Here is a 40,843-nt window from a genome sequence, read left to right as displayed (position 1 = left end):
CGACATCTCGAAGCGTGGAGAACGGCCGCCCCAGCTGTCCCGAGAAGAACCGCAGATCAGCAGGTCGGGTGACCAGCGAGGATAAACGCCAAGCTAAGACGTGTGGCCGCATGCCGCTCCCGGCCCTGATACGTACCCCTCGCCCCCTCCGCCGCACGCCCGCCCGGAAGTTCATACCCGTGCCCTGTCTCCGGGGCACCAGGCGTACGGTCTGTCATCGCGGCCATCCCGGGCGCTCCCGTACCCGGCGGTCGCTCCTCGTCCGGACCGGCCGCGGCCGTCGGCGTTCGGGCGGAGGAGGGACCCTCCGACACCGCTCCGTTCGCGGGACCGTCTCCGCGCGTCTCACCGAAAGTTGTGAAAGGAAATTCCTGTGCCATCCTCTCCGCCCTATCTCGACTCCGCTCTGACCGTCACCGAGCGGGTCGACGACCTTGTCGGCCGCATGACGCTGCCCGAGAAGATCGGCCAGATGCTGCAGTTGGACGCCAAGGAGGGCGTATACGTCGTTGCGGACATGCACGCGGGTTCCATCCTCCACGCCTCGCCCGAACGCGTTCTCGAAGCCGCCGAACTCACCGAGCGGTCGCGGCTGCGCATCCCGTTGCTGGTGGCCGAGGACTGCATCCACGGACACTCCTTCTGGGAGGGCGCGACGATCTACCCCACTCAGCTGGGCATGGCCGCCACCTGGGACCCGGCCCTTGTCGAGCGGGTCGCCAGGGCGACGGCGGTGGAGGCGGCGGCGACCGGTGTGCACTGGACGTTCTCACCTGTGCTGTGCATCGCACGGGACCTGCGATGGGGCCGGATCGGCGAGACCTTCGGCGAGGACCCCTTCCTCATCGGCGAGCTGGCCTCCGCCATGGTCCGGGGCTACCAGGGCGACGGGCTCTCCGACCCGACGGCGATCCTCGCCTGCGCCAAGCACTTCGCGGGATACTCGGAGACCCAGGGCGGCCGGGACGCCAGCGAGGCCGACATCTCGCGGCGCAAGCTGCGCTCCTGGTTCCTGCCTCCCTTCGAACGTGTGGCCCGCGAGGGATGCCGTACGTTCATGCTCGGATACCAGTCCATGGACGGTGTCCCGATCACGGTCAACAACTGGCTGCTCAACGACGTACTGCGCGGCGAGTGGGGTTACACCGGCACGCTCGTGACCGACTGGGACAACGTCGGCCGCATGGTGTGGGAGCAGCGGATCCACAGTGACTACGCACAGGCGGCAGCGGCAGCGGTCCGCGCGGGCAACGACATGGTGATGACGACTCCGAAGTTCTTCGGCGGGGCGCAGGAGGCGGTCGAACGGGGCATCCTCGACGAGGCGGAGATCGACGAAGCGGTCCGCCGCGTCCTGACCCTCAAGTTCGAACTCGGGCTCTTCGAGGAGCCACGCCGTCCCGACCGCGCCCGCCAGGCCGAGGTGATCGGCAGCGCGGGGCACGCCGCCCTGAACCTGGAGACGGCCCGTCGCTCGCTCGTCCTGCTCACCAATGACGGCACCCTGCCCCTGGCGGGGGGATTCGAGGCGGATGCCGAAGGCCGGGCCGTCGCCGGCCCGGAGATCGCGCCTCGTACGGTCGCCGTCATCGGTCCCAACGCCGACGACGCCCAGACCCAGCTCGGTGACTGGGCCGGTTCCTCCGGCCAGGCCGACTGGCTCCCCGACGGCCAGCCGCGCGCGATGATCACGACGGTGCTCGAAGGGTTTCGCGCACATGTCCCCGAGGGCTGGGGTGTGTCCCACGCCCGCGGCGCGGACATCCTCACCGTCGAAGCCGACCCGGAGGGCGCGTTCTTCCCCGACGGGCAGCCCCGCCCCACGGTCGTCGTCCCCGCGGAGCCCTCCGAGACGCTGATCGCCGAAGCCGTGGCGTGCGCGGAGGCCGCGGACTACGTCGTCGCTGTCGTGGGCGACCGTATCGAACTGACGGGTGAGGGCAAGTCGACGGCGACTCTGGAGCTGGTCGGGGGGCAGGTCGCCCTCCTCGACGCACTCGCCGCGACCGGCAAGCCGCTGGTGGTCGTGGTCATCAGCGCCAAGCCACTGGTCCTGCCGCCGTCCGCGCACAACGCCGCCGCGATCGTGCACGCCTTCAATCCCGGCATGCGCGGCGGACAGGCGGTCGCCGAACTGATCCTCGGCCTCGTCGAGCCGACCGGCCGTCTGCCGATCTCCTTCGCCCGCCACGCCGGGCAACAGCCCACGTACTACAACCAGGTGCGTGGCCAGCACGGCAGCCGCTACGCGGATCTGACGCAGAGCCCGGCCTTCGTCTTCGGCGAGGGTCTGAGCTACACGACCGTCGCATACGCGGACTTGGAGATCCCCACCGCGGAGCTCGGTACGGGCGACTCGGTCCACGCACGGCTCACGGTCTCCAACGTGGGCACGCGCCCTGTCCTGGAGACCGTGCAGGTGTACATCAGCGACACCGTCACCTCGGTGACCTGGGCGGAGAAGGAGCTGAAGGCATATCAGCAGGTGTCGCTCGCGCCGGGGGAGTCACGGGAGGTCCTGATCGATCTGCCGGTCGCCGCGTGCACGCTCGTGGACGCGCAGGGCGAGCGTGTCGTCGAGGCCGGCGCCTTTGAGCTCCTGGTCGGTCCGTCGTCCCGTGACGAATCGCTGCTGCGGGCGGGATTCACCGTCAAGGGCTGACGGCCGGCGCACGCGGACGGTCCCGCCCGCCGACGGCACCGCTCGGATCCCTTTCCCGATGGGCGGGGCGGCCGCGGGGCAGGGATCCGAGCGGCGAGCGCGCCGGTCCGCCGACGCGGGCACGTTGGCTGTGGTCTTGGTGCTCGGCGAAACGGCGAGCCAAGGGCCGTCACGGAGTACGACTGCCGGCCGACAGCCAGGTGTCGACGGTCGCCGCCAGCTCGTCGAGTCCGGTGAAGACGTGGCCGTTCATGCCGATGGCTCGCGCCGCACGTACGTTCTCCTCGCGGTCGTCGACGAAGAGGAAGTCGGCGGGGGCGGCCCGCAGAGCGACGACGCAGTGGCGGAACGCCGCCGGGTCCGGCTTCGCCGCGTTGATCTTTCCGGAGAACGCGACGTGGTCCAGGTCGCGCAGCCAGGGCTGCGCGGCGCGGAAGGCGTCCGCGTGGTCGGAGGGAATGTTGGACAGCAGGGCGACTTCGGCGACGTCACGGAGGGACCGCGCATAGGCGACCATCCGGTCGTCGACGCGTGACCAGCTGTCGATGTCGGCGAGCCGCAGCTCCTCGATGAGCCGCAGCTCCTCGATGAGCCGCAGCTCCTCGATGAGCCGCGGCTCCTCGATCGTGTCGGTGTCGGCGGTGTGGGAGAGCCGCCGCAGTACGGCCGTCCAGTACGCGGACGCGGACGCGTGCCCGGCGTCGTAGGGCCGGCGGCAGGCCCAGTAGGCCTCGGCGAAGGCGTCAGCGGGTGCGTCGCACCGAGCGGCCATCTCCGCCAGGGCGCCGGGGCGTTGGTGGCGGGCGATGACCCCGTAGAGGTCGAACAGCACGATGCGTCGGTCGGTGGACATGGTGCGGGTGGTGTCTGTCGCGGGCATCAAGGGCTTCCTTCCGATGGCGGGCTCTTTCCCACCGGTCCGGCGCCCGGCCGGGGGCCTGTGCGGCACGGTGTCAGGGGTCGTGCCGCACAGGCGGTCGGTGGCTGCTCCGTACTGCCTCGCGTGCGCGGCCGGATCCGGTGCGCAGCACTCCGGCAGCCGTGGCGGTGATCGCGCACAACAGGGTGAGCAGCAAGAAGGCGTGGTTCAGCGGTACGAGATGGGTCAGCCAGCCGATGACAGCGGGGCCGGAGAGCATGCCGAGGTAGCCGAGCCCGGCGACGCGGGAGATGTTGGCCCCGGCGGCGGAGGGGGCGACGCGCCAGGTCGCGCTGTACAGCTGGGGTACGCAGCCGGACAGTCCCAGGCCGAACAGCGCCCAGCCCGCGAACGCGGCCCAGATCCACGGGGTGACGGACACGACCGTGATCCCGACGGCGGCCGTGACCGCGCCGTAGCGCAGGACCGCCATGGGCCCGAACCGGCCGGATATGCGGTCGGCGAGCAGCCGTCCAGTGGTCATCGCCGCCGCGTAGGTGCCGTACGCGAGGGCGGCGGTGCTCGCGGGCGCGCCGAGGATGTCCTTCAGATGCAGCGCGCTCCAGTCGTTGGCGGCTCCCTCGGCCAGCATGACCATCGCGGCCAGGACGGCGAGCATCCAGATCCGCCCGGGAGGCTTGCGCCGCTTTCCGGCACGTTCCCGCTCGCCGTCCGCGGTGGTGGTGGCGGGCGGCGGCGCGGTCGGCAGCAGAGCCCGGGCCGACACCAGTGCGGTCACGATGCCGGCGGCTCCCACGGTTGCCATGCCCAGGGGCGGGCCCATGCCGGCGCTCGCGGTGCCTACTCCGACGAGTGCGGCGATGACACCGCCGACGGAGAACATGGCGTGGAAGGCTGACATGATCGGCCGGTTGTACGCCTTCTCCACGTGCACGGCGTGGGCGTTCATGCTCACGTCGAGGCAGCCGTTGCAGAAGCCGAAGACCAGCAGGGCACCCGCCAGCGTCCAGAGATCCGGGGACAGGCCGGGCAGCACCAGGGTCGTACTGGACAGAACTCCGCCGATGGGGAGCACCATGTGCGCCCCGAGGCGGTCGGCCAGGCGTCCGGCCACCCGCATGCCGGTGAAGGCCCCGAGCCCCAGCAGCACCAGCAGGCTCCCCAGCGTGGCGTGGCTGATGCCCACCCGTTCCTCTATGGCGGGGATGTGGACCACCCAGGTGCCGATCAGGCTGCCGCACAGGGCGAAGTAGACGAAGTTCGCCGCACGGGCGGATCGAAGCGAGCGTTCCATGCCGCCCACCATAACGAACAGATTTTGTGTTTGGGAAGCCGCGTAATGAACGGCTTGAATGTTCGTTTCGAGGTGGTGTTCAATCGCGGTATGAGCAACGCAGACCGGCACAGGCTGATCGTCCGGGCCGTCAGGGAGTCGGGCAGTGCCACGGTCCAGGAACTCGCCGAGCTGACCGGCGCCTCGGAGATGACCATCCGGCGCGACCTCGACGCACTGGCCGGACAAGGCGCCCTCGAACGCGTCCGAGGCGGAGCACGCACACTGCTGCTCAGGGGCGAGGAGCCGCCCTTCGCGCTGCGCGCCCACGAGGCCGTCGACGCCAAACGCCGGATTGCGGCCGAGGTGTCCTCACTCATCGCCGACGGCGAGACAGTCCTCCTGGACAGCGGCACCACCTGCCTGGAGGTCGCCCGTCTCCTGCGTCAGCGGCCGATCACCGTGATGCCCCTGTCCCTGCAAGCCATCCATACACTCGGCGACTCCCCGGGCCGGACCACGCTGATGGTGCCCGGCGGACGCCCCCGCGCCGCGGAAGGAGCCCTCACCGGCCCCCTCACACTCGCCTCCCTGTCGGCGCTGCGCTTCGACACCGCGATCATCGGCTGCTGCGGCCTGAGCGCGGCCGAGGGCCTGACCGCGTACGACCTCGACGACGCGGCGGTGAAGAAGGCCGGCATCGCCTCCAGCCGCCGCGTCATCGTCGCCGCGGACGGCAGCAAACTCGGCCACACCGCCCACGCCCACGTCGGCTCCTCCACACTTCTGCGCACCCTCGTCACCGACAACACGGCGCCTGCCGACGAGGTGACCGCACTCGAAGCGGCCGGCACCGTCGTCAGGACCGTCTGACGAGGCCGCCGCGGCCCGCGTTCGGTGTTGGCCCGGTGGAGCAGTTGGCCAGGACGTCCATGCGGCTCAGCGAGTCCGCCCCGCCCTGGATCAGCTGGGCGTACCCGCCCTTTCGAGGAGTTGAGCGGTAGCCGCCCACAGCCGCCGTTCCCGGTCGCGGTCCTGGGCGACGGGCCGTACTTCACGCACCTTGTCGATCACCACGAACGCGCCGTCGCGCAGGTTCGCCCACTTGTCGTCGAGCGCGACCGAGGCCAGCGCCGGCCCGGAGCGTTCCGGGGTGGCGACCCCTGGCAGGCGTGCCAGGCCGCGCCCCACCGCCTGCATGGCCCGGGGTGCTCCCCGGCCCAGTGCGGTGCCGGGCATCCAGCCGGGTTCGAACACCGATACGTTGATGCCGGGCCCGGCGTGCCGCTGGAGCTCGTGGGCGTAGTACAGAATCGCCAGCTTGGCGTTGGAGTAGGCGACTCCGGTGGCCTTCAGGCCCGGATTCTTCTCTCCGGTCGCGGCCCTGGCGATGTCGACGGGGTCACGCCACTCCGCGGCGGGCACCCCAAGGATCCGCCGGTAGATATTGGCGTGGTAGGTGTTCGAGCCGAGCAGCACGACACGGGCGGGTGCGGTGAACGAGCCGAGCAGGTCGCCGATGAGCTGGGTGTGCGCGAGATAGTTCACGGCGAAGGTCATCTCGTAGCCGTCGGCCGAGGCGACGCGGGTGTCGGCCGACATCTGGCCGGCGTTGGCGACCAGCGCCCGCAGGGGCCGTACCGCTCCGGTACCGAGCAAGTCCCGCGCGGTGGCCGCCGCGGCCCGCACGTCGGTGAGCCGGGACAGGTCGCAGCCGACCTCATGGACCGTGGCGCCCCGCGCGCGGGCCTCGTCGGCGACTTCCGCGAGCGCCTTTCCGGCGCGGCCCACCAGCAGCAGGTCGGGGCGTTCCCCGTCCGGGCGGTCCGCCATGGCGAGGGTGGCGGCACGGCCCAGGCCCCTGGTCGGGCCGGTGATCAGAACAGTTCCAGTTTCCGAGGCAGTCATAAGTCGACCTTCGGACAGTGAAGTGCGGTCAACCAGTCGTCGCGTTGTCGTAGGAATACCAGGGCCAGGACAACGGCGACACCGCCTTGCACACTGAACGCATGGAATCGTGGGAGTTCGGCCGGATGGTGCGCCGTTGGCGTGACCGCGTGGCGCCCGAGACCGTCGGTGTTCCGGCCGGACGGCGCCGCCGGGCGAGCGGGCTGCGACGCGAGGAGCTGGCCGGGCTCGCCGGGATCTCGACCGACTACCTGACCCGGCTCGAACAGGGGCGGGCGACCGCGCCCTCGGCACAGGTCGTGGGGGCACTCACGCGGGCGCTGCGCCTGTCCGACACGGAGCGTGACCTCCTTTACCGGCTGGCCGGTCATACGGCTCCCGGGCCCGACGTCGTCCCCACACGTGTCGCGCCGAGCGTGCAGCGACTGCTGGACCGGCTGGCGAATACCCCGGTCGTCGTCTACGACGCCACCTGGACCCTCGTCACCGCCAACGCGCCCTACGACGCGCTCATGGGCGAAACGTCGACCTGGCACGGCATCGAACGCAACGCCATCTGGCGCAACCTCGTCGGACGCCACAACCGCACGGTACACACCGCGGAGGAACAGGCCGACCACGAGGCGCGACTCGTCGCCGACCTGCGGCTGACCGCCTCCCGGTATCCCGCCGACCGGGCGTTCCGGCGGCTCATCCGCGAGCTCGCGGACCAGTGCCCGCGCTTCACCGACCTCTGGGACTCCGACGCCCCGGCTTCGCTCCCGGACCCCTCACGGCGGAAGGTCATCGATCACCCGGTGGTCGGCCGGATCACGCTGGACTGCGACCCGCTCATCGTCGCCCTGGACGATCTGCGCATCATGGTCTACACCGCCGAGCCCGGCACCGAGGACGCCGATCGTCTCGCGCTCGCCATCGTTCTCGGCACCCAGACGCTCGTCGAATAGCCCCTGTCCGTACCGGGGGGTCGGGCAACCAGGGACAGGTCCACCGCACCCCGTCGCGCCCTAGTGATCAACGGCGCCTATTTCCTTCACACCGCGACCGTCGGCTCCCCGCTACAGCCGGACGCCTTACTTCACTCCAGGCGCCGGTTGGGAAGCCGCCGTTCACGGTAAGGCTCTCCAGGGCCGTGGCCGGCTCACGGAAACCGACCGCGGCACCGCCGTACGGCTTGCCATCGGCTGAGGGGAACCATGACCGACAAGACATCCGCGCCCCTGGATGAAGGGTGGAGCGGCGAACGGTGCCCGGGGAGTGCGTTCGCCCGGCGGTCGTTGCTTCATGGTGCCGCCGCGGGCGTGGCCGCGGTGGCGGGCGGGACCGCTTTGGGCGGCGGTGCGGCGCTCGCCGACACGGAAGCCCACCCCGAGCAACCACCGAAATCCCGGACGATCCCGTTCCACGGCTATCATCAGGCCGGCATCGCCACTCCACCCCAGAGGGTCCTGATCTACCTCTCGCTCGATGTGACCGCTTCCGACCGCGAGGAACTCACCGATCTGTTCCGCACGCTGACCTCGCGTGCCCGCTTCCTCACGGCGGGCGGCAGGCCACCGAAGGCGGCCCCCACCGCACCGCCCACGGACAGCGGCATCCTGGGACCCACGGTCCAGCCGGACGGACTCACCATGACCGTCGGAGTGGGCGCGTCCCTCTTCGACGACCGCTTCGGACTGGGCTCGCGCAAGCCGGTCCAACTCGTTCCGATGACGGCCTTCCGCCATGACGACCTGGACCCCGCGCTGAGCCAGGGCGACCTGTTGGTCATGCTGTGCGCCGATCAGCGCGACACGACGGTGCACGCGCTGATCGACATCCTGACCCATACCAAGTCCGCGGCGAAGCTGCGCTGGCGTATCGACGGCCAGCGCAACCCGGAGCGCCCCGACGGCACCCGGCGCGACTGGTTCGGTTTCAAGGACGGCATCGCCAACCCGTCCACCACGGACCCGGCCCAGATGAATCAGTGGGTCTGGGTCCAGCCGAAGAGCTCCGAGCCCGCCTGGGCCGCGGGCGGCACGTACCACGTGGTACGCATCGTCCATTTCCACATCGAGGCCTGGCAGAAGGTACCGGTTGCCCAACAGGAGCGGATCATCGGCCGCCGCAAGGCGAGCGGCGCCCCCATGTACGCCGTGGGCGAGAACACACCGGATCAGCTCGACCCCATCTACACCAATGACCCGCAGGGCCTGATCACGCCGCTGAACTCTCATATCCGCCTTGCCAATCCCCAGACTCCGCAGACCTTCACGACCAGCACCATCCTGCGTCGCAGTTACGACTACGACCGAAGCCCCAACTCGCAGAAACTTGACATGGGGCATGCGTTCACCTGCTTCCAGCGAGAACTCGGCACCTACATCACCATGCAGCAGCGGCTGGAAAACGAAGCACTGGTGCCGTACATCACCCCACGAGGCGGGGGCTACTTCTTCGCACTTCCGGGAGTCCGGGACGACAAGGACTACTTCGCCCGCGGGCTTCTGTCCTGATCCTGGTCCCAGGCTCCGGAGGCCGACGGTAAGACGCTGCCCCGCACGCTCCCGAACCGAACCAGCGCATCGCACTGCGCACAGGAGGCGAGATGTTCTCCCACCCGCGGACCCCGTGCGGCAGCCGTCGTCGGCGCCCCGGCAGGACCCTCCGGCCGACACTCGCGGCGAGCATCGGGATCCTGTTGCTGTCCTGTACGCCCCATGCCTCCGACGAAAAGAAGACTGCCCATCAGGCCGCCCTCACCAACGGCAGCACCCGCGTGTATGTCACGAACCAGCAGGACGACACGCTCTCGGTGATCAACGCCAGCACCCACAAGGTCCTCGCGACCGTACGGGCCGGCCTGGCGCCCGAAGGCATCGCCGCCGCCAAGGACGGCAGGCACCTGTATATCGCCAACAGCGGCTCGGCCCGGGTCTCGGTCCTCGACACCCGGAACAACAAGATCGTCAAAACCGTGCCGGTCGGCAAGAGCCCCACCGGTGTCGCCCTGAGTCCCGATGGCACCTCGCTCTATGTCACCAACGGCAGTTCGAACACTGTCTCGGTGATCGATACCCGGAACAACCGGGTAGAGGCCACCCTGCCGGTCGGCAAGTCTCCAGTGAACGTGGCGTTCAGCGGTGACGGGGCAACGGCCTACGTGGCGAACTCCGGGTCGGGGAACCTGTCGGTCATCGACACAGGCACGCGCCGGGTCCTGCGGAAACTCGCCGCGGGGCGCTCCCCGGTGGGTGTCGCGGTCACCCCCGACGGCAAGTGGGTCTACGTGGCCGACGAAGTGGGAAAGCGCGTCCTCGCCATCGAAACCCGTACCGGCGACACGACCGCCGTCACCGTCGGAGAGGGCCCCTTTGACGTGGCCGTCGGTCCCGACGGCCGCTTCGCCTACTCCGCCGATCTGGGCCCGGGCAACATTTCCGTGATCGACACCGGCAGTCGTCGCGTCTCGGCGACCATTCCCGTGGGGCCTCCAGGCACCGACCCGTTCAACGTGGAGGCCACCAGCACGGCGATCTACGTCACGAACCAGGGAGCGGGCACCCTCGCGATCATCGACCCGACATCCCACAAGGTCGTCGGGACTGTCACCCTCGGCAACAGCCCCTATGGAGTGGCGGTGAGCTGAGATACGCCGGGCCACGCGGCCCGGTACTGCGTACCCCGGGTCCATGCCGTTGGAGCAGAAGAAGGACAGGTTCGGGGCGAAGCCGCGCCCGTCCAGGCCACGAGAGCCGTACGCCTCCATGTGGAGACGAGGTGGCCGGATCCACCAGGTCGAGCCCCTCGTGGAGGGGACCCGCACCATCGGGTGCGTTCGCCGTCAGTCCGGTTGGCCCGCCGCCGGAAGTCGGATCACCAGACGGGCGCCGCCGAGGCCGCCCTCTTCGTGTGACGGGTCCTGGTCGGCGTGGATGGTGCCGCCGTGGGCCGTGACAATGGTCGCGACGATGGCCAGACCGAGGCCCGAGCCGCCCGCCTCGCGGGAGCGGGCTTCGTCGAGGCGGGTGAAGCGTTCGAAGATCCGGCTGCGGTCTTCGGGCGGGATGCCCGCCCCGTCGTCGCTGACGGTCAGTTCGACCGTACCGCCGTGTTCTGTGAGGGCGACCCGCACCTGATGAGCGGCGTGGCGGCGGGCGTTGTCGAGGAGATTGCGTACGACGCGGCGCAGGGCCTCGGCGTCTCCCTGTACGCGGCCGGCCGAGACCTTGTGGGCATCGACGCGGGTCCCGGTCGGGCCGTGCTGCCGGCGGACCTCGGCGAGGACCACTTCGTCCAGGTCGACGACGGTGTGCGGTCTGCGCGGGGCGGGATCCTCACTTCTGGCCAGGGCCAGGAGATCTTCGACGAGATCGTGCAATCGCTCGGTGTCCTCCAGCAGTTCGGCCGCCATCAGGGGATCGCGCTCCGGGTCCGGATAGCGCGCCAGCACCTCCAGCTGGGCGCGGATCGCGGTGAGGGGGCTGCGCAGTTCGTGGGCGGCGTCGGCGACGAAGCGGTTCTGGGCCGCGGAGGCCGCGTCCAGCCTGGCCAGCATGTCGTTGAGGGTGACCGCCAGGGCGTGGATCTCGTCCTGGGAGGCGGGCAGGTCCAGGCGGTGGTGTGGATCGGTCGCGCTGATGTCGGCGGCCTGGCGGCGCAGTGTCTCCACGGGGCGCAGGGTACGCCGGGCCGTAACGGAGATCGTCCGGGCGACCAGGGCGATCAGCACCGGAATGCCGATGGCGAGCGCGGTGGCGAGGCTGGAGAGGGTGCGCTGCGACTGGGCCAGGGATACGGCCGCGACGATCGTCACCGGGCGTCCGTCAATACGGGCCGCCCGTGCTGTGACGCGGACATCGCCTCCGTCGGCGATTCCCGCCAGGTTGTGCAGTGTCATGGGATGACCGTCGAGGAGCCCCGAGGGCAGCGGATGAGGGAAACCGCTGCGGCTTCCGGGGCGGACCTCGGAGTCGGAGCTCGCGAGCACGCGTCCTGACGCGTCCAGTACCTGGACCACGTCCGCCTCCCCGCCCGTCGAGGGGATGAGGCCGCGTAACCGGCCGTGCTCGACCAGGGAGGAGACGTACGAGACGCGCTGGGCGGCGATGGCGTCCAAGTCGCGCCAGGTGGAGTACCGCAGGGCGAGCAGGAGAGCCACGCCGGTCAGGATCGTCGCCGCGGCGACGATCGAGGTGGCCCACAGCGTCACCCGGGAACGCAGGGTCAGTTGTCTCCCGGCGAGGGGCCACCGGACGGACGGTGTGCGCGGGCGGAGGTGGCGCCGGGGCATTCAGCCGCCCCTCCCGTCCAGCCGGTAGCCCACGCCGCGTACGGTCTCGATGGCGGCACGGCCGAAGGGAGTGTCGATCTTGCGGCGCAGATAGCCGACATAGACCTCGACGATGTTCGGGTCACCCTCGAACCAGGCGTCCCACACCTCGGTGAGAAGCTCGGTCTTGCTCACGACCGTGTCGGGGCGCTGCAGCAGATGCTCCAGCAGGGCGAACTCGCGGGGAGTGAGTTCGAGGAGGTCATCGCCTCGGCCACAGCGGTGGGCACCGGGATCGAGCCACAGGTCGCCGGCGGTCAGCACCGCGGGGCGCTGGGGGGTGCTGCGGCGCAGCAGCGCGCGGACGCGGGCCAGCAGCACCACGAACGAGAAGGGCTTGGTCAGAAAGTCGTCGGCGCCCAGGTCGAGCGCGTCGGCCTCGTCGTACTCGCCGTCCTTGGCTGTCAGGATCAGTACCGGTGTCATGACGTCCGAGGCGCGCAGCGTCCGGCACACGTCATAGCCGTTGCGTCCGGGCAGCATAAGGTCCAGCACGATCACCGCGTACTCGTTGCGCCGTGCGAGGAGCAGTCCCCTTTCGCCGTCCTCGGCGACGTCCACACCGAAGCCCTCGGCGCGCAGCCCACGCTCCACCGCGGCGGCGATGTGCGGTTCGTCCTCGACCACCAGTACCCGCACCCGGATCTCCTCGTGCGCCGATCGGCGGGGGTCGGCCGGAATGCCGATCACCCCTTTCCGAGTGTAGGGAAGTCCGAGGCCAGGGGCCCTTTCTGCTGGTCGGCCCGCGCACTCTCAGCGTGCTCTCAGGGGCGCCTCAGCGTTCGCTCAGCCGCTCTCAGCGGCGGCACAGGCCGGACCCCGCACTGTGGGGGCCACGACGTCCGTGGGATGCACACCCGCGAGACCTTCACCCCCCGGCGAAAGGCGGCACTGTGGCTCCGACGTCCGTGCGGGAGCGTGCGAACACGGGTACGCGGGAACTCCCGTGTGTCCCCGCGCCGAAGCCGGTGCGCAGACGCACGCGTTCCAGGTCCGGGCTGCGCTGGGCACTGATCATCGCGGGTGGGTACGCGGCCGGCCTTGTGGGCTTCGTCCTGGGTGTTCCCTCGCCGTATCTCCTGGCCTCCTTGCTGGTGGGCGCCGTCCTCGCGCTGTCGGGCCGGGTCCGCGACCGCCTTCCCGGACCGGCGAACCGGGCGTCCCAGGCGCTGGTCGGCGCGCTCATGGGAAGCCATCTGACGTCCTCCGCCCTGAAGTCGGCGGCACCGTCCGCGCTGCCCCTCACGGCGGTGACGGCGGCCACGATCGGGCTCAGTGTGGCGGTCGCGTGGTTCCTCGCGCGCAAGGGACGGATCAGCCGGCCGAGCGCGGTCCTCGGCATGATGCCGGGCGGCTCGGCGGGGATCGTGACCTGCGCCGATGAACTCAAGGCCGATGTTCGGCTCGTCGCCTTCAACCAGTATCTGCGCGTGGGGCTCGTCGCGACGACCGCGCCACTGCTCGCTCACTGGATGGCCGGCGGTTCGTCGTCGGGGCCGGCGGGCGGCGGACCTGGGTCCTGGCCGGGCCTCGGCCCGTTCCAGCTGGTCGCGGGGCCGGACCAGCTGACCGGTCTGCTCACGCTCGCCGCCGTTTCGGTGGCCGGCGTCTGGGCAGGGCGGCGGCTGCGTCTTCCCACGCCCGCGTTGATCGGGCCCATGCTGGCAGCCTTCGGCGCGACGGTGAGCGGCGTCATCCCGGCCTTCGCCCCGGCCGGTCTGCTTCAGGACGTCGTCTTCGTCCTCGTGGGCATGGACGTAGGGGTGCGCTTCACCCGTGACGCGCTCCGACGCGTACGGGGCCTGCTGCCCTCGATCCTGGCCGGAATGACGGCCGTATGCCTCGGCTGTGCCGGGATGGCGTGGATCTTCGCCAGGGCGACGGGCACCCCGTTGATGGACGCCTATCTCGCCACCACCCCCGGGGGGATCAACGCGGTCCTCGCCGCGGCGGTCTCCTCCCACGGGGATGTCGCCCTGGTCTCGACCGTGCAGAGCCTGCGGCTCCTGGTCGTGATGCTGGTGACGCCCTTGATCGTCCGACGGTTGGCTCAGGTCGGCGTCAGCTCACCCATCCCTCCCGGCGGTACGAAGCCAGCTTCTCCGAGGTGAGGGTTCGGAGATCGTCGACGCAGCCGTAGTGCATGGCGATGGTCACAGCGCAGCGCACCACGTCGAGTACCTCCTTGGTGAGGTCACTGACGTCCGGTTCGCCGTGGCGCTCGTGCTTGACGCCCATGCCCTCCAAGTGGTTGATCCGCTGGGCGACTTCGCCCGTCTCCTCGGCCAGGCGGGAGACGAGGTGGAAGATGTCGTGGTGGCGGGGGAAGCGCTCGATCGCCCCGGCGGCAATGCGTTCCACTTCGTCCAGCCAGTCGGCTTCAGGCTCCGGCACTCGCGCTCCAAGGATCGGGGGAGGGGGGCGGTACGTATGAGGAGAGAGCAGGGGAGGGCAGCGGCCCGGCCGTCGCTCCTGCGAGCCGGCGCAGTCTTCGGCTCACCCGTTCCCGCTCGCTCGTCAGCGCGGCACGCGTCACGCGTCCGGGGCTCGACCTGTTCGGCGAGTGCTTCGAGCAGGTGCAACTCCTCGCGGAGCAGGGCCGGTTCGGTGCATCGCGCGCGGCGCTCCCGGTCCATCGAGGTGCTCCAGCACAACCGGACCTCACGGCCGTCGGCGTACCGTACGGTACGGTCGCGACGCCCCTCGAAACCCCAGTTCGTGTACTCGCCCGGTTCGGAGCGGACCAGGAACAGCGGCGCCGTGGTCGCGTCCACCCCTGCGCACTGACGGGAATGTCCGCGGCAGCGGTTTCGACGGCAGTGGTTTCGACGGCGGCGGATTCGACACACTCGACATCGCACCATGGTTCCGGCTCCGTGGCGTGGAACAGTACGGGCTCCGATTGGGGTCCGCCGAACGAGGCGATGTAGCCGGCGCGGACGGACAACGCCGTATCGTCGGAGCCGGGCTCGGCGCCGACGATACGGCCCCCGGTTACCCGAAGTCCCGATCACCCGGGGCCCCCGGTCAACTCGCGGTCCCGGCCGGGGCGGCCCGGCCGCCTCCGGCAGGTCGAGACGCGTGAACAGCGTGTTCGCGCGCTCCCACAGCACCCGTGCCTCGGCCGTGCGCCCGAGGTCGGCGAGGACATGCCCGAGAACCATCAGGGCGTGCCCCCGGTCCCGTTCGAAAACTATGTCCTCACACTGCGCCAACGCCTGTTCGGCATGGAGCAGTGCCTGTTCGAGGTCGCCGAGCACACGCAGGCTCTCGGCGAGGCGATAGCGCGCGTGCACACTGCGGGGGTGCGGATCGGCGCTCGCGCACAGCTCCGGGCACGCCTCGAACCACGACACGGCCTCGGTGTGCGCGCCCAGGCCCTGGAGCGCGAAGCCGAGTACGTACATGGCGTACGCCCGCCCCGAGCTGTCCTGCGCGTAGGCCCCGCTGTCCAGGACCTGACGGCAGACCACCACCGCCTCGTCGGGGTTCCCGGCGCGCACCTGCGCGAGCGCGGTGTTGACCATGATCGCCGTCTCACCCGAGCGGCGCCCCAACTTCCGGGCCAGGGAGAGGGATTCGGTGAAGCACGCGACCGCCTCGTCGTGCCGTGACAGGTACTGGGCGATGAGGCCGAGGTTGTTGAGGACCTGCTGGAGCACAACGGTGTCACCCACCTCGCGGCACGCCGCGAGCGCGGCCCTCGCCGCGGTCTCGGCATCGGCGAACCGCGCGGCGGCCAGGGCGATCGTGCACCGCAGGAAGCGGGCCCGCCCCTCGGCCCGGCGGTCGCCGAGCCGCACGGCGGCGTGCACCAGGGCATCCGCCGTGGGCACCAGCTCGGCGTACCGGCTGCCCACGCCGAACGGGCTGAGCATGATGAGCAGATCGACGGCGCGGCGCAGCCGGGGCACCGTGTCCTCGGAGCGCGCGCCATCCGTCGCCGCCCCCCCTCGTCAGGCATATGAGCGGTGGCCGAGGCGACCTGGGCCACCAGGGAACGAGCCTCCTCCGCCTCGATCAGCACCCACTGCCGTGCGGCACTCAGGTCGGCGAAGGACAGGCCGGACACCCCGGGCGGGGCGAACGCGCCGGCGACCGGGTCGGCGGGGACGGCGTGCCGGAACGCCTCGCAGGCCGTCGACAGCAGAAAGTCGAGCAGCCGGTCCTGGATCGCCGCCGCCTCGTCGGCCCGTTCGTCGCGCGACTTGCGGCGCGCGAAGGAACGCAGCAGGTCGTGGTAGCGGTAGCGGCCCAGCACCCGCGACTCCAGCAGACAGACACAGCCGCCTCGACCTGGACCTGTCCATCCGGGCGACGGTGCCCGGCCCGCGCACTCCGCAGGGGGAGGCGGCAAGCACCACGGCTCCGGTCAGGCACGGAGCCGTGGTGCCCGCTCAGCCGGGCAGCGTGACGAGCCCCATCTCATAGGCGGTGATCACGAGCTGGACCCGGTCCCGGGCGCCCAGTTTGGTGAGCAGGCGTGACACGTGCGACTTGGCTGTGGCCACCGTGATGAAGAGGTCCTCCGCGATCTCGGTGTTCGTCCGGCCGCGCCCGATGAGGGTCAGGACTTCCCGTTCCCGCTCGGTGATGCCCGCGACCGGCCGTGAGGAGCGCTGCGGGGGGTGCCCGACGAAGTCGGCGATCAGTCGGCGCGTGACCCCCGGCGCGATCAGTGCGTCGCCGACGGCTACCACGCGGATCGCCGCGAGGATGTCGTTCAGCGCCATGTCCTTGACCACGAAGCCGCTCGCTCCGGCCCGCAGCGCGCCGTAGACGTAGTCGTCCTCGTCGAACGTGGTCAGGACGAGGACGCGGGCCGCGGTCGAGCCGGCGGTGATCAGGCGAGTGGCCTCGATTCCGTCCATGCCGGGCATCCGGATGTCCATCACGACGACGTCGGGGCCGATGTCCTTGACCAGTTGGACCGCCTCGGCACCGGTTGCGGCTTCGCCGACGACCTCCAGATCGGGGTGATCGGCCATGACCAGGCGCAGGCCGGACCGCACCAGTGGCTGGTCGTCGGCGAGTACGACGCGTACAGGACCGGCGGTCATCGGGCCTCCACCGGAACTCCGACGGGGCCGGGCAGCGGCAGCCGGGCCGTCACCCGGAAACCGCCCTCGGGACGCGGCCCGGCGCTGAGGTCGCCGTGCAACAGGGCGACCCGCTCCCGCATACCCACGAGACCGAAGCCGTGGGCCGAGCCGTTCTCGGTGGCACCGCGTCCGTCGTCGACGACCTCCACGGACAGCTCCTCGTCTCCGTAGCCGATGAGCACCCGGCACCGTCCGGTGTCCGCGTGGCGGACCACATTGGTCAGCGCTTCCTGAACGATACGGAAGGCGGACAGGTCGATGTCGGCCGGCAGAGGGCGCTCTTCCCCGCTGCGGCGCACCTCCACATGTACCCCCGCGTCCGCCGTGGCCGCCGCCAGCCGGTCGATGTCCGCCAGACCCAACGAGGGCGCGAGGGCTGTCCGGTTCCCCGAGGCCGCCGCGCCCGGGTCCGCCTGACGGAGTGCCACCAATGTGCGCCGTAGGCCCGACAGGGTCTCCCTGCTGGTGACCTCGATGGCCCGCAGTGCCTCACCGGCCTCCACGGGCCGGGTCCTGAGGACCTGGCTCGCCGCCCCCGCCTGGATGGCGATGATGCCGATGCTGTGCGCGACCATGTCGTGCAACTCCCTTGCGATCCGCAGCCGTTCGGCGATCACGGCCTCTGCCACCTCCCGTGAACGCAGCGCCACCGCGTGCTCGCCGCGCTCGCGGCTCAACAGTCCACCCGTGCAGGCCGCGGCCATCGCCAGGAGGGCAATCACGACGTTGACGGTCAGGTTGTCCCCATGCGAGAAGCCGCCGATGACCAGGAGCTGGACGATGAGGGATCCGGCCACGGCGACGATCGAAGCTCGCCGCGCGCGGGTGGCGACGATGAACCCCAGGACGAGGTCCACCGCCAGGTACGACAGGTACTGGCCCTGGTACGAAGCCGACAGGCTCGCATGGGCGGAGCTCGGGGGGCCCACCACCACGGCGGTGGACCCGAACAGCACCAGGGCCAGGGCCAGGACCGGCCCGCGTCGCAGCACACCGACGAGCAGGCTCGCCGCCAGCAGTGCCCCGAAACCGTGGACCGTGCCCGAAGCCCGCGGCGCCCCTCCGATGAGCAGAATCACCGCGAGGAGATACAGGGCACCTCCTACCCAGGCCATGGTCTTCGTTCCCGTCATCGGTGGTGTGGCCTCTCACGAGGGAGACCGCGCTGTGCGACGCGCACGAGGATCGGGGTGGTCGGTATGGCGTCCATCCCGCGAGACTATCCAGCCGCCGCCCCCGCGGGATCGGCCCGCCGACGTACGCCCACGGGCGAAGGCGTCCGCACGATTGCCGCCCACGGCCCCATGACCGGACGGGGCCCTCCCGGCAGGGTTGTCCCTGTGATCGAAGTCAACGAACTCACCAAGCGCTACGGCGGCAAAACCGCCGTCGACCAGCTGTCCTTCACTGTGCGACCGGGCCAGGTCACCGGTTTCCTCGGCCCCAACGGCGCGGGCAAGACCACCACCCTGCGGATGATCCTCGGCCTGGACGCGCCCACCGGCGGTGCCGCCACCGTCAGCGGGGTCCCCTTCCGCAGCCACCCGCGCGGACTGCGGCACGTCGGCGCCCTCCTCGACGCGGGCCAGGTCCACGGCGGACGCACCGCCACGGCCCACCTGTCCGCCCTGGCCCACAGCAACGGGATCTCCCCGCGCCGGGTGGACGAGGTGCTGCACGAGGTGGGCCTGGCCGAGGCCGCGCCCCGCCGCGTCGGCGGCTTCTCGCTCGGCATGAAGCAGCGGCTCGGGATCGCCACCGCGCTGCTCGGCGACCCGCCGGTGCTGATGTTCGACGAGCCGGTCAACGGCATGGACCCGGAAGGCGTGCTCTGGATGCGCCGTCTCTTCCGGCGCCTCGCGGCCGAGGGCCGTACGGTCTTCCTCTCCAGCCACCTCATGTCGGAGATGGAGAACACCGCCGACCAGCTCGTCGTCATCGGCCGGGGCCGGCTCATCGCCGCCGAGTCGGTACGGGACTTCGCGGCACGCGGCACCCGCCTCGGCGTCGTCGTGGGCACGCGGCAGGCCGCCGAGCTGACGGCGGTGCTGACCGCCGCGGGGGCGTCGGTCGAGCCGGAGGGACCGGCGGACGCCGAGAAGCTCGCCGTGACCGGGCTGCCGGCGGACCGGATCGCCGCGCTCGCCTTCGAGAACCGGATCCTGCTGAACGAGCTGACCACCCGAACCGCCTCACTGGAGGAGGCCTTCATGGAACTCACCGCGGGCAGCGCCGAATACCAGGCAGGACAGTCCCGATGACCACACTCGCTTCCGCCCCCGCGACAACCTCGGCCGCGCCCGTCGCCGAGCCGCCCGCCCGCTTCCGTGACCTACTCGTCTCCGAGTGGATCAAGGTGCGGTCCCTGCGCTCCACTCCGTGGACCCTCGCGCTGATCGCCCTGTTCGTCATCGGGTCCTCCGCGGTGGCCACAATGGCCGACAAGGCCGTGGGCTCCGGCCCCGCCGAATTCCTGCCCTACGACGCCTACCCGCCGGCCGGCTACATGACGCTGATGCTCGTCGCCGGAAGCATGGGCGCACTCACCGTCGTGAGCGAGTACAGCAGCGGCCTGATCCGCACCACCACCGTGGCCGTCCCCGCCCGCGGTGCGGTGATGGCGGCCAAGGCGGTCGTCACCGCCGCGCTGTGGACCACGGTCGGCACGGTGATCTCCACCGGTTCCTTCCTGGTCTCCCAGGCCGTCCTGAACGGGCACGGGGCCGGGGTTCCCCTCACTCATCCCGGAGTGTTCCGGGCGCTGGTGGCGTCCGCCCTGCTGGCCCCGATCTGCGCACTGGTCGGCCTCGGCTTCGGTGCTCTGATCAGGCACAGCGCCACCACCATGGTCACCAGCGCCTTCATCCTGGTGATGCTCCCCCCGACCTTCTCGCAGACCGCACGCTGGTCCGCCGCCATGAGCCACGCGATGCCGGCCACGGCGTGGAAGCGCCTGGTGCAGAGCTGGGCACCGGATCCCCACTCGCTCGCCTACGGTGCCACTGTCCCCGGCTCCTGGACCGTGTACGCCCTCTGGCCGCTGATCGCGGTCGCACTCGCGGTGGTCGTCGTACGGCACCGAGACGTGTGAAGTGCGACGGCACACCGGTCCGCGGAACTCGCATCCGTCCGCGTCCCGAATCACTCAAACCCGCGCGCCGCGCCCCGTTCGAGTCGGTAGCCGTGCCCCCGCAGCGTCGTGATCCGGGGCAGCCGGTACGGCTGTGCCACCGCCTGCGGTCGCTGCTCCGCGTCGGTCAGGCGGCGTCTCAGTCCGGCCATGGTCACATCCAGGGTCTTCGTGGAGCCGAACCAGTTCTCGTCCCAGACCTCGGCCATCAGTGTCTCGCGCGACACGGCCTCTCCTACGTGCCGGGCGAGCACGGCGAGCAGTTCGAACTCCTTGGGCCGCAGCGCGATTTCCCGGCCGCGCAGGGTGCACCGCCGCGCGGTGAGGTCGATGACGACGTCACCCAGCGGGATCGGCTCCTGGGGCTCGGCGCCGAGGCTTCGGCGTCGCAGATGGGCTCGCAGCCGGGCGAGCAGCACGGTCAGGCTGAACGGTTTGACGAGGTAGTCGTCGGCCCCCGCGTCGAGTCCCGCGATGACGTCGATGTCGTCCGTGCGAGCGGTGAGGATGACGATCAGCAGCTCGGGGAAGCGGGCGCGCAGGGCGCGGGCGACGTCCAGCCCGTCCATGTCGGGCAGGCCCAGGTCCAGGAGCAGGACGTCGTACGGGGTCCGCGCGGCCTCGGCGAGCGCGCCCGCGCCGGTCCTGCTCCAGGCGGGCGCGTAGCCGTTGCCGCGCAGTCCGGTTTCCAGATGGCGGCCGATGGTGTCGTCGTCCTCCACGACGAGGACGTGGATCCGGCCGCTCTCCGGTCGGGTGGGCGTGCGCATGAGGTGCAGCGTAGAGCGTGCCGGCTCACTCACAGATCGCGGAGCTCCTCGACGGCGGGCCGGGCGGCCCGGCGCACCCCGTTCAGGGCCGCGGCCAGGACGGCCGCCGCCGCGGCGAGGGCGGTCAGCGTCAGATAGCCGCCGGGCACCGCCAGGGTGTCGGGCGGCGGATCGAACACCCCCGTCAGGACCTTGACCAGCATGTCCGACAGCACCCAGCCGATGAGCGCGCCCCCGGCCAGTCCGCCGGCGCTCAGCAGCAGCGCCTCGGTGAGGACCATGCCGCGCAGTTGACGGGGTGTGGCGCCCAGCACGGTGGCGATGGCGAAGGTGCGACGCCGTTCCGCCAGACCGAGAGCGAGCGCGAGCCCGCCCGATCCGGCGGCCAGCAGCACCGCGAAGGCCAGCTCGATTCTGGTCAGCCCGGACAGGTCCACCGAGGTCAGGCTGGTGCCGACGGTGCCGCGGGTCTGGGTGAGGTCGGTGACCGTGGCACCGGTGCCGAGCCGATGCCTCAGCTCCGCCGCGACCCGCTTGTGGTGGGTGCCCCCGGTGTCCAGAAGGAACGCGCCGATCGCGTCACTGCCGGTCGCCTCGGCGACATAGGACGCGTTGGCGACGAAGAAGCTGTCCTTCGGCGCGGTCGGGAACTCCTTCGCGACCCCCACGTAGTGGAAGGCGACCGTGCGCAGCGCCTTCGTACGGGCGTCCTGGATCCGCAGATTGATCCTGTCGCCTGACGTGAGCTGGAAGTCCTTGACGGTCTCCGCGCTCACCAGCAGTCCGTCCGGCTGGTCTGCCAGCCGTTTCATCAGCGTCGCGGCGCTGCCGCCGGAGAAGTACGCGTCCTGCAGCGAGGTGGCCGAGGAGATGGTGTCCGGGCGCACACCGTAGAGGTCCTGGAGATCGGAGCCGACGTACGCGAACCGGTGCTGGAGCGGTTCGACGTGGTGGACGCCGGAGACCTTCAAGGCGTCCGCCGCGCTCGGTGGGGTCCGCGCTCCGGGCGGCTCGGTGACCGTCACGTCGGCGCCGTTGGTGAGACGCGCGTCGACTTCCGCCTGCTGTTTGTACGTCGCGTTGAAGGTCGCCGTCGACACGGCGAACGACACGGCGAGGGCGAGCAGCACCACCGCGCGTGCCAGCGGTCGCCGGCGCCGTGCGAGTACGGCGGCGGTGGTGCCGGCCAGGTGGGAGGCGAACGGACGCGACAGCCGGGTCAGGATGGAGCGGCCGTGGGTGAGGGCGAGCAGTGTGAGCCGCCACATCAGCAGCGCCGCGCCGATCCACAGCAGTGCCGGGCCGAGGAAGGCCCAGTAGGAGACGGAGATGTTCGGCACTCCCTCCGGGGCGAGGACCAGGGCGTACTGGTTTCCCGACGAGGCGCGGAAAACCAGCCAGGAGCCGATGAGCAGTGCCAGGTCGAGCCCGTAGCGCATCCACCACGGGGAGCCCGTGCGGCGCTCGGCGCGGCGCGTGTCCGCGACGGTCACCGTGCGCAGGTCGCGCAGTGCGGGAACGAGCACGGCGCCCGCGGCCAGTGCGACGCCGAGCAGGAAGGCGAGGACGTACCAGAGGATCCATTGGCCGGCGCTCGTCCCGAACGAGGCCGATCCGAAGGCGACGCGGCCCGTCAGCGCGGCGATGCCCAGCCCGGCGCCGCCGCCACCGACCCCCACCAGCGCGGCCTCCAGGCCGGACAGCGCGGCGATCTGCCGCGGCCGCAGTCCGCGCAGCCGGAGCAGGCCCTGCTCGTGGCGTCGGCGCTCGCCGCCCGCGGCGGCGACCGAGGAGGTCAGCGCGGCGGCCAGTACCGCCCCTGGTACGCCCAGGAACAGGAAGAGGATCTGTGCGTACAGCGCGTCCTGGCGGGCGGAGTCGAGGGCGGCACCGAGATTGTTCCCGACGATCGCCCCGCCTGAGGAGCGGGCCTCAAGGTTGTGTGCCGAGCCGGTCACCGCGGTGAAGGCGGCGGCCGGGTCGGCGGGCAGCCGGGCGTCGCGCGCGGCGTGGATCTGCGTGGTGACACCGGTGGCGTGCCCGGTCAGGGACGCGAAGGCGGCGGAAGGGAGCAGCAGCACGTTGTCGGGCGGCGCGGCGGGCTGGGTCTGGCTGGGTGCGCCGACCTTCTGGAACAGCGAGTCGGCCTGCGGGAGGTCGACGACTCCGGCCACCCGGACCTGTCGGGCGCCGGCGCCGGGGAGCTTGACGCTGATGGTGTCGCCGGGCGCGGCACGCAGGTTGGCCGCCGTCTGCTGGGCCAGCAGGACGCCGGTGTCGCTGCCGGTCAGGGGACGCACCGCGCCCGGGAAGAGGTGCTGGTAGCCGTCCGGCAGGCCGAGCACGACGCCGGGTCCCGTCGTCTGCGTACTGCCCTGGACGGTCGCCGCGAACGAATCGCTGCGGGCGAAGCCCACCGGGACGGCGCTGTGGACGCCGGGCGTCTCGCGTACCAGCGAGAGCATCGCGTTCGGGTCGGCGCCCGGCCGCACCTCGACCTGCCAGTCGACGGTGACCGAGCGCACGGCGCGCTGCGTCATGGTCGCCTTCGACGCGGTCAGGAAGGACCCGAGCGAGGCGATGAGGGCGACGGCCAGGGCGATCCCGGCGAGGGCGGCCACGAGCCGTCCGGTGCGGTGGCGGGCGAGACCGCCGGCCCATGCGGTGATCATGATGTCTCCTGCGGTTGCGTGCCGTCCGCCGCCGTGTCAAGCAGTCGGCCGTCGTTCATGGTCAGCCGGGTGGTCAGACGGGCGGCGACCGCCGGGTCGTGGGTGGTGACGACGAGGGCGGCGCCCGTGCGGTCGGCCGCGGTCAGCAGAGCGTCCAGGACGTGCCTGCCGGTGGTGTGGTCGAGGCGGCCGGTGGGTTCGTCGGCGAGGATGAGCCGGGGTGCCTGGGCCAGTACCCGGGCCGCGGCGACACGCTGTGCCTGACCGCCGGAGATCTCCTCCGGCAGCCGGTCGGCGAGGTCGGCCGCGTTCACGAGCGCGAGGGCCTTGACCGCCTCGGTACGGGCGCGCCCGTCCGGCATCCCGGTAAGCACCAGCGGGAGCGCGGTGTTCTCGGCCACGTCCAGGGCGGGGATCAGGCTGTCGCTCTGGAAGACGAGGCCGATGTCATGCGGACCGCCGGCGGCGGGCCAGGTCACGGTGCCGCTGGTGGGCTGTTCCAGGCCCGCCAGCAGATGCAGCAGCGACGACTTGCCCGAGCCCGAGGGCCCGACCACGGCGAGCCGGTCACCGGCCCGCACCCGCAGACTCGCCCCGTGTACCGCGACCACGGCGCCCGCGCCCCGGCCGAAGGTGAGAGCGACGTCCTGGCAGGCGACGAGCACGTCGGTGGAGGCCGGTGAGGGTGGCGCGGGCTCGCCGCGCGCCGGTGTGGCCGGTGTGCCCGGTGTGCTCGGTGTGGCCGGTGTGCCCGCCGGCCTTCGGGGGTTACGCGGTGCCATCGCTCGCCCTCCCGTCGTCCAGGGCGATCACCCGGTCGGCCACCCGGACGGCCTGCGCGCTGTGCGTGACGATGAGGACCGCGCAGCCAAGGGCGGCACGGTCACGCAGCAGCTGGAGGATCAGGCGTTCGGTGGTGCCGTCGAGTTCGCCGGTGGGTTCGTCCGCGAGCAGCACATCGGGAGCGTTGGCGAGCGCGACGGCCAGGCCCGCCCGTGCCAGCTCCCCGCCGGAGAGCTGCCGGGGCAGCGCGTGGCCGCGCTCAGCGAGGCCGACCTGGCCGAGCAGGTCTCGGGGCGACGCGGCCGGCCGTCCGCGAACGGCGCTGTGCGCGAGGCGGATGTTGTCGCGCACGCTGAGATGCGCGACCAGATTGCGCGTCTGCAGCAGTACGCCGATACGGCGGGCCCGCAGCCGGGCCCGCTCGGTCTCGGGCCGGTGACTGATGCGGATGCCCGCGACGCACACCTCGCCGCCCGACGGCTCGTCCAGACCGGCCAGACAGGACAGAAGCGTGGATTTCCCCGCCCCGGACGGCCCGACGACGGCGACGGTCTCACCGCGCCGCACCCGCAGCGACACCCCGCGCAGCGCGAGGGTCTCCTCCTCGCCGGCCCGGAAGAAGCGGTACAACTCCCGTGCGTGCAGAGCGACATCGGCCTCCAGGGCCGCATCCGGATCCGGGTCCGCATCCGCGTCGGGAACACGGCCGGCCGAGATCTGACCTCGCGTCATGACCATCACTTCCACGTGAAGGAGTCGCTGACGATGCGCCAGGGATCCACGTTGTCGGCGTTCACCGGCCCCGACAGGGTGAGGTCCACTTCGTGGCCCTGCCGGTAGAACGCGTACCGCTCGAACGCATCGCGCACGACCTTGCCGGTGACCGGATCGGCGGCCGAGTCACCCCGGTACGTGAGCAGGACGGCGGGGCCCGAGTGCCGGGTCACCCGCGAGATCCGGGGATCACCGAACTTCGGCACCTGGCCCCGCAGTTGAGGGACGACCTCGGCGTTCACCGAAGCGACGCCCGGGGCCGTGGAGGTGGTCGCGGTGGAGATCTGGACCCGGTTGAGCTTGTCCGTGAACACCGCGGTGCCGCCCTTGACCGTACGGGCCCAGCCCTCGGGGACCTTCACCGTGAAGCCGCCACCGGACGGCCGGTAGGTGACGAAGGCCTGATTGTCGGGGATGTCACCGGGCGGATTCGACTCGGTGGCCGCCGGGGCGGCGCTGTCGCCGCTCGGCGAGCCGGATCCGGAACCGGTGGACGACCCGGACCCGTTCCCCGACGAACACCCGGCGGTCACCGTCGCCGCCAGTACGAGCCCGACGACACCGATGGTACGTACGCCTGCCATGGCCACTGCCCTCCTGAGAATGCCCTGCCGAGCCGCCCCTCCGATCGGCGGGGCGGATGGCCGGGCGGTCATGGCAGCGACGCTAGGAGCCGGCGGGTTAACAGCCCGCTCAGCCCGGGTTAGACGACGGCAAAAGTGGGCCGGGCACCGCGTGGCCGGGCGGGCGGGGCGCATGATGAGGGCATGAGACAGCGTGTCGCGCGGGTGGCCGTCACCGCGGTGCTGGTCGCCCTCGTCCTCCTCGCGACCCCCCTGGCCCTCGCCATCCGATCCTCCCTGTACGCCGATCAGCGGGACACCCTTGAGCGGGCGGCCCTCGCCGCCGCCGTCCGCGTCAACGCGGACTACCGGACCGGTGACCCGGCCGAGCTGCGGGCACCGGGCGCCGGTGAACGCGTCGGTCTGTACGACCCGGGACCGGCACTGCGAGCGGGCGCCGGGCCCCAGGCCGGCGACCCGGTGGTGCGCCAGGCGCTGCACGGGCTGATCGCACGGACCACGACGGGCAGCGAGCTCGTGGTCGCCGTCCCTGTCTCCCACAACGAGGAGGTCATCGGCGTCGTCCGGGCCTCCTCCGCCGTATCAGCCGTGCGTGAGCGAGTGTTCCTCGGCTGGGCGGCGCTCTGCGGCGCGGCCTTGCTCGCCCTCACCGTCGCCGTCCTTGTCACCCGCAGGCAGGCGCGGGTGCTCGCCACACCGCTGGAGGACCTGTCCCGGCACTGCCGGGCCGTCACCGAGGGTGATCTGACCGCCCGGGCGGCGCCCAGCGCCATCGCCGAGATCGACCAGGTGGCCCGTACGCACAACGACATGCTGCACAGCCTGGCCGAACTCCTGCGCCACGAGCGGGACTTCACCACCAACGCGTCACACCAGCTGCGCACCCCCCTGGCGGGCCTCCAGCTCACCCTGGAGTCGGGTCTCGAACAGGACGACGCACAGCTGCGGCCCGTGGTGGAGGAGGCTCTGGTCTCCACCCGCCGCCTGCACCGCACGGTGGAGGAGGTACTGCGCCTGGCCGGCTCGGGCGGTCTGCCGTACCACCCGGTGCCGGACCGGCCCCTGGACCAGATCCTGGAGGAGACGGTACAGCGGCGGCACGGGCTGTTCGCCCAGGCCGGCAGACGACTGGAGTACCCGCCCCAGGACGCCCCGGCCGGGGTACGCGTGCCGGGCGGGCCCGTCACCGAGATCCTCGGCGTACTGCTGGACAACGCCCACGCACACGGCAGCGGCAGCGTCCGGGTCACCGTCCGTGACCTCGACGACGCCCTCGCGATCGACGTCGTCGACGAAGGCACCCTGCACACTGATCCGGCGCGCCTGTTCTCCCGCGGGCACACGGGCGGCGGCTCGGGCGGCACCGGCGCCTCGGGCGGCTCGGGCAGTACGGGCGGCTCGGGCGGCTCGGGCGGTACGGGCATCGGCCTCGCGCTCGCCCAGGATCTGGCCGTCTCGCTGGGCGGCAGGCTCTTCCTCGCCTGCGGCGACCCCACGACGTTCACCCTCCTCATCCCGGTCCGCTCGATCGAGTAGCCGGGTCTCCTCGGCGGTCAGGATGTGTTCAGGATCCGGCTGGCAGGGTCCTGAGGCATGGCATACGAGACTTCTGACATCGCCGGGGCAGGCGGGTCGTACCGACGAGCCGAAGCCGCCCCAGGCCACCGCCTCCGCCTCCGCCGGAACAAGGTTCCCGAGGTCACCGCGTACTTCTGGATCATCAAGGTGCTGTGCACGACGGTCGGCGAGACCGCGGCCGACATGCTGAACACCAACCTGGGGCTGGGCCTGACCGGGGTGTCGCTGCTGATGAGCGCACTGCTGCTGGGGGTCCTCGTCGTCCAGTTCCGCACCAGGACCTACCGGCCGGGCGTCTACTGGCTCGCCGTGGCTTTGATCAGCGTCGTCGGCACCCTGATCAGTGACAATCTCACCGACAACATGGGCGTGCCGCTGGCGGCCAGCACATGCGCGTTCGCGCTCGCCCTCGCTGTGGTCTTCGCCGTCTGGTACAGCCGCGAGAAGACCCTCTCCATCCACAGCATCGACACGGTGTCCCGCGAGGCCTACTACTGGCTGGCCGTGCTGTTCACCTTCGCGCTGGGTACCGCGGCCGGTGACCTCGTCGCCGAGCGGATGGCCCTCGGCTACTGGGTCTCCGCCGTTCTGTTCGGTCTCGCCATCGCCGCGATCGCCGTCACGCGACTCGCGCTCGGCCTGAACGCCGTGCTGAGCTTCTGGATCGCGTACATCCTCACCCGCCCGCTGGGCGCCTCGATCGGCGACTATCTGTCGCAGCCGACCGGCGACGGCGGCCTCGGCTTCGGCACTGTCATCACCAGCGTTCTCTTCCTCGCCGTCATCCTCGGCCTGGTCGTGTACCTCTCGATCACGCGCCGCGACGTCATCAAGGCGGACCGGCTCAGCCCGGAGGCAGGCTGACCACGAAGGCCGCACCCGGGGTGTGCCGCTCTTCGTGGCGCACCTCGCCGCCGGCCGAGCGGGCCAGGCGTCGCGAGAGCGGCAGCCCGAGGCCCGCTCCGCCGTGTCCGTCCCCGGGATCGGCGCGGCGCCCCGGCTGGAACAGCCGCGACGCGAACGACGCGGGCACGCCAGGACCGTCGTCCATGACCTCGACGCGTACGCCGTCGGCATGCGCACGTACCCGGATCTCGACGCGCTCCCGCGCGTACCGCAGCGCGTTGTCGAGCAGCGGAGCGACGATGCGTTCCACAAGGGCCCCCGGCACTCCTGCGGACAGGCCGTTGTCCTGTCCGGAGAGGACGACCGTCACCTGCCGCGGCTTGGCGGTACTCGCCGCGAGCCGCCGCAGGACGGGCAGTACGTCCGTGGAGCCCGGCACGGCGGCCATGCTCTCGCGGGCGTCATCGAGGAGGGTGTCGCAGATCGTGCGCATGGACCGGGCGGCGTCGAGGATCGCCGCGTGCGTGGCCAGGGTGTCCCCGGCGGAGCGCGGGCGGGCCTGCCACCAGTCGAGTTCGGCGATGATGAGGGCGAGCGGATTGCGCAGCTCGTGCGAGAGCTCCCGGGTGAGCTGCTGCTCGTGTCGCAGCAGTGCCCGGATACGGTCCAGGAGCGAGTCCAGCGACCGGCCCAACTCGACCAGTTCCCTGGGCCGTTCCCCATTCCCGAAGCGCTCGTCGGAGGCCATCGCACTCCACCGGCCGGCGTCCTCGGTCATGGTGGCCACGGGGCGCAGCGCTCGCTGGACCGACAGCCGCGTCAGCGCGTAGGTGCAGGCCAGCATGACCGCGTCGAGCGCGAGCGACGCGTAGAACAAGGTACGGGCCGAGCTTCGGTAGGGCGACAGGTCCAGCGCGGTGACGACGGCCATGGCCTGCTTGCCGCCCGGCACCGGCCGCACACACAGCCGGATCGTGCCGTGGCCCTGGGCGGTGGCGCAGGCCGGTCCGCCCGGTGCGCCCGGTCCACCCGGTCCGCCCGGTGCGGCCAGCCGGCCGGCGGCGCGGGTCAGCGAGCTGGTGGCCGTGGCGGACCCGGGCTTCTCGATGAGCCGGCCGCCCGCGTAGATCCACACGTTCGTGTCGAGCAGTTCCTCGCCCGGTGACTCCCTGACGTTCACCCGCGGCCCGCTCGTGTCGACGGTCGCGGCGACCACCGCGGCCCGCGCGCGCAGCTCGTCGTCGGCCTGGCGTTGCAGATGGCGCTGGACAACGGCGTTGAACACGACGGTGAGGATCACCATCAGCAGCATGGCGGTGGTCAGCGCGACCAGGGAGAGCCGGCCGCGCAGGGTGCGTGGCCGGCACCGGGAGAGGAACGCATTCATGACAAGCGGTGCCCGACGCCGCGTGCGGTGGTGACGCTGAGCGCGCTACCACCCGCACGGAGCTTGCGGCGCAGCCGGGTCACATACTGGTCGAGCGTGTTGTCGCTGACCTGGGCGCCCTCGGGCCAGCCGACCCTGATCAGTTCCCGCCTGCTCACGATGCCCCCGGACGAGGCGATGAGAGCCGCGAGAAGCCGGAACTCCGTGGGTGTGAGGCCGACCTCGGTGCCACGTACCGACAGACTGTGCCTGACCGGGTCCAGCGTCACATCGCCGGTCGCCGCGACCGGCACCGGACCGGTGCGCCTGAGGGCCGCCCGCAGCCGGGCCGCCAGCTCCGCCAGATGGAACGGCTTGGGCAGGTAGTCGTCGCCCCCGGCGGAGAATCCGGCGAGCCGGTCCGTGAGGTGGTGATGAGCCGTCAGGAAGACGACGGGCCAGAGGAGGCCTCTGGCCCGCACCGCCTGGCAGACGTCCCGGCCGTCGGCGTCGGGCAGTCCGACATCGATGACGGCCGCATCGACGACGTCACCGGCCAGCCGCAGCGCCGTCGCTCCATCGGGGGCGGGCACGGTGCGGAAGCCCTCGTCACGCAGGCCGCGCACCAGGACGTCACGCAGGGCGTGATCATCCTCGACGACCAGAACCCTGTACCGCATGATCCTCCCTGGCCCCCTCGGTGTACGTCACCATGACCAACCCGTGCGACTACAATCCTGTAGACGGTCTACTGAACTGTAGACGATGGCGGGACGAGGATCGTTCCCATGGACCAGCTCCAAGGGCGAACGCCGGCCGACGGGTGAGCTTGAGGCCGGTGCGATGCCGCCACGGTGGTCGGCCCGGGAAGCCGCTCACCGCCGGGCTCGTACAGCGGGAACGGGACCGTCGTACGGCCCGGCCCCTACGACGGTCCGCACTGATCATCAGCGCGGTCCCGGCCGAGGAGGCCGCCACGGCCGACGCGCCGGCGCCGCACTGTCCGCCGAGGGCGGCGGCTACGTGCTGCCCGTCTGCTCCGGCGGCCGACCGGAAGAGGTCGCTGACCGGACCGTGCGCCCGGCCGACCGGCGACCACCTGGCTCACCGGACGGATCCTCACCGTCGACGGGGGCCCGGAGCCGGCCTGACGTCGCACGGCCATCGCTCGGTCTGCTCAACGACCATTCGAGCTCTCGGACCCCCCCGGTCGCCCTCGCGTCAAACGAGATCACCTGAGTCCGCCAGGAACTTCGTCGTGTCGCGGTGCCGACCAACTGACGGCCCGTACCGCAGGGTTGGGAACGGCTCAGATCACCGGCGGCCCCGCCTCGATGCGGCGTAGCACCGGGGGCAGACGGTCCAGGTGGGGGCCGGTCTGGACCTGCCGCTCATCCCACCAGGTGGCGCCGGCGTCGTGCAGCGGGCCGATGATGTCCTTGGCCTTGGCCGCGTCCGGAGGCGTGGCCCCGCCGAGCACGAACTCGAAGGGGCGCTCGGCCTCTGCCCCGCGCTGCTCGCGCACGTAGCCGACCAGTTCCCGTACCTCTGCGGCATCCGGCACATGACCATGCCGTGCTGTCTCGAACAGTGGTACCGCGCCATCCCACCGTGCTGCGCGCCGCATGGGCGCGCGACGCGGCCAGAACCCGCCGATCCACACCGGCGGACGCGGCTGCTGCGCGGAGGCGGGGAGCAGTGTCACGTCCCGGACTTCGTAATGGCGGCCGTGGTGGTTCACCGGCTCGCCGGACCAGAAGTTCCCCAGCAACTCCAGTCCCTCGTCCAGCCGCTCGGCGAGGATGCGCGGCTCGGCGGCGTCGCCGAAGCTGCGGTATTCATCCTCTATCGGACCGCCCAGGCCCGCGGCGAAGATCGCCCTCCCGCCGCTGAGGTGGTCCAAGGTGGCCACTTGGCGGGCGAGTTGCTGCGGACGGTAACGGGGGACCGGCGTCAGCAGGGTGCCCAGTCGGATCCGGGAGGTTGCCAGCGCGGCTGCGGTCAGCAGCATCCAGGGGTCTCCGAAGGGACGCTCCTGGTGCTTCCGGTGCAGGACATGGTCCCAGACGAAAAGCCCGTCCCAGCCGGCCTGTTCGGCGGCGGCCGCCACGGTCGCGACGTTGCGGGGGTCGGCGAAGTCCCCGAAGTTGGGGATGTTGATGGAGAAGCGCATGCCAGCAGGATGCGCGGCCGGCCATGAAGGTGCAATCGGATTCGGATCCGGAAACGGCTTCACGCCGCGCCACAGCCGGACACCTGCTCCGCGGAGCTCGGCCACGGCATCGGGACGGGCGTCGTCCGAGTGTGTGCATCTCACCCGGGGATTCGCGCCCGTGGAGGTCACCAGCGATCGGACCGGCGGCTTTGCCCTGGCCCCCGCACCGCGCGACTGCCTTTCCAGTGAAGACGAACGCCCCGGCGGCGCAGATCCCGCGGCCGATGCGCCCCACTCGCGCCTCTCCTGCGCTCCGCCGTTACGGGCATATTCGCCGCAAAGAAACGTTCACGCAGGCCACAGCGCATCCAGGACGCCGGGCTCGGGGAACCCTTGCCACGGGAAACCGACCTTCGGTTCCCCGGAAAGGCCGGCATGCTCAAGCTCAACCGAATCACCGCCCTCACCCTCGCCCCCGCGGCAGCCCTCGCCCTCTACGCCGGGACCGCCACTGCCGCATCGGCGCCCGCCGCCCTGCCCGCTCAGGGGAGCACGCTCTCGGCGACGGCGCCCGCGGCAGCTGCCCAGAACGGTGCGGTGCGGAAGGTCACCGCGTTCTTCGACCAGTACAAGAGCGCGGTCGAAGGCACCAATCCCGATATGAACCCGCGTGAAGTCCGCAACGAGTTCCTCACCGCCCGACTCAACGCGCGGCTCGACACATGGGCCGATGAACACTCCGCCGACCCCGTCTTCCGCGCGCAGAACGTCCCGCAGGACCGGTCCGTCGCGCTCGGAGCAAGCAACCCTCGTACGACCACGGTGATCGTCACCCAGTACTGGCGCGGCAGCGACCCGACGAAGGTCCGCTACACCGTTCCCACTCCCGGAGGGAAGATCATCGACATCCAGGGCGCGTAGAGACAGCCCAGGAAACCCCGAATGCGGGCCGGGAGCCATCCCACCCATTGATCCCGGTCCCCATGCGTCCGTCTTCTCACTAATAGGAGGAGGCGGACGCACGCGACTCCGAGCTTGATTCGTCAACGCCTCTGTGACCCACCGCCAGGAGACCGTGACCCGCCTCCTTGTGTCTCCGTTCCGCCAGCACCTCGCCGCTTCCGGACAGGCCCGACATCAACCGGTTCATCACCTCGATGAAGGTGTGGATGCGCGGCCTCGGCCGGCACCTGACCTGCCCCCGCTACGGGTAGCCCGTCCCGCGCGCGGTAACGCGCGCCCGTTACCTACCAGAACGCCCCTGCCGGGACCTTGCCGGCGGGGGCGTCTGACCTCACTTCGCGGTGTCTCACGAGGAACTCGTGAGCACCCACAACTGCCACACCCCGGCCGCCCGGCACTCGTCCCTCTGCACGTTCCCGCCGTTCGCGAGATACCACCGGCCCCGGGCCTGGCAGGCGCCCAGATCCGCGAAGTCCTCCACGTGGCTCCAACCGGTGGCGGCCGTCACGGTTGCAGCGGTCGCGTTCGCCCCGGCCGCCACTGCCGAGACCGCCAGCACCGCCGCCACCGCGGCGGCCACTGCCGTGGCCCTTCTCCTGAGATTCATACTTGTCCTTCCTGGTGTGCGACGGCCGACGCGGGGCGTCGGCAAGTACGTCGACATACCTATTGCACGAGCGCACCGCGCTCATTTCGGACGAATGCCCTTCCCGGGCCGAATGCCCGTACCGTTCCCCTGCACGGACCACATGTGAGGCGAGGAGCGCAGGGTTCTGTCCACGGGCCCGCCGTCCTCGGTGCGGGACCGCGAGACGCAGGTCAGTCAGCCGCCACAGCGGTACCTGATGCCCGACGGGCCCTCCGACGCCTTCAAAAGCGCGATGAGCGATGTCCCCGATCCGCCGCCCGATGCCAAGTCGCCACGGTTCGCGAAGGGGTAGCGGCATAGGCAGAGGGGAAAACCCCTGGCCTTCGGATTCGAGCAACAACAACTTGCCGACGTGGTCTAGCGTTGGCCCTTCTCATCCTTGACGACGGGGGGCACCCGCGGTGATCGGTCTGAAGGAAGCCATCCAGGCGACGTATGACGAGCTGACGGCTGCGGCACACGGGGGCGCCAATAGCCCCCTGCGCTTTCAGTACAGCAGCATCGAGCTGGAGATGACCATCGCCATGAGCGACTCACGAGAGCGCCAGGGCGGACTGAAGGTCTGGGTCTTGGACGGCTTTCGGAAGCGGATTCGCGGCAAGACCTCTACGCACACGGTCCGGGTCACCATTGAGCCGCACACCTCCGCCGTGGGCGAAGTCGCCTACACGGTGCACGAGTGATCATCTCCAGAGCGCCCGGGTTCCAGACGCCCTTGCCGGTCACGGCGGAGGTCTGGTGGAGCCTGCGCGGCCCCGGGGAGAAGGAGAGGGCGAGATACTTTTGGGCGCGGGTCGCGGCCACGTAGAAGAGTCGGCGCTCGTCGGGTGTTCCTCGCGGACGCCGACCTCGCCCAGGAAACGCTGGTAGGTGCCCTGGATCGTGTAGGTGTTCCAGGGCATGCCCTCTGCCCAGCCGCGGGCCTCGTCGAGGATCTTCCCACCCCCCCCGGCGCTTCAGGGCCTCATCGCGGAGCCCGAGCCGGGCGTCCGTCCACGCCGTGACGACGGCGTCGTGGCCTGGACCTCGGGCGTCTGGAACAGGCTGCTCAGGCCCTTGATGATGTAGCGGATGCCCCGGGCGCGCATCTCGGTGACCAGCGAGTTGGCGTCGCCCGACACGCTGCGGAAGAGGACGGCGAAGTCCGAGTACGCCAGGCCCCGTGCCGGCACGCCGGCGCGGTCGGTGAAGGGCTGGCCGATCATCCACTCGATGCGGTCGCAGATCCACGCGGCCTCATCCTGTGGTGGCCGGCAGCTCGCCGCGGTCATAGCTCTGGTGGCTGCTAGTGATCATTGACTTGCTCAGCCGACGCGCGGGATCGATGCCCTCCGCCACCCGGCGTGCAAGGTCCACCGCCGCCTTGACGAGCGGAAGTTCTCGCTGAGTGTCACGGTCTTGGCGCTGCTGTGGCGGGTGGTGAACGTCAGGACATTGTTCACCGCGCTTGCGCGCCGCTGGTAGATCGTCTGGTCGTCGTCCCCCACGACGCATAGGTTCGCGCCGCACTGGATGAGGCCGGCGATCAACTGTTCCTGGACGGGGTTGGTGTCCTGGTATTCGTCCACCACCACGACGTAGCGGACAGTTTCCTGCACGTGCGCGGGCAGATTGACCACGGGTTCGGTGGCCGACCCTCCCGTACTTGGCGGGAGCTGTAGTCGAGGTAGTGAAGGCGCTGGAGCAATGCCTGGTGACTGCTCGGGTCGTTGAGCCCGTGCGACGGCAACTCGTACTGGTCGATCCCGTCCCCTCGGAGCATGCCGAAATCCCGATGGCAGAGACGGGAGTTGACGTACCGCTTCATCGGGCGAGTCGGGCTTCCCTTGGTACGGATCTGTGTCGTCGCGGTCGATCAGAACACGAGCCTGCACATCGCTGAGGACAGTGCGTTTGAACGTTTCCGGCACCTGAGACTGCAGCCTGCTCAAGGCATAGTCGTGCATGGTGCCGACGAAAAGCTCGGCCAATCCACGGACATCTCCCAGTTCTTCTCGGACGCGAGAGAGACGATGCGCTGCTTCGGCTCTCCGGCCGTCCGGTCGGTGAACGTGAAGGCGACAATGTGCCGCGGCTCCACGCTGGGCAGTCGGAGCAACTCCACCATCCGCCGGGCGATGACTTCGGTCTTTCCGGATCCAGCGCACGCGACGATTCCCAGGTGCCGGTCCACGGTGTTGATCGCTGCCGGCTGATTCGGGGTTGGGGCTGAGGGAGGCGGCGGTACGTGCCGTGGGCCGGCCCGGCGGCCGTACGGAAGTTCCCGGCCAGGAACGGAAGCCCGGCTATTTGCGGGCGGGCTCACCGATGAACAGCAACGACAGTTGCATTCCGTGTTCGATGGCGGCGACGGCCTGACGTATGCGGCGTTCCTGTATTGGCTCTGTTCACGAGAACGGGTTCTGCCTCGCTTTCCGTGATGTGCGCACGCTGAGTGACGGTTGATGCTCCGGTCGAGCTCCGGGAGGTTGCCTGAAAATGACCAGGGCCGATCTTGATGTGGATCGACAGTACTGCGTCGTGGAAGAGATGGCGTCCCGCCTGGAGGGCCTGCTGTTACCGTCCATCGCGGACGTGTCGGTGCTGTCGCTGGACGTGAGCCACGAGGCGATACGCATCGGCCGTCTGCAGTACGGCGGACGGGGCGGCATGCCCGGACTGTGGGAGCGAGTCGACCCGGGTGCACAGCTCTTACCTGCGGTTTCCAGCGGACGTGCCGAGGGGGGACGTCTGGTGGTCCTGCAACTGCGAGTCCGGCGGTTCTTCTGTCCGGAGCCGTCGTGTGCTCGGCGGACGTTCGCTGAGCAGATGCCGGGACTGACCCGGCGGCACAGCAGGTGGACGGAGCGGTTGCGGTCGACTCTCGCCGCAGTGGGTCTCGCCCCTGCCGGCCGGGCCGGCGCCCGGATGGCTCGGGCGTTCGGGGTGTCCATCAGCCGCAGCGCGGTGTTGCGGCTGATCGATGCATTGCCTGAACCCGCAGTCCCGGCCACGCGAGTGGTGGGGGTTGATGAGTACGCCACATGCAAAGGACGGGTCTACGGCACGGTGCTCGTCGACGTCGAGACCCGTCGGCCGGTGGATCTGCTGCCCGACCGAGAGGCGTCCAGCCTGGCCGCATGGCTGGTGAAGCGTCCCGGGATCGAGATCATCTGCCGGGACCGCGCGCCGTTCTTCGCGGAAGGCGCCATAGCCGGGGCACCACAGGCGACGCGGGTCGCCGACCGCTGGCATTGGTGGCACAACCTCGGGGAGGCCGCCGAGCGGGCTGTCGCCCGCCACCGCCAGTGCCTTCGCGTCCTGCTCCCCGATCGCGAGGCGAAGGCCGACGAACCGACGCCGCCCGAGGAGAAGGCGAACTCTCCATGGCGGAGCGAGCGATTCGCCAACCGCGTCCGAGCCCGGCACGCCACGGTCCACGCGCTGCTGGAAGCCGGTCACAGCCGCCGTTCCATCGGGCGTCAGCTCCAGATGACCCACTGCACCGTCAAGAGCCTCGCCGACGCTGCGAAGCCGGAGGACCTCTTTCGCGGCCAGTGGCAGCACAACAGGACCTCCGTCCTCGGTGAGTACAAGCCCTACCTGGACGAACGGTGAGACCAAGGCTGTACCAACGCCTGGAAGCTCTGGGAGGAGATCGTTCCGTTGGGCTATCGAGGCAGCTATGGCCGGGTCAGCGCCTATCTGCGAGGGAAGCGCACCTCGCCACGGCCGGTCACCGCGCAACCGCCGGCACCCCGCGTGGTGACAAGATGGATCCTCAGCCGACCCGAGACGCTTACCTCTATCGAACAGCTCCGGCTCAGGGCCGTCCTTGCCAACTGCCCTGAACTCGACGCCCTGACCGGTCACGTCCGGTCCTTCGCCCAAATGCTCACCGAGCGGCAGGGGGAACGTCTCCCGCAGTGGCTCGACGCCGTCCGCCAGGACGACCTGCCCAGCCTCCACACTCTCGCGGCCGGCATCGACCGAGACCGCGACGCGGTCATCGCCGGCCTGACCCTGCCCTGGAACTCCGGCGTCGTCGAAGGACACGTCAACAGGATCAAGATGCTCAAGCGCCAGATGTTCGGCCGAGCCGGTTTCAGCCTGCTACGCAAGCGCGTATTGCTGGCCACCTGATCAACCACCCGGCTCTCGGTGATAGGACTTCCCTCTACGGAAAGATGATGCAAAGGCGACAGCGTGGACGCAGTAGTAGCGATCAGCTTGATCCGCATGGCCGCTGCAGACTTGGCCATGGAACCTTGGCAGCGCCCCTCGGACGCTTACCTGGTCCAGTTGGGCCTGGACGCCCTGATGGCCGACATCGAGGCTCCCTCGCTTCCCCTGCTGGCTGGCCTCGCGCGTGGTGAGTATCCCCAGGCCCGCGAGCTGTTCGACCTTGTACTGGAAGAGTTGGTTCTACTGCCGCTGACCTCGGAAGATCTTGCCAAGGCGCGATGGACCGCGGCCCAGTGGTGGGCCGGCCAGATCGTGGCGTGCCAACTCGATCCCGTGCAGGGAGCGAAGCTGATCTATGAGGAAGCTGCAGCCGAACTCGACTACCCCGACGCGCTGCAACCCTTCGTTGATCTGGCGAGAGCGCTCGACCTGCCGAACGATCAACCTCCTGACCAGCAGCACATTCGCGACCGGGTCACCTCCGCGGCGCGAGACTTTCTCGCCACAGAAGCGCGCCAGAACCACAGCCTTTGAGCTACGTCGCATGACCCACCGTGACCGATTCACGGAAATCGAGCCAGACCCGAGAACGGGGCAGCACTTGTTCGCGGGTTTGGGAGGCAGTCGGCTTTCGCTGGGAATCGAAATATTCACGGGCTGGACAGCACCGGCGATCGGGCCGGTGCCCTGGGGGTGCGCACGTCGCCGGGGGAGTCCGGTTCGGCGGCGGAGGTCAGCGGTATGCGGCGAGGAAGGTCCGGACGCCCGCGTCGGCGTAGTGGTCGAGTTCGGGCTGGGTGTGCTGTGGGCTGCCGTGGAACATGGCCCTGTTCACCGGGATCCACAGCAGCAGGCCGGAGAAGTGGTTGGCGGCCAGAAGAGGGTCGTCGATCCGCAGCATTCCCCGGTCGGCCAGGCGGTGGAAAGTGTCGGCCAGAGTGGCCAGTACGCGCTCGAATCCCTGCTCGTACCAGGTGGCGCCCAGGTCGGGGAAAGCGTCGGCGTTGGCGATGATGAGGCGCCGCAGTTGGAGCACCTGGGGCTGAGTGAGCGTGGTCAGGAACTGGCGGGCCAGCCGAAGCAGGTTCTCCTCCAGTGCGTCCGCGTCGATGGGGATGCCGGCCACCAGGTCGATCACGGCCTCGATCCGGTCGGTGGTGGCCAGGACGATCTCGGCGAACAGCTTCTCCTTGTCAGCGAAGTGCTTGTACACCGTCTGCTTGGACACGGCGGCCAGCTTGGCGATGTCGTCCATGCTCGTGCCGGCGTAGCCCTTCGCCATGAACACCGCTGTCGCGGCCTCCACGATCGCCTGGTGCTTACGGGCCGAGCGTCCGCCGGGTTCGTTTGCTTCCATGTCGCCTCCGAGCAAGGGTACTGGACAGTCCAGTTCCATCGCCAGTACTGTACCGTCCAGTTCGCCAGTACTGGACAGTCCAGTTCTGAGTGCAGCTTCGGGTTTAGGGGGATCTCATATGACTCAGGCAATCCGTATACCGGCTACCAGCCGTGTTGCCTCGGCTCCGTTCGCCACTCGCGCGCTACTCGCCTGCGGGGCGGTGGCAGGACCGCTGTTCCTGTCGGTGGGGGTGCTCGGGGGCCTGACGCGTACCGGCTTCGACTTCAGCCGCAATGCCATCAGCCAGCTCAGCCTCGGTTCGCTGGGCTGGATCCAGGTCGCAGGCTTCCTGGTCACCGGCGCGCTGGTCATTGCTGGCGCGATGGGGCTGCGGCGGGCGATCGGCGGCACGGCCGGAGGCACCTGGGTGCCGTGCTTGGTCGGCGTCTTCGGTGCGTCCTTCCTGCTCGCGGGAGTCTTCAAGGCGGACCCGGGTGCGGGCTTCCCGGCCGGCACACCGGACGGTCCGGCCGCGCTGAGCGGGCACGGAACGGTCCACATGCTCAGCGGCATGGTGGGCTACCTCGCGCTGTGCGCCGCGTTCCTCATGCTGGCCCGACACTTCGCTGCCCACGGCCGGCGCGGCTGGGCCCTGGCCTACCGCCTGCTGCCGCTAGGGGTCATCGCCGGGTTCGCCGCCTCCGCCACCACCGTGGCGGCCTTCACCGCCGCAGCCGGCCTCGGCCTGCTCGCGCTCACCGCAGCCACCGTCCGGCTGGCCGGCCCCGCGCCGACCTCACGGCGGTAGCGTCTCCAACTCCCGCTCGCACGGCAACAACCCGAGACCACAGCACTCAGACAGACAGGATGGTTCGTCATGACCGCACCGGTGAAAGGCCCCGCCAGCTACTTCCCGTCGATCGAGAAGAAGTACGGCCGCCCGATCGAGGAGTGGAAGGAGTTGATCCGCACCTCACCCCTGACCAAGCACATGGAACTCGTGGCATGGCTCAAGACCGAACACGGCCTCGGTCACGGGCACGCCAACGCCCTTGTCGCCCACACTCTCGCCGAGCGTGCCAGTAACTAGCCCCAGGTCGAGCATGAGTTCTGCGGGCGGCGGAACTCACGCCCGACCCGAGGTGCAGTCGGTTCTCGGGCTCTGGCTCACTTTCCGTGGAGGGCTGACTGAGTGTGATGTCAGTGGAGTGTGGTCAGATGGCCGGACTATGCGGCCTGTCGTGAACAACTCTGATCGAGTGCAGTGGCACTACACTCCCTTCGAGAGCGTGGGCCCGCTCCGACGGCACCACCCACTGGAACAACTCCCACAGCTCATCCGGCACCAGCCGCTCAACGATCCTAAGTAGCAGGTCAGACGGGGTGCGGCGTCGTCGTATCAGATGTCGCGGATGAGCGGGACGGTCCGTTCGTTACGCCGGGTCTCCGAGGTCGAGGATCCAAGTGCATGCGCTCAGCAACTCCCCGTGCTCCCCGCCTGTCGGGGCGGTGGCCGAACGGTGGCCGACGAAACCGTCAGGCCGGATCAGCAGCGCGCCCGTGGGCTCCAGTCCGTAGCGGGCGAGGAGATCCGAGACGGCTTCGTCCACCGGGGTCAGATCACGTCCCAGGGCAAGGCTCTTGAACGGGATTCCCAGTTCCTCCTGAATCCGTGTGGCGGCGGTCGCCCATGCCTCGCTGTTGTCAGGGCCCATGAACAGTACGAAGCCGCCGTCATAGAGATCGATCGTCGAGATCCTGGTCCCCCGGGAGAGCACCCAGGAGTGCGGCGCTCGTGCACTCGGGCGTGCGCTGGGCACGTACTCGGCGATGCTGGATTCGACGATCGGGGTGCCGTCCGGGATCACCGCACTGCTGTCGTACTGGAAGCCGAACTGGCGGCCGTGATTGGAGAGCACGTCCTGCTGGTC

40 protein-coding genes and 1 pseudogene (1 of these 41 running past the window's edge) are annotated in these 40,843 nt (G+C 70.4%); 18 read left to right on the top strand and 23 right to left on the bottom strand.

The genetic code is table 11. The features are described 5' to 3' along the window. Window positions 1-373 precede the first annotated feature (373 nt). Window positions 374-2,662, top strand: a complete 2,289-nt coding sequence (locus tag AB0M67_RS35570) for a glycoside hydrolase family 3 N-terminal domain-containing protein (protein WP_365751722.1) — start codon at window positions 374-376, stop codon at window positions 2,660-2,662. A gap of 169 nt (window positions 2,663-2,831) precedes the next feature. On the opposite strand, the gene AB0M67_RS35565 is transcribed toward AB0M67_RS35570, so the two are convergent. Together AB0M67_RS35565 and AB0M67_RS35560 are read right to left on the bottom strand one after the other, a co-directional pair. Beyond that, complete coding sequence (locus tag AB0M67_RS35565) at window positions 2,832-3,515, bottom strand: HAD-IA family hydrolase (RefSeq protein WP_365751725.1); 684 nt, start codon at window positions 3,513-3,515, stop codon at window positions 2,832-2,834. Between the two features lie 100 nt (window positions 3,516-3,615). Continuing rightward, window positions 3,616-4,836: an MFS transporter gene (locus AB0M67_RS35560; protein ID WP_365751721.1), complete on the bottom strand. Its 1,221-nt coding sequence runs from the start codon at window positions 4,834-4,836 to the stop codon at window positions 3,616-3,618. On the opposite strand from AB0M67_RS35560, the gene AB0M67_RS35555 reads away from it, so the two are divergent. Next, the gene (locus AB0M67_RS35555; RefSeq protein WP_365751720.1) at window positions 4,750-5,688 is read left to right on the top strand and encodes a DeoR/GlpR family DNA-binding transcription regulator; all 939 of its coding nucleotides are present in this window, start codon (window positions 4,750-4,752) and stop codon (window positions 5,686-5,688) included. The genes AB0M67_RS35560 and AB0M67_RS35555 overlap by 87 nt on opposite strands. A gap of 90 nt (window positions 5,689-5,778) precedes the next feature. Here the strand turns inward: AB0M67_RS35555 and AB0M67_RS35550 are convergent, their stop codons facing one another. Further along, entirely contained in the window at window positions 5,779-6,723 is a 945-nt protein-coding gene (locus AB0M67_RS35550; protein WP_365751719.1) for an SDR family NAD(P)-dependent oxidoreductase, read from the bottom strand. Between the two features lie 101 nt (window positions 6,724-6,824). On the opposite strand from AB0M67_RS35550, the gene AB0M67_RS35545 reads away from it, so the two are divergent. From AB0M67_RS35545 to AB0M67_RS35535, 3 genes are all read left to right on the top strand, one after another. Further along, entirely contained in the window at window positions 6,825-7,670 is an 846-nt protein-coding gene (locus AB0M67_RS35545; RefSeq protein ID WP_365751718.1) for a helix-turn-helix transcriptional regulator, read from the top strand. 249 nt (window positions 7,671-7,919) lie between these two features. After that, complete coding sequence (locus AB0M67_RS35540; protein WP_365751717.1) at window positions 7,920-9,221, top strand: Dyp-type peroxidase; 1,302 nt, start codon at window positions 7,920-7,922, stop codon at window positions 9,219-9,221. 92 nt (window positions 9,222-9,313) lie between these two features. After that, complete coding sequence (locus AB0M67_RS35535) at window positions 9,314-10,354, top strand: beta-propeller fold lactonase family protein (RefSeq protein WP_365751716.1); 1,041 nt, start codon at window positions 9,314-9,316, stop codon at window positions 10,352-10,354. Between the two features lie 195 nt (window positions 10,355-10,549). On the opposite strand, the gene AB0M67_RS35530 is transcribed toward AB0M67_RS35535, so the two are convergent. Together AB0M67_RS35530 and AB0M67_RS35525 are read right to left on the bottom strand one after the other, a co-directional pair. Then, window positions 10,550-11,917 (bottom strand): ATP-binding protein, encoded by a 1,368-nt coding sequence (locus AB0M67_RS35530; RefSeq protein WP_365751715.1) that lies wholly within the window; start codon window positions 11,915-11,917, stop codon window positions 10,550-10,552. Between the two features lie 81 nt (window positions 11,918-11,998). Then, complete coding sequence (locus AB0M67_RS35525; protein WP_365751724.1) at window positions 11,999-12,676, bottom strand: response regulator transcription factor; 678 nt, start codon at window positions 12,674-12,676, stop codon at window positions 11,999-12,001. Between the two features lie 254 nt (window positions 12,677-12,930). Here AB0M67_RS35525 and AB0M67_RS35520 point away from each other — a divergent pair, with 254 nt between their 5' ends. Then, a complete protein-coding gene (locus AB0M67_RS35520) occupies window positions 12,931-14,148 on the top strand; it encodes an AbrB family transcriptional regulator (protein ID WP_365751714.1) in 1,218 nt (405 codons plus the stop codon). On the opposite strand, the gene AB0M67_RS35515 is transcribed toward AB0M67_RS35520, so the two are convergent. Continuing rightward, window positions 14,099-14,431: a hypothetical protein gene (locus AB0M67_RS35515; RefSeq protein ID WP_365751726.1), complete on the bottom strand. Its 333-nt coding sequence runs from the start codon at window positions 14,429-14,431 to the stop codon at window positions 14,099-14,101. The two genes, AB0M67_RS35520 and AB0M67_RS35515, sit on opposite strands and share 50 nt — an antisense overlap. A 755-nt stretch (window positions 14,432-15,186) precedes the next feature. Beyond that, window positions 15,187-15,915: pseudogene (locus AB0M67_RS35510) on the bottom strand (tetratricopeptide repeat protein); the annotation flags it as partial. A gap of 93 nt (window positions 15,916-16,008) precedes the next feature. Between AB0M67_RS35510 and AB0M67_RS35505 the strand changes: the two are divergent. Then, complete coding sequence (locus tag AB0M67_RS35505) at window positions 16,009-16,281, top strand: hypothetical protein (protein ID WP_365751713.1); 273 nt, start codon at window positions 16,009-16,011, stop codon at window positions 16,279-16,281. A 153-nt stretch (window positions 16,282-16,434) separates the two neighbouring features. On the opposite strand, the gene AB0M67_RS35500 is transcribed toward AB0M67_RS35505, so the two are convergent. Together AB0M67_RS35500 and AB0M67_RS35495 are read right to left on the bottom strand one after the other, a co-directional pair. Further along, window positions 16,435-17,097 (bottom strand): response regulator transcription factor, encoded by a 663-nt coding sequence (locus tag AB0M67_RS35500; RefSeq protein ID WP_365751712.1) that lies wholly within the window; start codon window positions 17,095-17,097, stop codon window positions 16,435-16,437. Beyond that, window positions 17,094-18,254 carry a sensor histidine kinase gene (locus tag AB0M67_RS35495; RefSeq protein ID WP_365751711.1) on the bottom strand — a complete coding sequence of 387 codons (1,161 nt, stop codon included), beginning with the start codon at window positions 18,252-18,254 and terminating at the stop codon, window positions 17,094-17,096. Before AB0M67_RS35495 ends, AB0M67_RS35500 begins: the two co-directional genes overlap by 4 nt. Window positions 18,255-18,479: 225 nt before the next feature. On the opposite strand from AB0M67_RS35495, the gene AB0M67_RS35490 reads away from it, so the two are divergent. Both AB0M67_RS35490 and AB0M67_RS35485 read left to right on the top strand, forming a co-directional pair. After that, complete coding sequence (locus AB0M67_RS35490; RefSeq protein ID WP_365751710.1) at window positions 18,480-19,400, top strand: ABC transporter ATP-binding protein; 921 nt, start codon at window positions 18,480-18,482, stop codon at window positions 19,398-19,400. Then, on the top strand, window positions 19,397-20,230 hold the full coding sequence (locus tag AB0M67_RS35485) for an ABC transporter permease (RefSeq protein ID WP_365751709.1): 834 nt from the start codon (window positions 19,397-19,399) through the stop codon (window positions 20,228-20,230). The genes AB0M67_RS35490 and AB0M67_RS35485 overlap by 4 nt, the downstream gene beginning before the upstream one ends. A gap of 50 nt (window positions 20,231-20,280) precedes the next feature. Here AB0M67_RS35485 and AB0M67_RS35480 read toward each other — a convergent pair whose 3' ends face one another. Genes AB0M67_RS35480 through AB0M67_RS35460 form a run of 5 tightly spaced genes read right to left on the bottom strand, consistent with a single transcriptional unit; the run spans window position 20,281 to window position 25,852 of the window. Further along, the gene (locus AB0M67_RS35480; RefSeq protein ID WP_365751708.1) at window positions 20,281-21,039 is read right to left on the bottom strand and encodes a response regulator transcription factor; all 759 of its coding nucleotides are present in this window, start codon (window positions 21,037-21,039) and stop codon (window positions 20,281-20,283) included. A 29-nt stretch (window positions 21,040-21,068) separates the two neighbouring features. Further along, window positions 21,069-23,711, bottom strand: coding sequence for an FtsX-like permease family protein (locus AB0M67_RS35475; RefSeq protein ID WP_365751707.1), 2,643 nt, complete (start codon window positions 23,709-23,711; stop codon window positions 21,069-21,071). Continuing rightward, window positions 23,708-24,493 (bottom strand): ATP-binding cassette domain-containing protein, encoded by a 786-nt coding sequence (locus tag AB0M67_RS35470; protein WP_365751706.1) that lies wholly within the window; start codon window positions 24,491-24,493, stop codon window positions 23,708-23,710. The genes AB0M67_RS35475 and AB0M67_RS35470 overlap by 4 nt, the downstream gene beginning before the upstream one ends. Next, a complete protein-coding gene (locus AB0M67_RS35465) occupies window positions 24,480-25,226 on the bottom strand; it encodes an ATP-binding cassette domain-containing protein (protein ID WP_365751705.1) in 747 nt (248 codons plus the stop codon). The genes AB0M67_RS35470 and AB0M67_RS35465 overlap by 14 nt, the downstream gene beginning before the upstream one ends. Before the next feature lie 5 nt (window positions 25,227-25,231). Next, a complete protein-coding gene (locus AB0M67_RS35460) occupies window positions 25,232-25,852 on the bottom strand; it encodes a hypothetical protein (RefSeq protein WP_365751704.1) in 621 nt (206 codons plus the stop codon). 183 nt (window positions 25,853-26,035) lie between these two features. Here AB0M67_RS35460 and AB0M67_RS35455 point away from each other — a divergent pair, with 183 nt between their 5' ends. Then, entirely contained in the window at window positions 26,036-27,388 is a 1,353-nt protein-coding gene (locus AB0M67_RS35455) for a HAMP domain-containing sensor histidine kinase (RefSeq protein WP_365751703.1), read from the top strand. A gap of 57 nt (window positions 27,389-27,445) precedes the next feature. Next, on the top strand, window positions 27,446-28,294 hold the full coding sequence (locus AB0M67_RS35450; RefSeq protein ID WP_365751702.1) for a hypothetical protein: 849 nt from the start codon (window positions 27,446-27,448) through the stop codon (window positions 28,292-28,294). Here the strand turns inward: AB0M67_RS35450 and AB0M67_RS35445 are convergent. From AB0M67_RS35445 to AB0M67_RS35435, 3 genes are all read right to left on the bottom strand, one after another. After that, a complete protein-coding gene (locus AB0M67_RS35445) occupies window positions 28,275-29,663 on the bottom strand; it encodes a HAMP domain-containing sensor histidine kinase (protein ID WP_365751701.1) in 1,389 nt (462 codons plus the stop codon). The genes AB0M67_RS35450 and AB0M67_RS35445 overlap by 20 nt on opposite strands. Continuing rightward, on the bottom strand, window positions 29,660-30,322 hold the full coding sequence (locus tag AB0M67_RS35440; protein WP_365751700.1) for a response regulator transcription factor: 663 nt from the start codon (window positions 30,320-30,322) through the stop codon (window positions 29,660-29,662). Before AB0M67_RS35440 ends, AB0M67_RS35445 begins: the two co-directional genes overlap by 4 nt. A gap of 629 nt (window positions 30,323-30,951) precedes the next feature. Further along, window positions 30,952-31,815, bottom strand: coding sequence for an LLM class flavin-dependent oxidoreductase (locus tag AB0M67_RS35435; RefSeq protein ID WP_365751699.1), 864 nt, complete (start codon window positions 31,813-31,815; stop codon window positions 30,952-30,954). Between the two features lie 417 nt (window positions 31,816-32,232). Between AB0M67_RS35435 and AB0M67_RS35430 the strand changes: the two genes are divergently transcribed. After that, on the top strand, window positions 32,233-32,718 hold the full coding sequence (locus AB0M67_RS35430) for a hypothetical protein (RefSeq protein WP_365751698.1): 486 nt from the start codon (window positions 32,233-32,235) through the stop codon (window positions 32,716-32,718). A gap of 388 nt (window positions 32,719-33,106) precedes the next feature. On the opposite strand, the gene AB0M67_RS35425 is transcribed toward AB0M67_RS35430, so the two are convergent. Beyond that, window positions 33,107-33,367, bottom strand: a complete 261-nt coding sequence (locus AB0M67_RS35425) for a hypothetical protein (protein ID WP_365751697.1) — start codon at window positions 33,365-33,367, stop codon at window positions 33,107-33,109. A 443-nt stretch (window positions 33,368-33,810) separates the two neighbouring features. On the opposite strand from AB0M67_RS35425, the gene AB0M67_RS35420 reads away from it, so the two are divergent. After that, complete coding sequence (locus AB0M67_RS35420; RefSeq protein ID WP_365751696.1) at window positions 33,811-34,092, top strand: trypco2 family protein; 282 nt, start codon at window positions 33,811-33,813, stop codon at window positions 34,090-34,092. Window positions 34,093-34,365: 273 nt separating this feature from the next. Here the strand turns inward: AB0M67_RS35420 and AB0M67_RS35415 are convergent, their stop codons facing one another. From AB0M67_RS35415 to AB0M67_RS35405, 3 genes are all read right to left on the bottom strand, one after another. Further along, entirely contained in the window at window positions 34,366-34,680 is a 315-nt protein-coding gene (locus AB0M67_RS35415) for a hypothetical protein (RefSeq protein ID WP_365751694.1), read from the bottom strand. A 33-nt stretch (window positions 34,681-34,713) separates the two neighbouring features. Then, a complete protein-coding gene (locus tag AB0M67_RS35410) occupies window positions 34,714-35,028 on the bottom strand; it encodes a UvrD-helicase domain-containing protein (protein ID WP_365751693.1) in 315 nt (104 codons plus the stop codon). A gap of 308 nt (window positions 35,029-35,336) precedes the next feature. Further along, window positions 35,337-35,582, bottom strand: coding sequence for a UvrD-helicase domain-containing protein (locus AB0M67_RS35405; protein ID WP_365751692.1), 246 nt, complete (start codon window positions 35,580-35,582; stop codon window positions 35,337-35,339). Between the two features lie 305 nt (window positions 35,583-35,887). Here AB0M67_RS35405 and AB0M67_RS35400 point away from each other — a divergent pair, with 305 nt between their 5' ends. The 3 genes from AB0M67_RS35400 (at window position 35,888) to AB0M67_RS35390 (ending at window position 38,107) form a co-directional block, all read left to right on the top strand. Continuing rightward, window positions 35,888-37,006 (top strand): ISL3 family transposase, encoded by a 1,119-nt coding sequence (locus AB0M67_RS35400; RefSeq protein ID WP_365751691.1) that lies wholly within the window; start codon window positions 35,888-35,890, stop codon window positions 37,004-37,006. A gap of 48 nt (window positions 37,007-37,054) precedes the next feature. Continuing rightward, window positions 37,055-37,531, top strand: coding sequence for a transposase (locus AB0M67_RS35395; protein WP_365751690.1), 477 nt, complete (start codon window positions 37,055-37,057; stop codon window positions 37,529-37,531). Between the two features lie 63 nt (window positions 37,532-37,594). After that, window positions 37,595-38,107, top strand: coding sequence for a hypothetical protein (locus AB0M67_RS35390; RefSeq protein WP_365751689.1), 513 nt, complete (start codon window positions 37,595-37,597; stop codon window positions 38,105-38,107). A gap of 199 nt (window positions 38,108-38,306) precedes the next feature. Here the strand turns inward: AB0M67_RS35390 and AB0M67_RS35385 are convergent, their stop codons facing one another. After that, window positions 38,307-38,930 carry a TetR/AcrR family transcriptional regulator gene (locus tag AB0M67_RS35385; RefSeq protein WP_365751688.1) on the bottom strand — a complete coding sequence of 208 codons (624 nt, stop codon included), beginning with the start codon at window positions 38,928-38,930 and terminating at the stop codon, window positions 38,307-38,309. Window positions 38,931-39,132: 202 nt separating this feature from the next. Here AB0M67_RS35385 and AB0M67_RS35380 point away from each other — a divergent pair, with 202 nt between their 5' ends. Continuing rightward, window positions 39,133-39,720 (top strand): DUF998 domain-containing protein, encoded by a 588-nt coding sequence (locus AB0M67_RS35380; RefSeq protein WP_365751687.1) that lies wholly within the window; start codon window positions 39,133-39,135, stop codon window positions 39,718-39,720. A gap of 69 nt (window positions 39,721-39,789) precedes the next feature. Next, window positions 39,790-40,002 (top strand): DUF4287 domain-containing protein, encoded by a 213-nt coding sequence (locus AB0M67_RS35375; protein ID WP_365751686.1) that lies wholly within the window; start codon window positions 39,790-39,792, stop codon window positions 40,000-40,002. A gap of 343 nt (window positions 40,003-40,345) precedes the next feature. Here the strand turns inward: AB0M67_RS35375 and AB0M67_RS35370 are convergent, their stop codons facing one another. Then, window positions 40,346-40,843, bottom strand: partial view of an FAD-dependent monooxygenase gene (locus AB0M67_RS35370; protein ID WP_365751685.1) — the end only. It continues 1,200 nt past the right edge of the window; only the last 498 of its 1,698 coding nucleotides appear in the window; its start codon lies beyond the right edge, outside the window; its stop codon occupies window positions 40,346-40,348.

This window comes from Streptomyces sp. NPDC051662, from assembly GCF_040681655.1.
In the GTDB taxonomy this organism is placed as follows: Bacteria; Actinomycetota; Actinomycetes; order Streptomycetales; family Streptomycetaceae; genus Streptomyces.
The sequence above is the reverse complement of the archived record's forward strand: the minus strand, read 5'-3'. Positions and strand labels throughout refer to the sequence as shown.

What these genes read in the sequence shown, in the direction of transcription:
- AB0M67_RS35565 (WP_365751725.1), bottom strand. Translation starts at nt 3,515, where the DNA reads ATGTCCACCGACCGACGCATCGTGCTGTTCGACCTCTACGGGGTCATC.
- AB0M67_RS35560 (WP_365751721.1), bottom strand. Translation starts at nt 4,836, where the DNA reads ATGGAACGCTCGCTTCGATCCGCCCGTGCGGCGAACTTCGTCTACTTC.
- AB0M67_RS35550 (WP_365751719.1), bottom strand. Translation starts at nt 6,723, where the DNA reads ATGACTGCCTCGGAAACTGGAACTGTTCTGATCACCGGCCCGACCAGG.
- AB0M67_RS35545 (WP_365751718.1), top strand. Translation starts at nt 6,825, where the DNA reads ATGGAATCGTGGGAGTTCGGCCGGATGGTGCGCCGTTGGCGTGACCGC.
- AB0M67_RS35540 (WP_365751717.1), top strand. Translation starts at nt 7,920, where the DNA reads ATGACCGACAAGACATCCGCGCCCCTGGATGAAGGGTGGAGCGGCGAA.
- AB0M67_RS35535 (WP_365751716.1), top strand. Translation starts at nt 9,314, where the DNA reads ATGTTCTCCCACCCGCGGACCCCGTGCGGCAGCCGTCGTCGGCGCCCC.
- AB0M67_RS35500 (WP_365751712.1), bottom strand. Translation starts at nt 17,097, where the DNA reads ATGACCGCCGGTCCTGTACGCGTCGTACTCGCCGACGACCAGCCACTG.
- AB0M67_RS35495 (WP_365751711.1), bottom strand. Translation starts at nt 18,254, where the DNA reads ATGGCCTGGGTAGGAGGTGCCCTGTATCTCCTCGCGGTGATTCTGCTC.
- AB0M67_RS35485 (WP_365751709.1), top strand. Translation starts at nt 19,397, where the DNA reads ATGACCACACTCGCTTCCGCCCCCGCGACAACCTCGGCCGCGCCCGTC.
- AB0M67_RS35480 (WP_365751708.1), bottom strand. Translation starts at nt 21,039, where the DNA reads ATGCGCACGCCCACCCGACCGGAGAGCGGCCGGATCCACGTCCTCGTC.
- AB0M67_RS35475 (WP_365751707.1), bottom strand. Translation starts at nt 23,711, where the DNA reads ATGATCACCGCATGGGCCGGCGGTCTCGCCCGCCACCGCACCGGACGG.
- AB0M67_RS35470 (WP_365751706.1), bottom strand. Translation starts at nt 24,493, where the DNA reads ATGGCACCGCGTAACCCCCGAAGGCCGGCGGGCACACCGGCCACACCG.
- AB0M67_RS35465 (WP_365751705.1), bottom strand. Translation starts at nt 25,226, where the DNA reads ATGACGCGAGGTCAGATCTCGGCCGGCCGTGTTCCCGACGCGGATGCG.
- AB0M67_RS35460 (WP_365751704.1), bottom strand. Translation starts at nt 25,852, where the DNA reads ATGGCAGGCGTACGTACCATCGGTGTCGTCGGGCTCGTACTGGCGGCG.
- AB0M67_RS35455 (WP_365751703.1), top strand. Translation starts at nt 26,036, where the DNA reads ATGAGACAGCGTGTCGCGCGGGTGGCCGTCACCGCGGTGCTGGTCGCC.
- AB0M67_RS35450 (WP_365751702.1), top strand. Translation starts at nt 27,446, where the DNA reads ATGGCATACGAGACTTCTGACATCGCCGGGGCAGGCGGGTCGTACCGA.
- AB0M67_RS35445 (WP_365751701.1), bottom strand. Translation starts at nt 29,663, where the DNA reads ATGAATGCGTTCCTCTCCCGGTGCCGGCCACGCACCCTGCGCGGCCGG.
- AB0M67_RS35440 (WP_365751700.1), bottom strand. Translation starts at nt 30,322, where the DNA reads ATGCGGTACAGGGTTCTGGTCGTCGAGGATGATCACGCCCTGCGTGAC.
- AB0M67_RS35435 (WP_365751699.1), bottom strand. Translation starts at nt 31,815, where the DNA reads ATGCGCTTCTCCATCAACATCCCCAACTTCGGGGACTTCGCCGACCCC.
- AB0M67_RS35430 (WP_365751698.1), top strand. Translation starts at nt 32,233, where the DNA reads ATGCTCAAGCTCAACCGAATCACCGCCCTCACCCTCGCCCCCGCGGCA.
- AB0M67_RS35425 (WP_365751697.1), bottom strand. Translation starts at nt 33,367, where the DNA reads ATGAATCTCAGGAGAAGGGCCACGGCAGTGGCCGCCGCGGTGGCGGCG.
- AB0M67_RS35415 (WP_365751694.1), bottom strand. Translation starts at nt 34,680, where the DNA reads ATGACCGCGGCGAGCTGCCGGCCACCACAGGATGAGGCCGCGTGGATC.
- AB0M67_RS35400 (WP_365751691.1), top strand. Translation starts at nt 35,888, where the DNA reads ATGACCAGGGCCGATCTTGATGTGGATCGACAGTACTGCGTCGTGGAA.
- AB0M67_RS35385 (WP_365751688.1), bottom strand. Translation starts at nt 38,930, where the DNA reads ATGGAAGCAAACGAACCCGGCGGACGCTCGGCCCGTAAGCACCAGGCG.
- AB0M67_RS35375 (WP_365751686.1), top strand. Translation starts at nt 39,790, where the DNA reads ATGACCGCACCGGTGAAAGGCCCCGCCAGCTACTTCCCGTCGATCGAG.